General features: G+C 74.6%; 42 protein-coding genes and 1 pseudogene. 20 read left to right on the forward strand and 23 right to left on the reverse strand.

Going from position 1 to position 46,872, the window contains the following annotated elements; all coding sequences use genetic code 11:
* Positions 1 to 30: 30 nt before the first annotated feature.
* From ACFU7Z_RS02670 to ACFU7Z_RS02680, 3 genes are read right to left on the reverse strand one after another with little or no spacing between them, the layout of a single operon-like run.
* On the reverse strand, positions 31 to 459 hold the full coding sequence (locus tag ACFU7Z_RS02670) for a RidA family protein (RefSeq protein WP_380667869.1): 429 nt from the start codon (positions 457 to 459) through the stop codon (positions 31 to 33).
* A gap of 28 nt (positions 460 to 487) precedes the next feature.
* Complete coding sequence (locus ACFU7Z_RS02675; protein ID WP_049652384.1) at positions 488 to 1,237, reverse strand: IclR family transcriptional regulator; 750 nt, start codon at positions 1,235 to 1,237, stop codon at positions 488 to 490.
* Positions 1,238 to 1,268: 31 nt separating this feature from the next.
* Positions 1,269 to 2,408, reverse strand: a complete 1,140-nt coding sequence (locus ACFU7Z_RS02680) for a sugar kinase (protein ID WP_380775513.1) — start codon at positions 2,406 to 2,408, stop codon at positions 1,269 to 1,271.
* Between the two features lie 242 nt (positions 2,409 to 2,650).
* Here ACFU7Z_RS02680 and ACFU7Z_RS02685 point away from each other — a divergent pair, with 242 nt between their 5' ends.
* The 5 genes from ACFU7Z_RS02685 (at position 2,651) to ACFU7Z_RS02705 (ending at position 9,390) form a co-directional block, all read left to right on the forward strand.
* The gene (locus ACFU7Z_RS02685) at positions 2,651 to 3,952 is read left to right on the forward strand and encodes an amino acid deaminase (protein WP_380775514.1); all 1,302 of its coding nucleotides are present in this window, start codon (positions 2,651 to 2,653) and stop codon (positions 3,950 to 3,952) included.
* Positions 3,952 to 5,634, forward strand: coding sequence for an amidohydrolase family protein (locus ACFU7Z_RS02690; protein ID WP_380775516.1), 1,683 nt, complete (start codon positions 3,952 to 3,954; stop codon positions 5,632 to 5,634). The genes ACFU7Z_RS02685 and ACFU7Z_RS02690 overlap by 1 nt, the downstream gene beginning before the upstream one ends.
* The gene (locus ACFU7Z_RS02695; RefSeq protein WP_380775517.1) at positions 5,631 to 6,308 is read left to right on the forward strand and encodes a bifunctional 4-hydroxy-2-oxoglutarate aldolase/2-dehydro-3-deoxy-phosphogluconate aldolase; all 678 of its coding nucleotides are present in this window, start codon (positions 5,631 to 5,633) and stop codon (positions 6,306 to 6,308) included. Before ACFU7Z_RS02690 ends, ACFU7Z_RS02695 begins: the two co-directional genes overlap by 4 nt.
* Before the next feature lie 213 nt (positions 6,309 to 6,521).
* Positions 6,522 to 8,126 (forward strand): alpha-amylase family glycosyl hydrolase, encoded by a 1,605-nt coding sequence (locus ACFU7Z_RS02700; protein ID WP_380775519.1) that lies wholly within the window; start codon positions 6,522 to 6,524, stop codon positions 8,124 to 8,126.
* Between the two features lie 211 nt (positions 8,127 to 8,337).
* On the forward strand, positions 8,338 to 9,390 hold the full coding sequence (locus ACFU7Z_RS02705) for a hypothetical protein (protein WP_074004482.1): 1,053 nt from the start codon (positions 8,338 to 8,340) through the stop codon (positions 9,388 to 9,390).
* 224 nt (positions 9,391 to 9,614) lie between these two features.
* Here ACFU7Z_RS02705 and ACFU7Z_RS02710 read toward each other — a convergent pair whose 3' ends face one another.
* Together ACFU7Z_RS02710 and ACFU7Z_RS02715 are read right to left on the reverse strand one after the other, a co-directional pair.
* Entirely contained in the window at positions 9,615 to 10,787 is a 1,173-nt protein-coding gene (locus ACFU7Z_RS02710; protein ID WP_380775570.1) for a CaiB/BaiF CoA transferase family protein, read from the reverse strand.
* Positions 10,788 to 10,855: 68 nt separating this feature from the next.
* The gene (locus tag ACFU7Z_RS02715) at positions 10,856 to 12,394 is read right to left on the reverse strand and encodes an APC family permease (RefSeq protein WP_380775521.1); all 1,539 of its coding nucleotides are present in this window, start codon (positions 12,392 to 12,394) and stop codon (positions 10,856 to 10,858) included.
* 297 nt (positions 12,395 to 12,691) lie between these two features.
* Between ACFU7Z_RS02715 and ACFU7Z_RS02720 the strand changes: the two genes are divergently transcribed.
* Both ACFU7Z_RS02720 and ACFU7Z_RS02725 read left to right on the forward strand, forming a co-directional pair.
* Positions 12,692 to 13,444: a FadR/GntR family transcriptional regulator gene (locus tag ACFU7Z_RS02720; RefSeq protein ID WP_234348498.1), complete on the forward strand. Its 753-nt coding sequence runs from the start codon at positions 12,692 to 12,694 to the stop codon at positions 13,442 to 13,444.
* A 109-nt stretch (positions 13,445 to 13,553) separates the two neighbouring features.
* Positions 13,554 to 14,315 (forward strand): cache domain-containing protein, encoded by a 762-nt coding sequence (locus tag ACFU7Z_RS02725; protein ID WP_380775524.1) that lies wholly within the window; start codon positions 13,554 to 13,556, stop codon positions 14,313 to 14,315.
* 52 nt (positions 14,316 to 14,367) lie between these two features.
* Here ACFU7Z_RS02725 and ACFU7Z_RS02730 read toward each other — a convergent pair whose 3' ends face one another.
* Both ACFU7Z_RS02730 and ACFU7Z_RS02735 read right to left on the reverse strand, forming a co-directional pair.
* Positions 14,368 to 15,162, reverse strand: a complete 795-nt coding sequence (locus tag ACFU7Z_RS02730) for a (2Fe-2S)-binding protein (protein ID WP_380775526.1) — start codon at positions 15,160 to 15,162, stop codon at positions 14,368 to 14,370.
* 161 nt (positions 15,163 to 15,323) lie between these two features.
* The gene (locus ACFU7Z_RS02735) at positions 15,324 to 15,920 is read right to left on the reverse strand and encodes a hypothetical protein (protein ID WP_380775528.1); all 597 of its coding nucleotides are present in this window, start codon (positions 15,918 to 15,920) and stop codon (positions 15,324 to 15,326) included.
* 160 nt (positions 15,921 to 16,080) lie between these two features.
* Between ACFU7Z_RS02735 and ACFU7Z_RS02740 the strand changes: the two genes are divergently transcribed.
* On the forward strand, positions 16,081 to 17,358 hold the full coding sequence (locus tag ACFU7Z_RS02740; RefSeq protein WP_380775530.1) for a sensor histidine kinase: 1,278 nt from the start codon (positions 16,081 to 16,083) through the stop codon (positions 17,356 to 17,358).
* Positions 17,359 to 17,421: 63 nt separating this feature from the next.
* Here ACFU7Z_RS02740 and ACFU7Z_RS02745 read toward each other — a convergent pair whose 3' ends face one another.
* Positions 17,422 to 19,005 (reverse strand): purple acid phosphatase family protein, encoded by a 1,584-nt coding sequence (locus ACFU7Z_RS02745; protein WP_380775533.1) that lies wholly within the window; start codon positions 19,003 to 19,005, stop codon positions 17,422 to 17,424.
* An 88-nt stretch (positions 19,006 to 19,093) separates the two neighbouring features.
* Here ACFU7Z_RS02745 and ACFU7Z_RS02750 point away from each other — a divergent pair, with 88 nt between their 5' ends.
* On the forward strand, positions 19,094 to 19,786 hold the full coding sequence (locus tag ACFU7Z_RS02750; protein WP_380741322.1) for a response regulator: 693 nt from the start codon (positions 19,094 to 19,096) through the stop codon (positions 19,784 to 19,786).
* Between the two features lie 342 nt (positions 19,787 to 20,128).
* On the opposite strand, the gene ACFU7Z_RS02755 is transcribed toward ACFU7Z_RS02750, so the two are convergent.
* Together ACFU7Z_RS02755 and ACFU7Z_RS02760 are read right to left on the reverse strand one after the other, a co-directional pair.
* A complete protein-coding gene (locus ACFU7Z_RS02755; protein ID WP_380775536.1) occupies positions 20,129 to 21,793 on the reverse strand; it encodes a peptide-N4-asparagine amidase in 1,665 nt (554 codons plus the stop codon).
* A 186-nt stretch (positions 21,794 to 21,979) separates the two neighbouring features.
* On the reverse strand, positions 21,980 to 22,882 hold the full coding sequence (locus tag ACFU7Z_RS02760) for a LysR family transcriptional regulator (protein WP_380775538.1): 903 nt from the start codon (positions 22,880 to 22,882) through the stop codon (positions 21,980 to 21,982).
* Between the two features lie 138 nt (positions 22,883 to 23,020).
* On the opposite strand from ACFU7Z_RS02760, the gene ACFU7Z_RS02765 reads away from it, so the two are divergent.
* Both ACFU7Z_RS02765 and ACFU7Z_RS02770 read left to right on the forward strand, forming a co-directional pair.
* Positions 23,021 to 24,013, forward strand: a complete 993-nt coding sequence (locus ACFU7Z_RS02765) for a pseudouridine-5'-phosphate glycosidase (protein ID WP_380775540.1) — start codon at positions 23,021 to 23,023, stop codon at positions 24,011 to 24,013.
* Between the two features lie 3 nt (positions 24,014 to 24,016).
* Entirely contained in the window at positions 24,017 to 24,895 is an 879-nt protein-coding gene (locus ACFU7Z_RS02770; RefSeq protein ID WP_380775543.1) for a carbohydrate kinase family protein, read from the forward strand.
* Positions 24,896 to 24,947: 52 nt separating this feature from the next.
* On the opposite strand, the gene polX is transcribed toward ACFU7Z_RS02770, so the two are convergent.
* On the reverse strand, positions 24,948 to 26,678 hold the full coding sequence (polX, locus tag ACFU7Z_RS02775; RefSeq protein WP_380775545.1) for a DNA polymerase/3'-5' exonuclease PolX: 1,731 nt from the start codon (positions 26,676 to 26,678) through the stop codon (positions 24,948 to 24,950).
* A 58-nt stretch (positions 26,679 to 26,736) separates the two neighbouring features.
* Positions 26,737 to 27,450 (reverse strand): sensor histidine kinase, encoded by a 714-nt coding sequence (locus tag ACFU7Z_RS02780; RefSeq protein ID WP_380775547.1) that lies wholly within the window; start codon positions 27,448 to 27,450, stop codon positions 26,737 to 26,739.
* A 292-nt stretch (positions 27,451 to 27,742) separates the two neighbouring features.
* Between ACFU7Z_RS02780 and ACFU7Z_RS02785 the strand changes: the two genes are divergently transcribed.
* Positions 27,743 to 28,366 (forward strand): ArsR/SmtB family transcription factor, encoded by a 624-nt coding sequence (locus tag ACFU7Z_RS02785; RefSeq protein WP_380775549.1) that lies wholly within the window; start codon positions 27,743 to 27,745, stop codon positions 28,364 to 28,366.
* Positions 28,363 to 29,742: an MFS transporter gene (locus tag ACFU7Z_RS02790; RefSeq protein ID WP_380775551.1), complete on the forward strand. Its 1,380-nt coding sequence runs from the start codon at positions 28,363 to 28,365 to the stop codon at positions 29,740 to 29,742. The genes ACFU7Z_RS02785 and ACFU7Z_RS02790 overlap by 4 nt, the downstream gene beginning before the upstream one ends.
* Positions 29,743 to 29,760: 18 nt before the next feature.
* On the opposite strand, the gene ACFU7Z_RS02795 is transcribed toward ACFU7Z_RS02790, so the two are convergent.
* On the reverse strand, positions 29,761 to 30,432 hold the full coding sequence (locus tag ACFU7Z_RS02795; protein ID WP_380775553.1) for a DUF6629 family protein: 672 nt from the start codon (positions 30,430 to 30,432) through the stop codon (positions 29,761 to 29,763).
* 6 nt (positions 30,433 to 30,438) lie between these two features.
* The gene (locus tag ACFU7Z_RS02800) at positions 30,439 to 31,425 is read right to left on the reverse strand and encodes a DMT family transporter (RefSeq protein ID WP_380775555.1); all 987 of its coding nucleotides are present in this window, start codon (positions 31,423 to 31,425) and stop codon (positions 30,439 to 30,441) included.
* 268 nt (positions 31,426 to 31,693) lie between these two features.
* Here ACFU7Z_RS02800 and ACFU7Z_RS02805 point away from each other — a divergent pair, with 268 nt between their 5' ends.
* Positions 31,694 to 31,957: a dsRBD fold-containing protein gene (locus ACFU7Z_RS02805; RefSeq protein WP_049655929.1), complete on the forward strand. Its 264-nt coding sequence runs from the start codon at positions 31,694 to 31,696 to the stop codon at positions 31,955 to 31,957.
* 164 nt (positions 31,958 to 32,121) lie between these two features.
* On the opposite strand, the gene ACFU7Z_RS02810 is transcribed toward ACFU7Z_RS02805, so the two are convergent.
* Both ACFU7Z_RS02810 and ACFU7Z_RS02815 read right to left on the reverse strand, forming a co-directional pair.
* Positions 32,122 to 32,895 (reverse strand): hypothetical protein, encoded by a 774-nt coding sequence (locus ACFU7Z_RS02810; RefSeq protein ID WP_380775557.1) that lies wholly within the window; start codon positions 32,893 to 32,895, stop codon positions 32,122 to 32,124.
* Positions 32,896 to 33,773: 878 nt separating this feature from the next.
* Positions 33,774 to 34,511: a transposase gene (locus tag ACFU7Z_RS02815; protein WP_380775559.1), complete on the reverse strand. Its 738-nt coding sequence runs from the start codon at positions 34,509 to 34,511 to the stop codon at positions 33,774 to 33,776.
* A gap of 228 nt (positions 34,512 to 34,739) precedes the next feature.
* On the opposite strand from ACFU7Z_RS02815, the gene ACFU7Z_RS02820 reads away from it, so the two are divergent.
* On the forward strand, positions 34,740 to 35,459 hold the full coding sequence (locus ACFU7Z_RS02820) for a DinB family protein (protein WP_380775561.1): 720 nt from the start codon (positions 34,740 to 34,742) through the stop codon (positions 35,457 to 35,459).
* Between the two features lie 517 nt (positions 35,460 to 35,976).
* On the opposite strand, the pseudogene ACFU7Z_RS02825 reads toward ACFU7Z_RS02820, so the two are convergent.
* Positions 35,977 to 36,374 (reverse strand): annotated as a pseudogene (locus ACFU7Z_RS02825) (transposase); the annotation flags it as partial.
* Between the two features lie 490 nt (positions 36,375 to 36,864).
* Positions 36,865 to 37,734 (reverse strand): alpha/beta fold hydrolase, encoded by an 870-nt coding sequence (locus tag ACFU7Z_RS02830; protein WP_380775563.1) that lies wholly within the window; start codon positions 37,732 to 37,734, stop codon positions 36,865 to 36,867.
* 186 nt (positions 37,735 to 37,920) lie between these two features.
* On the opposite strand from ACFU7Z_RS02830, the gene ACFU7Z_RS02835 reads away from it, so the two are divergent.
* Positions 37,921 to 38,355: a helix-turn-helix domain-containing protein gene (locus ACFU7Z_RS02835; protein ID WP_049659353.1), complete on the forward strand. Its 435-nt coding sequence runs from the start codon at positions 37,921 to 37,923 to the stop codon at positions 38,353 to 38,355.
* Positions 38,356 to 38,375: 20 nt separating this feature from the next.
* Here ACFU7Z_RS02835 and ACFU7Z_RS02840 read toward each other — a convergent pair whose 3' ends face one another.
* Entirely contained in the window at positions 38,376 to 39,302 is a 927-nt protein-coding gene (locus tag ACFU7Z_RS02840; RefSeq protein ID WP_049659344.1) for an AEC family transporter, read from the reverse strand.
* A gap of 298 nt (positions 39,303 to 39,600) precedes the next feature.
* Here ACFU7Z_RS02840 and ACFU7Z_RS02845 point away from each other — a divergent pair, with 298 nt between their 5' ends.
* A complete protein-coding gene (locus ACFU7Z_RS02845; RefSeq protein ID WP_380775565.1) occupies positions 39,601 to 40,059 on the forward strand; it encodes an HD domain-containing protein in 459 nt (152 codons plus the stop codon).
* A gap of 241 nt (positions 40,060 to 40,300) precedes the next feature.
* On the opposite strand, the gene ACFU7Z_RS02850 is transcribed toward ACFU7Z_RS02845, so the two are convergent.
* Both ACFU7Z_RS02850 and ACFU7Z_RS02855 read right to left on the reverse strand, forming a co-directional pair.
* Positions 40,301 to 40,675, reverse strand: a complete 375-nt coding sequence (locus ACFU7Z_RS02850) for a transglycosylase SLT domain-containing protein (protein WP_241853055.1) — start codon at positions 40,673 to 40,675, stop codon at positions 40,301 to 40,303.
* Between the two features lie 531 nt (positions 40,676 to 41,206).
* The gene (locus ACFU7Z_RS02855) at positions 41,207 to 42,724 is read right to left on the reverse strand and encodes a carboxyl transferase domain-containing protein (RefSeq protein WP_380775571.1); all 1,518 of its coding nucleotides are present in this window, start codon (positions 42,722 to 42,724) and stop codon (positions 41,207 to 41,209) included.
* A gap of 375 nt (positions 42,725 to 43,099) precedes the next feature.
* On the opposite strand from ACFU7Z_RS02855, the gene ACFU7Z_RS02860 reads away from it, so the two are divergent.
* The gene (locus ACFU7Z_RS02860) at positions 43,100 to 43,432 is read left to right on the forward strand and encodes a ribonuclease (RefSeq protein ID WP_049650667.1); all 333 of its coding nucleotides are present in this window, start codon (positions 43,100 to 43,102) and stop codon (positions 43,430 to 43,432) included.
* Positions 43,433 to 43,561: 129 nt separating this feature from the next.
* On the opposite strand, the gene ACFU7Z_RS02865 is transcribed toward ACFU7Z_RS02860, so the two are convergent.
* The gene (locus ACFU7Z_RS02865) at positions 43,562 to 44,380 is read right to left on the reverse strand and encodes an MOSC domain-containing protein (RefSeq protein WP_380775566.1); all 819 of its coding nucleotides are present in this window, start codon (positions 44,378 to 44,380) and stop codon (positions 43,562 to 43,564) included.
* A gap of 143 nt (positions 44,381 to 44,523) precedes the next feature.
* Here ACFU7Z_RS02865 and ACFU7Z_RS02870 point away from each other — a divergent pair, with 143 nt between their 5' ends.
* Together ACFU7Z_RS02870 and ACFU7Z_RS02875 are read left to right on the forward strand one after the other, a co-directional pair.
* A complete protein-coding gene (locus ACFU7Z_RS02870) occupies positions 44,524 to 45,201 on the forward strand; it encodes a TetR/AcrR family transcriptional regulator (RefSeq protein ID WP_380775568.1) in 678 nt (225 codons plus the stop codon).
* A gap of 223 nt (positions 45,202 to 45,424) precedes the next feature.
* The gene (locus tag ACFU7Z_RS02875; protein WP_074004499.1) at positions 45,425 to 45,949 is read left to right on the forward strand and encodes a universal stress protein; all 525 of its coding nucleotides are present in this window, start codon (positions 45,425 to 45,427) and stop codon (positions 45,947 to 45,949) included.
* Between the two features lie 2 nt (positions 45,950 to 45,951).
* On the opposite strand, the gene ACFU7Z_RS02880 is transcribed toward ACFU7Z_RS02875, so the two are convergent.
* Positions 45,952 to 46,698 carry an alpha/beta hydrolase family protein gene (locus tag ACFU7Z_RS02880; RefSeq protein WP_380775569.1) on the reverse strand — a complete coding sequence of 249 codons (747 nt, stop codon included), beginning with the start codon at positions 46,696 to 46,698 and terminating at the stop codon, positions 45,952 to 45,954.
* Positions 46,699 to 46,872 lie beyond the last annotated feature (174 nt).

Consider the following 46,872-nt stretch of genomic DNA (forward strand, 5'->3'; position numbering starts at 1 on the left):
GTCCGGGCCCTTCCGTCCGGCGGGGCCGGGTCAGCCGATGACGGCCTGGGCGTCGATCTCGACCAGCATCGGCTCCTGCGGCAGCTCGACGAAGACGGTGGTACGGCACGGCTTCACGCCGCCGGGCTTGACGTTCTCGTCGATGAACTCGGCGTAGACCTCGTTCATCAGCGGGAAGTCGGCGCGCTTGGTGAGGTAGACGCGGAACATCACCACGTCCTCGATGGTGGCGCCGCCGGCCTCGACGATGGCCTTGACGTTCTCCAGGGTGCGGCGGGTCTGCGCCTTCACGTCGCCGTGGTGCAGGTACTCGCCGGTGGCCGGGTCCTGCGGGCCCTGGCCGGAGACCTGGAGGAACGGGCCCTTGCGGACGCCCTGGGAGAACATCCAGGCGGGGGCGGGGGCGCCGTCGGTGCGGATCTCGGTCTTCTCGAAGGTCTGGGGGTGCTCGGCGGACATCGGGTTCCTTACGTTGTGTGACGGTTCGTCAGTTGTGGTCGGGGCGGCCGCAGTCGGCCGAGACGGCGCGGGTGGTGGCGAGCAGCTGCGGGAGCAGGTCCAGCACCTGCTCGTACGGCAGGACGACGTCCGGGACGGAGATCGAGGCGGCGGCGACCACCCGCCCGCTGGCGTCCCGGACGGGCGCGGCCACGCAGTTGATGAAGGACTCGTGCTCGGCGTGGTCCTGCGCCCAGCCCTGGGCGGCGACCCTCTCCAGCTCGGCGAGCAGCGCCTCGGGGGAGGTCAGGGTGCGCTCGGTGTGCCGGACGAAGTCGATCCCGGCCACCACCCGGCGCCGCTCCGGCAGCGGCAGGTCGGCCAGCAGCACCTTGGAGACGGCGGCGCTGTGCAGGGCGGCGCGCAGGCCGATCCGGGAGTACATCCGCACCGGGTGGCGGGAGTCGAACTTGTCGATGTAGACCACCTCGCCGCCCTCGTACGCGGCCAGGTGCACGGTCTGGCCGGTGGCGGCGTTCAGCTCGGCCAGGTGCGGGGCGGCGATCCGGCGCACGCCGCGCTGCTCCAGGGCCAGGCCGGAGAGCGCGAAGAGGCCGGCGCCCAGGTGGTAGCGGTAGGCCGCGTCGCGATAGACGAACCGTTCCTCTTCGAGGCTCTGGAGCAGTCGGAGCACGGTCGTCTTGTGGACGCCGAGCACCTCGGCGAGCTGGTCGAGGGAGCGCTCGCCCTCGCCGAGCTCGGCGAGGATGCGCAGGGCGCGGGTGACGGTCTGACTCATCGTGCTCCGCTTCGAGGGCTGGGGTTCCCGCTCATTGTGCCCGGGCCCGGTCGGCGGACGACGGCCGGTCGGCGCACCGCGTCCGGTCGGCCGGACGTGCGACGCCGGCGGGCAGGGACGGGCCGGTGATGCCCTCCGGGGTGACCCGGGTGGCGGCCCACTGGGCGGGGGAGGCGTCGAGCAGGGCGGCCACCACGGCGGCGTCCGGCAGCTCGGCCTGGTCGCCGGGGGCGGTCAGCGCGCAGGCGGCGCTCAGGTGGCCGAGCCGCAGCCGGCGCCGCTGGTCCAGGCCCCGGACGGTGCCGGCCAGGTAGCCGGCCGCGAAGGCGTCGCCGGCGCCGGTGGCCTCGACCACCTCGACCGCGAGGGCCGGCTCGGTGACCGCCGTACCGTCCTGCTCCAGGGCGGTGACCTGCCGGGCCGCGTCCTTGACCACGACGGTGGCCGGGGCGGGGAAGCGGCGGCGGAGCTCGGCCGGGTCGCCGGTGCCGAAGGCGGCCTCGGCCTCGTCGGCGCCGAGCAGCAGCAGGTCGGCGGCGTCCAGCAGCGGCGGCAGGACGGCCGGGTCGCGGTCGAGCCAGAGCGAGGGGCGCCAGTTGAGGTCGAAGCTGACCAGGCGGCCCGGACGGCGGTCGGCGAGCAGGGCGCGCAGCAGGGCCAGGCAGTCGTCGGAGAGCGCGGCGGTGATGCCGGACAGGTGCAGCAGCCGGGCGCCGGCCAGCAGCGCGGCGGCGGCCGGGTCGGCGAGCAGGCCGGGCGAGAGTGCGGCGGCCGCGGAGCCGCGCCGGTGGTAGTGCAGCCGGCTGCGGCCGGGGCCGAGGTCGTGGCGGTCGCCGGTGGTGCCGCCGACCTCCTTCAGGTAGAGGCCGGTCGGGCGGTGCGGGTCGACCGCGACCGCCGAGACGTCCACGCCGCGGGCGGCGACCTCGGCGAGCAGCCGGCGGCCGAAGCCGTCGTCGCCGACCCGGCTGATCCAGGCGGTCGGCACGCCGTGCGCGGCCAGCGCGCCCGCCACGTTGGACTCCGCGCCGCCGACCGAGAGCCGGAAGCTCTCCACCGACTCCAGCGGGCCCGGGCGGTCCGGCAGCAGGACGGCCATCGACTCGCCCACGCACACGGCCGTCGGGGGAGCGCCGGGGCGGGTCGGGCCCTGGGTGTCCTGTCGCGGCATGTGCGGGGCTCCTCGTCTGCGGCCGTTCCGTCGAGAGCGGGCCCACCGGGCCGACTCCGTGGCGCGTGAACGCCGCGTTCGTCCGTGAGCACCGCGTTCTCCGCGAGCACCGCACGTGAGCCGACCCCGTCGACCGGGAGCCCGGTCCGTTGACCGTGATCCGGCGCCGATGCTAGAACCGTGTTGCCAGCATGTGCAACCCTCGTTGCGCATGTTGCAACCTGTGCGGATGGAGGAACACGGTGGAGCAGACCTTCGCAAGCAGCGGTACCGGGCCGGGGATCGCCCGGGGAGCGGTGGCGGCCCTGGCCGACGAACCGCTCGACTGGCGGTTCAAAGCCGCTCCGCCGCAGTCGTGGGGCCGCAGCACGCGGGAGTGGCTCGCCACCGGCCCCACCCTCTCCTCGCTCGGCACCCCGCTGCTCACCCTCGACGGCGCCGCCCTCGACCACAACGTCCGCACCATGGCCGACTGGTGCGCCAAGGCGGGCGTCGCGCTCGCCCCGCACGGCAAGACCACCATGGCGCCCGCCCTCTGGCAGGCGCAGCTCGACGCCGGAAGCCACGGCATCACCCTCGCCAACCTGCCGCAGGTGCGGATCGCCCGGGCCTTCGGGGTCCAGCGCATCCTGCTCGCCAACGCCCTGCTCGACCCGGCCGGACTCGCCTGGCTCGCCGACGAACTCGCCGCCGACCCGGACTTCGCCTTCCTCTCCTGGGTCGACTCCGTCGAGAGCGTGCGGCTGATGGACGAGGCGCTGCGCGCCGCCGGAGCCGAACGGCCGGTCGAGGTGCTGGTCGAGCTCGGCGGCCCCGGCGGGCGGACCGGCGCCCGCGGCGCGGACGCCGCCGTCGAGGTCGCCGCCGCGGTGCTGCGCGCCCCCACCCTGCGACTGGCGGGCATCGGCGGCTACGAGGGCGCGATCGCGCACGACGCCTCGGCCGAGGGACTGGCCGCTGTCCGCGGCTACCTGCGGGAGCTCGGCGAGCTGCACGGCCGGCTGGCGAGCGCCTACCCGGACGGCACCCCGCCGGTGGTCTCGGCCGGCGGCAGCGCCTACTTCGACCTGGTGGTCGAGGAGTTGGCGAACCTGCCGGAGTCGTTCACGGTGCTGCGCTCGGGCGCGTACATCGCCCACGACGACGGCTTCTACCGGGGCATCTCGCCGCTGGCCCGGGACGGCGGGCGGACGCCGTTCCGCGGCGCGCTGCACGGCTGGGCCCGGGTCGTCTCCCGGCCCGAGCCGCAGCTCGCGCTGCTGGACGCCGGCAAGCGCGACCTGCCCTTCGACGAGGGCCTGCCGGAGCCGCAACGGGTGCGCGGCGGCGCCGAGTTGACCGGAACGGCGGCCCGGATCACGGCACTCAACGACCAGCACGCCTTCCTGCGGGACGCGGGCGACCTCGCGCCGATCGGCGCCGTGCTGCGGCTGGGCGTCTCGCACCCCTGCACCGCCTTCGACAAGTGGACGGCGATCCCGGTGCTGGACTCCGCGGACGCGGCCGAGCCGAAGGTCACCGGCCTGGTCAGGACGTTCTTCTGATGCCCGGGGAGAGAGCGGCCCGCGGGGGCGCGACGGTCTTCCGGGGCGCCACCGTGGTGGACGGCACCGGTGCGGAGCGCTACCGGGCGGACGTCCGGATCGCCGACGGCCTGATCGTCGAGATCGCCAAGACCGGCGAGTCCGGTGAGGGTGGTGGGACCGGCGGGATCGGCGGGATCGGCAAGGGCCTCGGCACGGCCGAGGTGGTGGACGCCGACGGGCTGGTACTGGCCCCCGGCTTCATCGACATGCACGCCCACTCCGACCTCGCCCTGCTGCGCGAACCCGAGCACCCGGCCAAGGTCACCCAGGGCGTCACCTGCGAGGTCCTCGGCCAGGACGGCCTGTCCTACGCCCCGGTCGACGATGCCACGCTGCCCGCGCTGCGCCGCCAACTCGCGGGCTGGAACGGCGATCCGGACGGCTTCGACTGGGACTGGCGGGACGTCGCCGGCTACCTCGACCGGATCGACCGCAGCGGCGTCGCCGTCAACGCCTGCTACCTCGTCCCGCACGGCACGCTGCGGATGCTCGTCATGGGCTGGGCCTACCGTCCGCCGACCCCCGGCGAACTCGACCGGATGCGGCAGGTGCTGGCGAAGAGCCTGCTGGACGGCGCGGTCGGCATGTCCAGCGGCCTCAGCTACACCCCCGGGATGTACGCGGACACCGCCGAGCTGGTCGAGCTGTGCACCGTCGTCGCGGCCTACGGCGGCTTCCATGCCCCGCACCAACGCTCGTACGGCGAAGGGGCGTTGGAGGGCTACGCGGAGATGGTGGAGATCGCCCGGCGGAGCGGCTGCGCGCTGCACCTGACCCACGCCACGATGAACTTCGGGGTCAACCGGGGCCGGGCCGGCGAGCTGCTGGAGCTCCTCGACCGGGCGCTCGCCGACGGCGTCGACCTCACCCTGGACAGCTACCCCTACCTGCCCGGCTCCACCACCCTGGCCGCCCTGCTGCCGAGTTGGGCCACCGAGGGCGGCCCGGCCGCGACGCTGGCGCGGCTCGACGACCCCGCGCAGTGCGCGAGGATCCGGTACGAGGTGGAGGAGAAGGGCAGCGACGGCTGCCACGGCGTGGTCACCGACTGGGCGACGATCCAGATCTCCGGCGTCGGCTCGGCCCCGCTCGCCGGGACGGTCGGCCGCACCGTCGCCGAACTGGCCGTCGAGGAGCGGCGGACCGGCACCGAGGTCTTCCTGGACCTGCTGCGCCGGGACGGGCTGGCCACCACCATCCTCCAGCACGTCGGGCACGAGGAGAACGTCCGGGCGATCATGCGCCACCGCGCGCACACCGTCGGCAGCGACGGACTGCTGGTCGGCGCCCGGCCGCACCCGCGCGCCTGGGGCACCTTCCCGCGCTACCTCGGCCACTACAGCCGGGAGTTGGGAGTTCTCACGCTGGAGGAGACGATCGCCCGGATGACCGGCCGCCCCGCCGCCCGGCTGGGGCTGGACCGGCGGGGCCGGATCGCCCCCGGCCACCACGCCGACCTGGTGCTCCTCGACCCCGGGAAGGTCCGGGACGCCGCCACCTTCGAGGACCCCCGACTGCCCGCCGAGGGCATCGAGTACGTGTACGTCAACGGCAGCGCCGTCGTCCGGGAGGGCCGCACCACCGGCGCCCGACCCGGGCGTGCCCTGCGCCGAACCGACCGAGGAACCCTGGCCATATGACCGAGCCGTCCGTCCCGACCGACCCCACCTCCGACCCCTCCGTTCCGACCGGGCTTTCCGTCCTGCGCGACGAACCGGTGATCGCGGTGGTCCGCGCACCCCGGATCCCGGACGCCGCCGCGCTCTGCGCCGCCCTCGCCGAGGGCGGCATCAACCTGACCGAATTCACCTACACCACACCGAATGTGACGGACCATCTGTTCCGGGCCTCGAAGGCCGGCTGGCGGGTCGGCGTCGGAACGGTGCTGACCGCCGAGCAGGCGCGGCGCGGGGTCGAGGCGGGGGCGTCCTTCCTGGTCACCCCCGGTTGCCGCCCCGAGGTCGCCGAGGCGGCGGCCGTCGCCGGGGTGCCGGTGGTACTCGGGGCGCTCACCCCGACCGAGGTGGCGCACGCGGTGGACCTCGGGGCCGCCGCCGTCAAGATCTTCCCGGCCCGGGCGTTCGGCCCCGGCTACTTCAAGGACCTGCGCGGCCCGTACCCCGACGTGCCGCTGGTGGCCTCCGGCGGGGTGAACGCGGGCAACGCCGCCGAGTTCCTGGCGCACGGCGCGCTCGCGGTCTGCGCGGGGACGGACGTGGTGCCGCCGGACGTGGTCGCGGCGGGGGACTGGGCGGAGATCACCCGGCGGGCCCGGGCGTTCACGGCGGCCTGCGCCGGGGCGGCGGGGGCGTAGCGGGTCGTCGGCGTCGGCGGCGGGGGCGCAGTCGGGCCGTCGGTGTTCGCGGCGGGGCATCGGCGTCTGCGGCGGGGCGAGGCGGGCTGTCGGGACGGCCGGGATTGGACGAGAATCGGGGGCACCCGGCTCGGCCCCGGCCGAGCCCGTCCCGGCCCAGCCCCTCCCCGCCCGGCCAGCCCCGGGCCCCGGACCCGGCAGGAGGAACCGCCCATGACCTCGACCCGCCCCGGCCCCGACTGGCTCGCCGACGCCGTGCTGTACCAGATCTACCCCCAGAGCTTCGCCGACTCCGACGGCGACGGCATCGGCGACTTCGCCGGCATCGCCGAGCACCTGGACCACCTCGCCTGGCTCGGCGTCGACACCGTCTGGCTCAACCCCTGCTTCGCCTCGCCGTTCCGCGACGCCGGGTACGACGTCGCCGACTACCTCACCCCGGCCCCGCGCTACGGCAGCACCGAGGACCTGGCCGCCCTGGTGGAGGCCGCCCGCGGCAAGGGCATCCGGGTCCTGCTGGACCTGGTGGCCGGGCACACCTCCGACCGCCACCCCTGGTTCCTGGCCTCCGCCGAGGACCCGTCCGACCACCGGTACATCTGGTCCGACCGCCCGGTGGACGGCTTCGTCGCCTCGCCCGGCAGCCGCCCCGGCTGGTACCTGCCGAACTTCTTCGACTGTCAGCCCGCGCTCAACTTCGGCTACGCACGCGGCAGTTCCGAGGAACCCTGGCGGCAGGCGGTGGACGCGGACGGCCCGCGCGCCAACCGGGCGGCGCTGCGCGCGATCATGGCGCACTGGCTCGGCCTCGGGGTGTCCGGCTTCCGGGTGGACATGGCCTACTCGCTGGTCAAGGACGACCCGGGCAAGGTGGAGACCGCCAAGCTCTGGACCGAGCTGCGCGACTGGCTGGACCGCGCCCATCCCGAGGCCGTCCTGCTCGCCGAGTGGGGCGACCCGGCCGCCGCCGTCACGGCCGGCTTCCACGCCGACTTCTTCCTGCACTTCGGCGGCGCGGACCACGGCCTGCCGCTGCGCTCGCTCTGGAACAACAATTGCGGGACGGTCGAGGAGTTCTGGCACCAGGAGGCCTGCTACTTCGAGGCCGAGGGCCGGGGCACCCCGCAGCCCTTCCTGGACGCCTGGCGCTCCGCCGCCGAACTCACCGAGGGCGGCGGGCAGATCGTGCTGCCCACCGCCAACCACGACTTCTCCCGGCTGGCCACCGGCCCGCGCACCGCGGAGCAGCTCGCCCCCGCCTTCGCCTTCCTGCTCACCTGGCCCACCCTCCCGGCGGTCTACTACGGCGACGAGATCGGCATGCGCTACCTGCCGGGCCTGCCCGACACCGAGGGCAGCGTCCTCGGGCCGCGGTTCAACCGGGCCGGCTCGCGCACCCCGATGCAGTGGACGCCCGGCCCCACCGCCGGCTTCTCCAGCGCCCCGCCCGAGCGGCTGTACCTGCCGGTGGACCCGGACCCGCACCGTCCGGACGTGCTCTCCCAGCGCGCCGACCCCACCTCGCTGCTGCACACCGTCCGGCGGCTGATCGCGCTGCGCCGGGCGCACCCGGGGCTGGGCGCGGCCGGCGGGGTGGAGGTCCGGCACGCCGGCTACCCGCTGGTGTACACCCGGGCCGGGCGGTACCTGGTGGCGGTCAATCCGCGCCGGGAGCCGGCGTCCGTCCGGCTGCCGGGCTTGCCGGAGGGCGTCCCGTCGGCGCCGGGCGTCCGGCCGCTGGAGGTGCAGGGCGTGCGGGTCGCGGACGGGGAGCTGCGGGCGGACGGGTTCTCGTACGGGGTGTTCGAGCTGGGCTGAGTGCGGTCGGGCCGGTCGGGCCGCGTGCGGGTGCGGTAGCCGGGCCGAGTGCGGCGGGGAGCCGGGTCCTGTTCGGGGCCCGGCTTCCGATCGGTGTCGGATAGTTGTAAGCTACATCGATAGATGGTTGCATTTACCACCCTCATTGGTTGCATTTGCCACCTTCATGATCAAGCTGACAGACACGCCACCGGAGGACGGTACGAACGCCATGAGCACACCCCGGAACCCCGCCGCAGCGCCCACCCTGGGGCACTCGCTCAAGCACCTGGCCGTCCACCTGATCACCCCGCTGCTGATGTGCCTGGGGATGGCGCTCGCCTACCAGGGCGCCTTCCACCAGCCCGAGCCCCACCACCTCAAGGTGGCGGTGGTCGGCACCACGCCGCAGGCGCAGGGCCTGGCGCAGGCCATCCAGGGCAAGGCCGGGAACGCGCTCGACGTCCGCACCGTGGACGACCGGGCCGCCGCCGAGCAGCAGCTGCGCGACCGGGACCTGGTGGGCGCCTTCGTGCCGGACGCCAAGAGCCCCGAGCTGATCGTCGCCAAGGGGAACTCGGACACCTCGGTGGTGGCCGCCACGGCGGTGTTCACCAACGTCACCGACCGGCAGGGCGTGCCGCTGCACGTCACCGACCTGACCACCCCGGCCGCGGGCGACCCGACCGGACAGGGCCTGTTCTTCCTGCTGGTCGCACTGAGCATCGGCTCCTACGCCAGCGTCGCGGTGATCGGCGCCGCCGGTGCGGGGCTGAGCATGGCGGTCCGGGCGCTGGTCGGGGTGGCGGTCTCGCTGGCGGTCAGCGTGATCGGCATCGTCACCGCCGGGCCGGTCTTCCACGTGGTCGACCACGACTACGCGGCGATCTGGGCGCTGGGCTGGCTCTACTCGGCGGGCATCGTGCTGATCGGCATCGGCCTGCACAGCTTCCTGAAGAAGTGGACCACGCTGGCCCTGATGGTGCTGTTCGTGATGCTGAACTTCACCTCCTCCGGCGGCATCTACCGGCCCGAGCTGCAGAACGGGTTCTTCGGCGGCCTGCACGGCTTCTGGACCGGCGCCGGCTTCCTGGAGGGCGCGCGCAGCATCATGTACTTCGACGGCGGCGCGGGCCTCGGCGGGCACGTCGTGACCCTGCTGGTCTGGCTGCTGCTCGGCGGTGCGGCGCTGGTGGCCGCGGCGATGTACGAGGGCCGCGGGCGCCGTCCGGTCGAGACGCCGGCGGAGGCCGAGGAGGAGATGGAGGAGGCGGTCGCGGTCTGACCGCGCCCCTCGGAAGGGTTCACCGGGTGCCGCGGGCATCGGCACCGGGTGGGGATCGGCGGCCCGCGCCCGGCCCTGGACAAGCCGGACGCGGGCCTCGGCGTCCCCCCGTACGCGCCTGGCGGTACGCCGCCTGCCCGATGAGGGCCTAGCCGACCACCAGGGTGTGGATCTCGCCGGTGCCCGTCGGGGTCACCCTGGCGTGCGGGTGCGGTGCGGGGTGCTCATGGGCGGTCCTCGGGGTCCTTGTCGTACGGGTCGGTCGGGGCGGTCGGGGCGTCCTGGTCGTGCGGGGCGTGTCGGTCGTGCGGGCGCTCGTCGTGCGGGGCGTCCAGCCAGGCGGTGAGCTCGGCGGTGTGCTCGCCGAGCCGGGGCGGGGGCAGGTGGTAGCGGGGCGGGGTGCGGGAGAGGCCGATCGGGTTGGCGACCAGCTCCAGCGGGCGGCCGTTCGGGCCGGGCAGCGGCGCCCGCGGGTGCAGGCCGAGCGAGTCGGCGAGGGCGAAGGCCCCGGCCAGGTCGTTGACCGGTCCGCAGGGCACGCCGAGCGGGGTGAGGACCGCGAACCACTCGGCGGCGGTGCGGCGTTCGAGCCGGGCGGTGAGCTCGCGGGCCAGCGCGCCCACGTGCGCGACCCGGTCGGCGTTGGTGGCGAAGCGCGGGTCGGCGGCCAGCTCGGGGGCGCCCACGCCCCGGCAGAGCGCGGCGAACTGCCGGTCGTTGCCGACCGCGACGACCAGCGGGCGGTCGGCGGAGGCGAACACCTCGTACGGGGCGATGGAGGGGTGGCGGTTGCCGAGGATGCCGGGCACGGCGCCGGCCAGGGTGTAGCCGGCGGACTGGTTGACCAGGCCGGAGAGCAGGGTGGAGAGCAGGTTCAGCTCCACCAGCTGGCCCCGGCCGGTGGCCTCGCGCTCGCGCAGCGCGGCCAGCACGCCGACCGCCGCGTGCAGTCCGGTCAGGACGTCCACCAGCGCGACGCCGGTCTTCACCGGCTCGCCGGGGGCCGGGCCGGTGACGGACATCAGTCCGCCGACGGCCTGCACCAGCAGGTCGTAGCCGGGCAGTCCGGCGCCCTCGCCGGAGCCGAAGCCGGTGATCGAGCAGTAGACCAGCCGCGGGTTGAGCGCCTCGGCGCGGTCCGGGCCGAGGCCGTGGCGGGCCATCGTGCCGGGGCGGAAGTTCTCCACCAGCACGTCGGCGCGGCGGACGAGTGCGACGGCGCGGGCGTGGTCGGCCGGGTCGCGCAGGTCGAGGGTGAGGGAGCGCTTGTTGCGGTTGACGGAGAGGAAGTAGGTGGCCTCGCCCTGGGCGTGCGGCGGGCCCCAGGCGCGGGTGTCGTCGCCGGTACCGGGCTGCTCGACCTTGATCACGTCGGCGCCGAGGTCGGCCAGCAGCATGGTCAGGTAGGGCGCGGCGAGGACCCGGCCGAAGTCGGCGACCAGGACGCCGTCCAGCGGGAGCCCGGTCACGACCGCCCCCTGGCCGCCCCGGCCGCGGTCGTCGCGCCGCCGGTCGCCGCGCCACCGGCCGTCGCGTCGCCCGAGGGGGCGTCGCCGCGCAGGTGCGGGCGGGCCAGCAGGAGGTAGAGGCCGCCGGCCGCGAGCACGACCACCGCCGAGAGCAGCACCAGGTAGTTGTCGTACCAGGCGGCGTCCGGGGTGCGGCCCCAGCAGATGTTGACGATCGCGGCGACGCCGTAGACCAGCGCGCCGATGTTCACCGCCAGGCCCCAGCGGCCGAGCCGGAAGTCCCCGCTCGGGCGCCAGCCGCGCAGCCGGGCCCGCAGGGCGGCCAGCACCACCATCTGGAAGGCCAGGTAGATGCCGATGCTGGAGAAGGAGATGATCTTCGTGAGGGCGCCCTCGGAGAGCGCCGAGGCGCCCACGATGATCACGCCGGGCAGCGCCGCGGCGAGCAGCAGCGCGTACGGCGGCACCCGCAGCCGGCCCGAGACGGTGGCCAGCAGCCGGCTGCCCGCGATCATCCGGTCCCGGGCGAAGGAGTACGCGAGCCGGCTCGCCGCCGCCTGGAGGCTCAGCACGCAGGACAGGAAGGAGATCAACACCACGCCGATCACCACCCGGGCGCCGGCCGCGCCGAAGGCGTCGTGCAGCACCTTGGCCACCGGGTCCTTGTCGTCGCCGGAGACCACCGCGCCGATGTCCTGGATCGACATCACCAGGGCCAGGCTGACCCCGATCGCCGCCGCGCCGCCGACGTAGATGGTGCGCCGCATCGACTTGGGGATCTGTCGACCCGGGTCGGCCACCTCCTCGGCGACGTCGCCGCAGGCCTCGAAGCCGAAGAACAGGAAGACCGCGATCAGCCCGGCGGCCAGGAAGGCGTCGGCGTAGTTCCCGTCGCCGCCCGCGCCGAAGCGGTCGAAGACCACGCCGAGGCCGTGGTAGCGGTGCGTCAGCAGCAGCCAGGCGCCGACCGCCAGGGCGCCGAGCAGCTCGGCGGCGAAGCCGAACATGGCCGCCGCCGACAGGACCCGGGTGCCACCGAGGTTGATCACGGTGGCGAGCGCCAGCAGGCCGAGTGCGCACCAGACGGTCGTCGCGGTGCTCGGCTCGACGCCCAGGAGGGCGGCCACGTACGGACCGGCGCCGTAGGAGACGGCCGCGATGGTGGACATCAGCGCCAGCAGGTAGACCCAGCCGGTCAGCCAGCCCCAGGTGCGGCCCCAGAGCCGGCGCGCCCACGGGTACACCCCGCCGGCCACCGGGAACTGGGCGACCACCTCGCTGAACACCAGGGCCACCAGCAGCTGGCCGAGGCCCGCGATCAGGAAGCTCCAGACCATCGGCGGCCCGGCGGTCTGGAGCGAGGTGGCGAAGAGTGTGTACACGCCGACCACGGGGGAGAGATAGGTGAAGCCGAGCGAGAAGTTCGCCCAGAGGCTCATGTCGCGCTTGAACTCGGAGGTGTAGCCGAGGGCGGCCAGCCGTTCGGCGTCCGGGTCGGGGGAGTGGGCGGTGGCACGGGCACTGGCATCGGTCATGACCTGCTCCTGGGAACGTGTCGTGATGCGTCGTCAGGACGCGTCGTCGTGACGCGTCGTCGTGATGCGTCGTCGTGATGCGTGGGGGAGTGCTGCGGGGTGCTGTTCGGGCCGAGGCTGCGGGAAAACATACGAGGTTGAGTTTCTAGCGGCAAGGGTGCGCGCTCGACCGGGAGGTACCCTGCGGGAAACATCCGGTCGGACGGTGATCCGGCGACGGCGGTTCGGAGACGCTCATCCGGCGGCGGGTGACCCGGCGACGGGCGACCCGGCGACGGTGATCGAGGAGGGGGCGGTGTGACGACCATCGGCAGTGCGACCCCGCTGCTCAGCGCCGTCCTCGCGCCGCTCGCCGACCTCGGGCGCGCCGACGCGGTGGCCCGCCGGATCACTGAGGCGATCGCCCTCGGGCTGGTCGCGGACGGGGACCAACTGCCCAGCGAGAACGACCTCGCCGACCAGCTCGGCGTCGCCAACGGCACCGTCCGCGAGGCCCTCGCCCTGCTCCGCGAGGCCGGGCTGATCGAGACCCGGCGCGGCCGCAACGGCGGCAGCTTCGTCCGCACCCCCGCCGAGGGCTCCCAACACCTCCAGCTCGCCCGGCTGCGCGACCTCGCCACCGTCGACCTGCGCGACCTCGGCGACGAGGAGCTGGCCGTCTTCGGCACCGCCGCCCGGCTCGCCGCCGAACGCGCCCCGGCCGACCTCGGCCCGAGGCTCACCCGGCTGGTGCACGACCTGCGCGACGCCGCAGGGCCCGCCGAGCGGTGCCGCGCCGACGCCCGCTTCCACATCGAACTCGCCGTCGCCGCCCAGTCGGTGCGGCTCACCCAGCTCGCCGTCCGGCTCCAGGCCGAACTCGGCCCGCTGCTCTGGCTGCCCGCCCCGCACGGGCCGGACCAGGAGCGCTTCGCCGAGCAGCACCGGGAGATCCTGGTCGCGGTGCTGGCCGGCGACGCGGCCGGCGCCCGGGCCGCGGCCGAGGCGCACGCGGTGGCCTGCGTCCACCATCTGGTCCGGCGGCACCTGGAGTTGGCGGACGACGGCTGAGCCGGGGCCGTTGCTCCCGGAACCCGTTGTTCCCGGAGCCGCCCCTCGCCGGAAGTCCGTTGCCGGAAGCCCGTTGCCGCCGGAACCCTCCCTCGCCGCCGGAGCCGTCATGACCAGCGCGTCCAGCCCCGCCCTGCCCGTTGCCCGAGCACTCGGCGGGCCCGCCGCCGTCGAGCGCTGCGCCCGACGGGTCGCCGCCGCCGTCGACGCGGTGCTCGCCGAACTGGACGGCCTGCGGGCGGCCGCGGCCGACTGCTGGACCCGGGCGGCCGCCGAGGGGCGCCGGCCCGGGGCCGCCGAACTCGCCGCGGTGCGCGGGGCGGTGGGCGAACTGCTGGCGCGGCCCGGCTCGCGCTGGTTCGGCTGCGGAGCGGTCGTGGCACCCGGCGCGCTCGCCGACGCGGACCTGCACGCGGAGTGGTGGTACCGCGGCGCGCGCGGGGCCGGGGAGCGGCGGCTGCGGCTCGTGCTCGACCCGGCGGACGCCGAGTTCTACGACTACCGGGCGCTGCCCTGGTTCGCCCGGCCCCGGGACGAGGGGCGGGCCGTGGTGGCCGGGCCGCAGGTCGACCTGCTCTGTGCCGACCGGTACGTGCTGTGCTGCGCCCGGCCGGTGGTCGTCCCGGGCGCCGGCTTCGTCGGGGTGGCGGCCGGGGACGTCCCGCTGGCCGCGCTGGAACGGCTGCTGGTGCCGCCGCTGCGGGAGCTGGCCGGTGAGGCCGCGCTGCTCGACGGCGAGGGGCGGGTGCTGGCCGCCACCACCCCGGCCCTGCCGGTGGGTTCGCTGGCGCGCGGGCTGTTCGCGGACCCGGCGGCAGAGCGGGCCGGGGTGCCGTCGGCGGCGGTGGACTGGACGGTGGTGCGCGGCTGACGGGTGACCGGACGGTGCCGGCAAGCCGATATGACCTTCATTTGTGAAGGTATTAGCCGTTCCGCTTCCCGCGGCCGGGCGGCGTGCTGAAGCAGCAGTCCCCGCAGAGACCGGCGCCCGGGCCCAGCCGGTAGTAGAGGCAGCAGCTGTTCCGGCGGAACGCCGTACCGCGCGGCCCGGTGCGCAGGGTACCTGACCCGGCCAGCGGCGGACGGTCCAGCAACTCCGCCACCAACGCCCTTGCGGCGACCGGCGCATGGGCGTCCAGGATCCGCAGCGTCCCGGCCAGCGCGGAGACGGCGTTGCCGAGCAGCAGGCGGCGGGAGAGCGGGGCGGCCGCCCGTACGGCCGTTGCCAGCGGCTCCAACTGGCCCAGCAGGACGGCCTCGTGCAGCTGGTCGGCGAGCGTCCCGGCGGTCGGCCCGGCGGCCGTCCCGGAGGACGGAACGGCGGATGGAACGGCGGACGGAACGGCGGGCGGCCGGACGGGCTCCGGCGGGGTCCACAGGCCGAGCGGGCCCTGGTCCGGGATCCGCACCCAGGCGTGCTCCAGGGTCGGGACCGTCCCCAGCAGGACGGCCGAGCCCAGGCCCACCGACCAGAAGCGGGCGGCCAGTCCCAGGTGCAGGATCGAGGCGGCGACCCGGGGCTCGTCGGTGCCGAGTCGCTGCGCCACCACCCGCAGCCGCGCCGCCAACGGCGCGTCCGGCCCGGTGCCGTACAGCTCGGCCAGCGGCCGGAAGCCCTCGGGCGGACGGTCGGCCGGTGCGGTGTCCAGCGCGAAGTACGGCCCGACGGCGGCGAGTCGGGCGTAGTCCGGCGGCCGAAGGCCGGGTGCGGGGTTCAACGGCCGTCCCCTGTGCGGTCGTTGAACCCCGCACCCGCCCGCGGCGGGGTGGTCGGATGGTCGAGGGGCATCGGGGCCTCCAGGTCTGCGGGTGCTCGGGCGACCATGCGCGTCGCCCCGGTCGGACCCGAGCGGCCCGGGCAGGCCTGGTCGGCCGGGTGTCAGCCGCGCACGGAGAAGTCACCACTGGTCGTGCGGATGAACGGTACCGTGCCCTGGCAGTCCGAGACCGGCTGGCCGAACACGCCCCAGACCCAGCCCATCCGGTCCCCGCGCCGCCCGTTGTCCTCCACCGAGAGCGCGACCTTCTGACCGGTCAGCTCCAGGCCCGGGAACCACGGCGCCTCGCTCTTGGTGATCACCCCGGTGGCGATTGCCTCCCGGCCGCCGACGGCCAGGCAGGTGATGTCGCCCTCGAAGTCGGCGACCAGCCGGCCGTCGGTGTGCACGTGACGGACGTGGAAGTGGCCCGCGGTGCCGCGCGGATCGGTGTTGGTGGAAGTACGGGCGTCCACCGAGATCTGCACCGGGTCGCCCTCGAAGCCCTGGAAGGCCGTGGTGAGGACGGTGTTGCCGGTGCCGCGCACGCTCACCGGTCCGAAGCCGCCCGCGGGGTCGGCCGGTTCCGCGGCGGACGCCTGTGCTACGGACGCCTGTGCGGCGGGGACCGGTGCGGCGACGGCGGCCGGTGCGGCGGTGGCGGCCGTCGCGGTCAGCAGGAGGAGCGAGACGGCGGCGGTGGCGAGGCGGCGGTTCATGGGGGTGGGTTCTCCTTCGGGCTCGGTCGTTCCGGTGCCACTCAGCATGCTTCCGCCCGGCCGCGCGGGCCTCCCGCTGCGGAGGGGAGTTGACGGTGGGTCGCTCCTCCCCGGGAAGGAACCGGCCTCCCCCGGGAGAGCTGCCCCCTAGGCTCGGTGGGTGCGCACCGAAGCCCGAACCAGCTCCGCCCGACCCAGCTCCGCCCGACCCCGCTCCGCCCGGATCCGGCGGCCGCTCGCCGCCGTCTCCGCGCTCGCCCTGCTGGCGCCCGTCCTGCTGGCGCAACCGGACGCCCGGGCAGCGGCCGCGCTGCTCGCCCTGACGGCGGCGTTCGCCGTGGTGGTGGCGCTGCTGCCCTGGCCCGCCGGGCGGATCACGCTCGGTGCGGCGGTCGGGGCGGTGGCCGGGGCCTCGCTGCTGGTCGACCTGGTCTACCCGGGGCCGTACCGGCTGCCCGCGTTCTGGCTGCCGTTCGAGTGGCTCGCCCTGCTCGGGCTGCTCTTCCGGGCCGTCCGCGGGCTGTCCGACCGCCGGGTCGGCCCGGTCGGCGGGCTGCTCGGGCTCGCGGCGGTGCTGCTGCCGCTGCGCTTCTCCCTGCGGACGCCGCAGGGCGGCGCGGCCTGGTCGGTGGTCGGGGTGCTGCTCTCGTTGCTGCCGCTGCTCGGTGTCGCGGGGGCGGCCCTCTACCTGCGGGTCCTGGACGCCCGACGGGAGCGGGCGGTCGCCCGGGCCCGGCGCGAACAGCGGCTGGAGGTGGCGCGGGGGCTGCACGACTTCGTCGCCCACGAGATCACCGGCATCGTGCTGGAGGCCCAGGCCGGTCAACTCCCGGACCAGGAGCCGGGGGAGACCGCCGCACTGCTGCGGCGCCTGGAGGAGGCCGGGCTGCGGGCGCTGGACTCGATGGACGAGATGGTCGGCGCCCTGCGCGAGCCGGGCGGTGAGGGCGGCCGGGACGGCCGGTCCGATCCGCCGGACCGGGAGGAGCGGGCCGACGGGGCGACCACGCGCCGGCTGGGCCTGGCCGACCTCCCCGAACTGGTCACCCGCTTCGGCGCCACCGGTGCCGGCGGCACCACCGGTGCCCCGCGCGCCACCGCCGAGCTGGCGCCCGAGACCGCCGGCCGGCTCTCCGCCGAGGCCGAGGCGACCGCGTACGCCGTCGTCCTGGAGGCCCTCACCAACATCCGTCGGCACGCGCCGCAGGCCACCGAGGTCACCGTCCGGGTGGCCCCCGGCACGGACGGCACGGTCGAGCTGACCGTCACCGACGACGGCGGCCCGTCCCGCAAGCCGCTGCTGCGCCGCCGCCCCGGCGCCGGCGGCACCGGCCTGGCCGGGCTCACCGCCCGGGCCGCCGCCCACGGGGGCTCGCTGACCGCCGGCCCGGGCACGCCCGGGGGCTGGCGGGTCAGCTGCTCCCTGCCGGGGCGCTGAGGCACGCACCCTGCGGCGTCGGCCGGCGCGGCAGGGCTGCCCCCGCTTCCGGGTGCGTCGCGCTCAGTGGCCCCGGCCGCCGCCCCGGGTGCCGCGCGGGCGGGTCAGGGTGAAGCGGTCGATCGGGACGAGGTCCCCGTACGGCCCGCTGACGGAGTAGTAGGTGACGCCGATCGTGGTCTGCCCGTTGCGTCCGCCCGGGTCGACGTCGAAGGAGGCGAAGCCGTACGGGTTGTCGGCGTCCCGGAAGGCGGACCAGGGGGCGTCCTCGATCACGTACACCGGCGGGCGCTTGCCGGTGGCCGGGTCGACGGCGCCGACGCCGGTGATCACCCGGGCCTTGGCGGGGCTGAAGAAGAGCTGGTTGGACGGGGCCGAGGTGCCGCCGCCGCCGATGACCATGTGGACGGTGCCCTTGGTGGTGTCGATGGTCTCGGTACCGGTGGAGACCGGGATCGGCGTGCGGGTGTCGGTCGGCTGCTGGCCGCGGATCGGGTGCGAGCGCTCGTAGTGGTGCTCGTGGCCGCAGACCACCAGGTCCACGCCGTACTTGTCGAACAGCGGCACCCAGGCCTCGCGGACGCCGAGGTCGGCGCCGTTGAACTTGTCAGCGGTGGAGATCACCACCTGGTGCATGCAGACCACGATCCAGTCGATCCCCGGGTCCGCGTTGGCCGCGATCAACTCCCGTTCCAGCCAGCGCTGCTGGGCGCCGCCGGAGTAGCCGTGGACGTAGCTGCTGCCGCCGTCCTGGTAGGCCACGTCGTCGTTGTTGAGGCTGATCACCCGCACCGAGCCGGCCGTGAACGAGTACCACAGGCCGCGCGTCTCCGCGTCGGAGCGGGCGTCCGGCAGCTCGAAGTACGCCTGGTAGGCGCCGTAGCCGATCGGGCCGTTGCCCTTCTCGTTCTCGTGGTTGCCGGCCGCGGGCATCCAGGGGCGGTGGCGGGCCGAGCGGGTGTTGTTCTCGAACCAGTCGGACCAGGTGCGGACCCGGTCGGTGGCGATGTTCGCGTAGCAGAGGTCGCCGTTGAGCAGGTGGAACAGCGGGGCGATCCGCTCGACCCCGGCGGTGGTGTCGCCGGCGGCGGGGCTGCCGAGGTTGTCGTTCACGTAGCCGTTGGCGGTCTTCTTGCCGAGGGTCGGGGTGCCCTGGTCGCCGAAGCTGGTGAAGGTGAAGGCGGACCGGCCGCGCGGGGCGGTGCGGACGGTGCCGAGTTCGGGGGTGGTGCCGTCGTGGACGGCGGCGTAGACGTAGTCCGTGTCGGCGCGCAGGCCGGTCAGCCGGGCGTGGTGCGTCTGGACCTCGGTGCCGGACGCGGCGTCCCGGTAGGTGCGGGTCGCGGCCTGGACCGTCCGGCCGAAGCCGCCGTTCGAAGTCCCGTACACCACCCGGGGGTTGCCGACGGACCGGGTGGTGTGCCAGGAGACCACCACCTCGCGGGAGGCGTCCGAGCCGAACTGGAGGTGGAGGCCGGCCACCCGCGGCGCGCCGGAGCGGTCCGGCCGCTGCCAGAGCACCGGGGAGGCGGCGGCAGGGGCGGCCGAGACGCCGGAGAGGGACACGGCACCGCCGAGGCCGACGCCGGTCGCCCCGGCCAGGAGCCCGCGCCTGCTGACGGGGAGACGTCCACTGGAATCGTTCATGGCGGCCAGCCCACCGGACGAAGGTGAACCGCGCCGGGTCCGCCGCGTGAACTTTCCCGTCCGTCACCCGTGCGTCACACTGCTGGGCGTGACGAGGACGAACGGCGACGGCCCGCGGGTGATCCGCACCCTGATCGCGGACGACCAGGAGGCCGTACGGCGCGGTGTGCGGCGGATCCTGACGGCCCAGCCGGACATCGAGGTGGTGGGCGAGGCGGCGGACGGGCTCGCCGCACTGGAGTTGGCGGCCGAACTGCGGCCGGACGTCGCGCTGGTGGACATCCGGATGCCGCGGATGGACGGACTGGAGCTGACCCGGCGGCTGGCCGGGCCGGGGGTGGCGGAGCCGGTGCGGGTCGTGGTGCTGACCACCTTCGACCTGGACGAGTACGTGTACCCGGCCCTGCGGCACGGGGCGTCCGGCTTCCTGCTGAAGCGTTCCGGCCCGTCCCTGCTGGCCGAGGCGGTGCGGGCGGCGGCGGACGGGGAGAGCCTGATCAGCCCGTCGGTCACCGTCCGGCTGCTGCGGCACGTGACGGCGCCGCGCCGCCCGGAGCGGCGGCGGCCCGCGCCGGTGGTGCCGCTGACCGAGCGGGAGGTGGAGATCGCCGGGCACGTCGCGGCGGGCCGCACCAACGCGGACATCGCCGCGGAGCTGTTCATCTCGCCGGGGACGGTGAAGACCCACGTCGCCAGCATCCAGCGCAAGCTCGGGGTGGCGAACCGGGTCGGGATCGCGGTGCACGCCTGGGAGATGGGCTGGGCGGCGCAGGAGCGGTAGCAGGGGTGCCGCGGAGACGGGTGCGCGCCCACGGGGCCGAGGGGATGCTCCGTGGACGCGCGGAACCTACGAGGTGGGGGTGGCCTCCGGACGTAAGTCCTCCGGCCGGTAGTTCGATCGTCGACCGAGGTAGTCATCCAGCGTCGGACCCTGATCCGTCTCGATCCGTCGCCACTGCCTCCTGCGGTCGAACTCCTTCAGCTACCTCGCAGGTCCATCTCCCATCATGCGCCTCCTGCGGGCTGTGCACCAGGGGTGAACGGTATGAATCCAACCAATTTTCGCAACTCGGGCAATCCGGGGTGGATCGGCTTGCGGGGCTGCGTGGCGACGAGACCTCCGTCAGGGGCGCGGCCAGCCGTCCACGAAGGTCAGCGTCCGCTGGTACGGCCCGTCGGGCCCGGTGCTGCGGTACTCCTCCGTGCTGCCGCCGGTCCGGACGGTGCGGTCCCCGTCGTGCCGCCGGGCGGTGGGGCGCAGGGTGTGGTCGACGGTGGAGCGCTCGGTGACGTGGCCGCCGGTCGCCGCGGTGGCCTCGCGGTGGTAGCCGAGCTCCATGGCGGTGGTCTGGTCGGTGTTCCCGGCCGCGTCGCGGCTCACCCGGTAGCTGACGTCCAGCGGTTCGCCCTCGTGCACGGTGGTGGTGCGGTGCGGGCCGCCGCCCCAGGTCGCGGTGGTGCGGGTGAGGTCGGTGCCGTTGTGCAGCGTCACGTCGTTGCCGCCGTCGCGCAGCCGCTGGGCGGAGCGGAAGGCGAGCTCGTCGCGGACCTCGGTGGTGATCCGGCCGTGCGAGGTCTGCACCCAGCCCCGGGCGAGGTCGTCGCGGGCGGCGGTGACCGTCCAGTCGCCGCTGCCGCCGCCGTGGTCGGCGAGGTCGGTGGCGACGGTGGCCTCCGGGGCGACCCGGTGGTCGGTGAGCTGTCCGGTGGTGCGGGCGGCGCCGTGGTCGGTCTCGGCGAAGAGGTTGACCTGGCCGGTCCAGACGTCGTTGCTCTGCGCCTCGGCGGTGTTCACGGTGACGCCCACGCTGTGCGGCCGGCCGTCCAGCAGCAGTCCGACGTACGGGGTGAGGTCGAGCCGGTAGGCGGGCAGGTCGAAGGCGAAGACGCCGGGCACGGGCCGCCAGAGCAGCGGGTCCCAGCCGCCGGTGTAGATCACCGGGTACGGCCAGACCGCGCCGGCCACCCGGCCGTCCACGGTGAGCCGCAGTTCGCGGAACGGGCCCTTGCCGCAGATGCCGCTGCCGGGGTTGGCGGCGGCGAAGGCGTCCGGTGCGGAGGCGTAGGCGAACTCCTCGCAGGCGCCGCCGCCCCGGGCGTAGACCTCGGCGGTGAGGCGTTCGAGGTTCTGCGGGAAGACGAGGTCGCGCCCGGCGGCGGGGGCGGCCTGGGTGAGCCCGAACGGGCCGGTGGTGAGCAGCCGGTCGGCGGAGCGGGCGGCCGGCCAGTGCGCGTCCGCGGTGTAGAAGGTCAGCTTCGCGCTGATCGTGAAGACGCCGGTGTAGGTGGCGTCGGTGACGTTGGCGAGGTCGAAGGAGAACTCCTGCGGGCCGCCCGCGAAGAGCGGGGCGTAGCGGGTGACGTCGCGCTCGACGTTCCAGGCGATGCCGTCCTTGGACGGCTCCGGGGTGGAGGAGAGCAGCACCTGGACGCCGCCGACGCGGACGCTGAAGATCCGGTCGAACTGCCGCCCGGCGACCTGCCCGTGGAGGTCCATGACCACCGCGGACCAGGGGCCGGCGCAGTCGGCGGGCGGGGCGAGGGTGGCGTTGTACGGGGTGTCCGGCGGGTTGCCGTACCCGTTGCGGAACTCGCGCTCGTGCATCACCTCGACGGTGCAGGAGCGGGTGTCGGGGCGGGTGAGTGGTTTGGTGGCGGTGACCGGGTCGTGGTAGTCGGTGCCGAAGTCGGCGTGGGCCGGGGCGGCGGCGGTGAGGGTGCCGGCCAGGGTGAGGACGGCGGCGCCGATCAGACCGGCGGTGCGGCGGAGCAACGGGCGCAGGGCCAAGGCGGGTTCCCGGGGTCGGGCGGCCCGCGGGCGGGTGCCGCGGGCCGGTCGGATGATCCGGGAATCCTTCCGGGGGTGGCATGCCAGCGTCAAGGATTCGCGCCGGCCGGATCCGGGCCGGCGGGTGGGTCGGGCCGGGCCGGACAGGGAGTGGATCGGGTCGCGCCGGTCACGGAGTGCGTCGGGTCAGCGGTCCTCCAACTCCGCGGCCTCCTGCCGGATCAGGTCCCGCAGCGAGGCCAGCCGGGGCCGCCGGTCGTCCGTCCGCCACTGCATCTCCAGCGGCAGCGCGGCCCGCCCCTCCAGCCGTACGGTGGCCACGTCCTCGGTGAGGTGGCCGGTCATCGAGCCGGGCACCAGCGAGAAGGCGCGGTTGCGGGCGAGCAGGTAGAGCCGGGAGCCGACGATCCGGGGCGGGCTGACCAGCACCGGCGGGTCCACGCCGTGCTCCGCGCAGAGGCCGAGCACGTGGTCGTAGTAGCGGGGGTGCTGCTCGCGCGGCCACAACAGCAGGGGCAGGTCGCGCAGTTCGGCCAGGCGCAGGCTGCTCCGGCGGGCCAGTGGGTGGTCCCGGCCGAGCGCGACCAGCACCGGTTCGTCGGCGATCCGCTCCAGCCGGTAGCCGTCCACCGCGTCCAGGAAGCGGCCGAGCCCGATGTCGGCCAGCTCGGCGGCCAGGGTGGCGGAGACCTGCCCGGTGTCCACGGCCAGTTCGGCGGTGTCGAGCGCGGGCAGCTCCTGCTCGGCCCGGCTGACCACGGCGGGCAGCAGGCGGTTCACCACGCTCGGCGAGGCGACGATCCGGGCGGTGCCCAGCCGGGACTCCTCGTGCAGCCGCACCCGGGTCAGCAGCGTCTCGGCCTGCCGGAGCAGCAGAGTGCTCTCGGCGGCCATCACCTCGCCGGCCTCGGTGAGCGCGACCGAGCGGCGGCTGCGGTCGAACAGCTCGACGCCGACGGTCCGCTCCAGCCGGGCGACCTCCTGACTGACCGTCGGCTGCGAGATGTGCAGCCGCTCGGCGGCCCGCCCGAAGTGCAGCGTCTCGGCGACGGTCAGGAAGACCTGGAGCTGGCGCAAGGTGAAACCCATGGGTGGCAGGGTAGACGAACCAATAGGTGATGGCCTATCAGAAACCTCAGTACTCATTCTGGATTCCGATGTGAACCGTCCATACGCTGAGCAGCACGTTGCCCCACCGCAGCGGCAGCCTCACAGAGAGTTCGCATCATGACCGGACTTCTTCCCCCCGCCGCTCCCGCCGTCCAGGTCTCCGAGGAGGTCGCCCGGGCGCTCGCCGACGGCCGGCCGGTGGTCGCCCTGGAGTCGACCATCTTCACCCACGGCCTGCCGCGGCCGCGCAACCTGGCCGTCGCGCTGGAGGCGGAGCGGCAGCTGCGGGCGGCGGGCGTCGTGCCCGCCACGATCGGGGTGCACGCCGGGGTGCCAACGGTCGGGCTGAGCACCGGACAGATCACCGAACTGTCCGCCGCCGACGGGCTGGACAAGGTGAGCCTGCGCGACCTCCCGGTGGTCGCCGCGCTCGGCCGGCACGGCGGCACCACCGTCGCCGCCACCGCCTTCCTCGCCCACCGCGCCGGCATCCGGGTCTTCTCCACCGGCGGCCTCGGCGGCGTGCACTTCGGCGCCTCGGAGAGCTTCGACGAGTCGGCCGACCTGACCGCCCTGGCCGCCACCCCGGTCACCGTGGTCAGCGCGGGCGTGAAGTCCATCCTCGACATCCGGGCCACCCTGGAACGCTTCGAGACGTACAACATCCCGGTCATCGGCTACCGCACCCGCAGGTACCCCGGCTTCTACGTCACCGACTCCGGCCACGAGATCAACTTCAGCGTGGAGTCGCCCGAGCAGGCCGCCGGGGTGATCGAGGCCCGCGACCGGCTCGGCCTGCCGCAGGCCGTCCTGATCGCCAACCCGGTCGACCCGGCCAAGCAGCTGCCGCCGGAGGAACTGGACGGCATCCTGGCCCGCGCCTGGGCCGAGGCCGAGCGGCGGGGCGTCACCGGGAACGGCGCCACGCCCTTCCTGCTCGACTTCATCCAGCGGGACACCGGCGGGCGCAGCCTGGACGTCAACGTCGAGGTGTACCGGGGCAACGTCCGGCTCGGCGGGGAGATCGCGACGGCGCTGGCCGGTGGTGCCTCCGGTGCTGCTGCGGCGGGTGCTGCGGCCTCGGCGGGCGCCGTCGAGACCGGGGCCTGAGCCGTGCTGGGGGTGCTCGGGGACCTCGTCGAGGACATCGTGGTCTGGGCCGACGGCCCGCTGCGGCACGGCACCGACTCCGGCGCCCGGGTCTTCCGGCGGCGCGGCGGCAGCGCGGCCAACGTCGCCTGCTTCGCCGCCGGGCAGTACCCGGCCCGCTTCCTCGGCTGCGTCGGCGAGGACGCGGTCGGGGACGGCGTCGTCGCCGAACTGACCGGCCACGGCGTCGACGTACGGGTCTCCCGGCGCGGCCGGACCGGCAGCGTCGTGGTGCTGATCGACCAGGGCGGCGAGCGGACCATGCTGCCCGACCGGGGCGCCGCCACGCTGCTGGAGCGGGTCCCGGACGCCTGGCTGGCCGGACTGACCCACCTGCACGTGCCGGCCTACTCCTTCGACGGCGAGCCGGTCGGCGGTACGGCGGTGGACGCGCTCGCCCGGGTCCGGCGGGCGGGCGGCACCACCTCGGTGGACGCCTCCTCGACCGGGATGCTGGAGCGCTTCGGCCGGGAGCGCTTCCTGGCCCTGCTGGCCGGGCTGGCGCCGACCTTCGTGTTCGCCGACCGCTCCGAGTCGGCGTTCCTCGGACTGCTGGTCGGCGGCCTGCCGGGGCCGGAGCGGGCCCGGCTGGCGGCCACCACGGTGGTCACCAAGGCGGGCGCCGAGGCGACCGCCGTCGACGTCCCGGGCGAGCCACTGGCCATGGTGCCGGTGCCGCCGGTGGCGGAGGTGCGCGACCTCACCGGGGCCGGGGACGCCTTCGCGGCGGGGTTCCTGGCCGGCTTCCTGGACACCGGGGACCTCGGGCGCGCGGCCGGCCTCGGGCACCGCAGCGCGGCCCGGGTGCTGGCCTCGCCCGGGGCCTCCTTCGGCGGGGAGTGACGTTTCGGCGGGTGCCCTTCGGCGGGCCCGTCGGCGGCGGGCCCGCCCGGGGTTACCTGGGCACCGCGTCCTTGCGGAGGAAGTGCTTCAGCTTCTGCCAGGTCCAGGTGTTGACCACGTCCTCGGCGGTGAGCCAGCCGCGCTGCGCCGTGCCGATGCCGTAGCGCGGGTAGCCGAGCTGGCCGGTGGCGTGCGCGTCGCTGTCGATCGCGAACCGCACGCCGTGCCGCCTCGCCCGCAGGACGTCCTCGTCGCGCAGGTCGAGCCGCTGCGGGGAGCTGTTGATCTCGATCGCGGTGCCGGTGCGCGCGGCGGCCTCGAACACCGCGTCCAGGTCGACGTCGATCGGTCCGCGCCGGCCGATCCGGCGGGTGGTGAGGTGTCCGATGACGTGCACGTACGGGTTCTCGCAGGCGCGGATCAGCCGACGGGTCTGGGCGGCCCGGTCCAGGGCGAAGTGCGAGTGCACGGAGGCCACGCAGACGTCGAAGCCGGCCAGGAACTCCGGTGGCCAGTCCACCCCGCCGTCCGGGCCGATGTTCAGCTCGGTGCCGTGCAGCAGGCGCAACTTCTTGTGCCGGTCGGCGAGTTGCCGCAGCTGCTCGCGCTGGGCGAGCATCTTCTCGTCCGTCATCCGCTGCATCACCAGGTCCGGGGCGTGGTCGGTGACGGCGAAGTAGGAGTAGCCGCGGGCGGCGGCGGTGTCGACCATCTCCTCCAGGGTGGCGAGCCCGTCGGTCAGGTCGGTGTGGGTGTGCAGGTCGCCGCGCAGGTCGGACTCCTGGACCAGGTCCGGGAGTCCGCCCTCCAGCGCGGCCTCGATCTCGCCCCGGTCCTCGCGCAGCGGCGGCGGGATCCACGGCAGGCCGAGCGCCGCGTACACCTCCTCCTCGGTCTCCGAGACCACCTTGGCGCCGCCGTCCACCTCGAACAGCCCGTACTCGGAGAGCTTCAGCCCGGCCCGGACGGCCATCGTGCGCAGCCGGATGTTGTGCGCCTTCGAGCCGGTGAAGTAGACCAGCGCCGCTCCCCAGTCCTCCTCCGGGAGGACCCGCAGGTCCACCTGTACGCCCTGGGTGGTACGGACCGAGGTCTTGGTGCCGCCGCTGCCGATCACCTCGGCGACGTAGGGGAGTTCGGTGAGCGCGGCCATCAGCGGGGCGGAGTCCGCCGCGGTCGCGAGCACGTCGATGTCGCCCACCGTCTCGCGCATCCGGCGCAGCGAGCCCGCGTACGCGCAGCGGGTGCAGCCGGGGACGGCGGAGAGCGCGCCGACCAGCTGCTCGGCCAGCTCGGTGGCGGTGTCCAGCAGGGTGCGGCCGCCGGACTGCCGCATCAGCTCGATGCCGTGCAGGATCCGCTCGCCGCTGCGCTCGCCGAAGCCGGGCAGGTCGGCGAGCCGCTCGGCCCGGGCGGCCGCGGCGAGTTCGTCCACCGAGGCGATCCCGAGGTCGCGGTAGAGGGCCAGGGCGCGCTTGGGCCCGACCCCGGGGACGGCCGTCATCTCCCGTACGCCGGAAGGGACCTCGGCGCGCAGCGCCTCCAGGGCGGGGATGGTCCCGGTGGCGAGGTACCCGGCGATCTTCTCGGCGGTGGACCTGCCGACGCCGGGGATCTGCTGCAGGCCCTTGACGTCCAGGCCGGCCAGGTCCTCGGGGTGGCCGCCGACCGCGCGGGCGGCCTTCTCGTAGGCGCGGGCCCGGAAGGCGTCCCCGCCGGTGATGTTGATCAGGTCGGCGTACTCCTGGAGCAGTTCCCTGACCTGGTCGTTGAGCCGGGGCATGGGGCAAGTCTAGGGTCGGTGGGGCGGGGGCGCCGGGTGTACTTCCTCGTGTACTCCGTCAGTCGTACGCGACGGTCAGCAGCAGGACCATGGTCAGCCCGCCGCCGGGGGTGGGCTCCACCGCGAGCCGGCCGCCCGCGGCCACCACCAGGCGGTGCAGGGCGGGCCCGACCGGGCCGTCCGCCCGCACGCCCGCGATCAGCCGCTCGCGCGCCTCGGGCGGCTCGTAGGCGCCCCGGTCGGAGACCCGGACCTCCACCCGGGCGCGGGTCGCCGCCGTCCGTCCGGGCGCCCGCAGCGCGGACGCGCCGCCCGCCACGTCGGCCCGGACCAGCACCCGGCCGCCCAGCGGGCTGCGCCGGATCGCGTGGTCGACCAGCCCGGCGAGGACGGCCTCCAGCCGACGGGCGTCCCCGGCCACCACCGGGAGCCCGGGGGCCACCCGGACCGTGACGGCCGCCGCCCGGCCGCCGCCGCGCACCACCCGGCGGACCACGTCGGCCACCTGGACGTGCCGGGCCATCGGTTCGCAGCCGGCCTGCCGGCCGGTCCACCGCAGCCGCTCCAGCTCGGTGCGGTCGAGCGCCCTGGGCGCGGCCATCGCGCCGGGCGAGTACGGGCCGGGGCCCTCCTCGGCCCCGGCCGGCGCCGCCGCGCCCATGCGCCCGGACCCGCCCCGGCGCCCGGTGCCGACCGCGCCGACGGTGCCGCCGAGCGCGCCGAGCGCCTTGGCTCCCGTCGCGACGTAGCCCCAGAGCCTCCCGCGTGCCATCGCCCTGCCCCTCGTGCTCCCCGGCGGCCGTCATCGAATCCGCGGCCGACCGGGGTGGGCCGGCTTCCGGGCCCTTCCTGCCAGCGTGCGCCTCGGCCGCCCGGGTGACAATCCCGCTCCGGGTCGCGGTCCGCTCCGGGGCCCCCGCCGAGCGGCCGGCCGGGCACCCGCCGACCGGCGGGGCCCGGAGGCGTGGCCTACTGCGGATCGAGTAACCGCAAGGACTTCTTCGCAAAAGATCTTTCGCAAAAAACCCTTTGCAAAGAACTCTTTGGGGTTCTAGTCTCCTGCCATGACCGAAGAACGCGGCTGGAAGCACAGCGACGACCCGCACATCGCCATCACCGCCAAGAACATGCGGGCGATGGCGCACCCCGTGCGGATGCAGTTGGTCGGGCTCCTGCGCAAGCACGGCCCGTCCACGGCGACGAGGCTCGCCGAGCAGCTGGGGCTCAACTCCGGAGCCACCAGCTACCACCTGCGCCAGCTCGCCGCCGCGGGCTTCGTCGAGGAGGACGAGGAGCGCGGCAACGCCCGCGAGCGGTGGTGGCGTTCGGCCCACCCGCTCACCGTCTGGACGGTGGACGACATGGCGGACGACGAGCTCGACACGGCCGCCGGCTTCCTGCGGTCCGTCCTGGCCGCGCACACCCTGACGGCCCAGCGCACGCTGGACGCCTTCGAGACCATGCCGCGCGAGTGGCGCCGGGTGACGGACCTCAGCGACCGGGTCCTGCAGCTCACGCCCGCCGAGGCCGAGCGGTTGTCCGGCGAACTGTTCGAGGTGGTCCGGCGCTACCGGCAGATCGACCACGGCGGGCCCGCGCCGGAGGGCACCGAGCAGGTGGCCGTCGTCGTCCACCTCCTGCCGGACGCGACCGCCACCGCCACCGCAAGCGAGGGGGAGACCGCATGACCACCGGCACCGCCGCCACCGCTGCTACCGCCACCGACGCGCCGGGGCGCAGCTTCCGCCCGCTGGCCGGGGTGCTGACGGCCATGGCCGTCTCCGTGACGGGCACGCGCGTCTCGGCCATCGCCCTGCCCTGGTTCGTCCTGGCCACCACCGGCAGCGCCACCATGACGGGCCTCGTCGCGTTCGCCGAGATGGCGCCGTACGTGGCGGTCAAGGCGCTGACGGGCCCGTTAGTCGACCGGCTCGGGCCGCGCGTGGTGTCCTGGACGACGGACGCGGTCAGCGCCGTCGCGGCCGGGCTGGTCCCGCTGCTGCACGCGCAGGGGCTGCTTCCGTTCTGGGTGCTGCTGGTGATGGTCGCGGTGATCGGGGCGATGCGCGGCCCGGGGGACTTGGCCAAGTCCGTCATGGTCCCGGAGGCGGCCGACCACGCCCGGGTGCCGATGGAGCGCGCCACCGGGCTGTCGGGCGTCACCGAGCGGCTGGCCTCCACCATCGGGCCGGCGGTCGGCGGCGGGCTGGTCGCCCTGATGGGCCCGCTGGCCGGGCTGGCGATCAACGCGGTCACCTTCGCGCTCGGGTCGCTGATCATCGCGGTCGCGCTCCCGCGCGGCATGGGGCGCCCGGCGGTGCCCGCCACGGCCGTGGATCCGTCCGCCGATCCGGCCGTTGACGCGTCCGGGGAGGAGCAGCCCGCGGGTTACTGGCGGATGTTCCGCGAGGGCTTCACGTTCCTGCGCTCGGAGCCGCTGCTGCTCACCGTGATCGTGATGATCGGGATCACCAACCTGATCGATGCCGGGTTCATCACCGTCCTCGTCCCGGTCTGGGCGCGGGAGTCCGGCAACGGACCGGCCGCCATCGGCCTGCTGGCCGCCTCCATGGGTGCCACCGCGGTCGTCGGCAGCCTGATAGCGGCGGCCGTCGCCTCCCGGCTGCCCCGACGGACGGTCTTCTTCACCGGCTTCCTGCTGTGCGGCGCACCGCGCTTCATGGTGCTCGCCCTCGGCGCGCCGATGTGGCTGGTGATCACGGTCTTCGCGATCGGCGGCTTCGGCTCCGGCTTCCTCAACCCGATCCTCGGCGCGGTGCTCTTCGAGCGGGTGCCCCGCCACCTGCTGGGCCGCGTCCACGCCCTCGGCGACTCCCTCGCCTGGGCCGGCATCCCGCTCGGCGGCCTGGTCGCCGGTGCGGCGGTCGCCACGGTCGGCCTCATACCCAGCCTGATCGCGGCCGGCGCCCTGTACTTCGCGACCACCACGCTGGCCGGGCTGCGCCCCGAGTGGCGGGAGATGGACCGCCTCCGTGGCCGCTCGGGCCAAGCGGACAGCGTGGCCGACGCGGCCGTCGAGCCGGAACCGGCGCGCAGCGCGTAAGCCGCCCCCCGGGCGTGGCTAGCGGGCCCGATCGGTGACCGGGCCGGGCTCATCCGCCGGGCGGTGCCCCGCCCAGTGGAGCAGCAACAGGCTGGCCAGGGCGGCGAGGGCACACCAGGTGGAGACGAAGGCGAGGTGCCAGACCAGGGCGCAGACGACGGCGCCCGCACCGGTGACGAGACCGAGACGGCGGAGCAGGCGGTCGCCGCTCACCAGGAGGGAGCCGACGGTGGCGAGGAGGTAACCGGCCAGCAGGAGGGCCGGGTACGGGATGCCGACCGCGTAGCCCAGGGTGTGGCCGTGCACGGCGGCCGTCACCGGATGGGAGCCGACGGCCACGGCCAGCGGGACGGCGACCGCCGCACCGAGCAGGGTGAGCGCGGCGAGCCACCGGCGGCGCGGTCCGACGGCGGCGCACCACACGGCGGCCGGGACCAGGACGGGCAGCAGCGGCAGGGCGACCACCGCCCAGGCGGTGCGGGCCGCTCCGGCGAGGCCGTCCGGCAGCCCGCCGTCCGTACCGAGCCAGACCAGCGCCTCGATCAGCTGGTGCACGCCCAGCACCAGGGGGAGCGCGGCGAGCGGCAAGCGCTCGGGCCGGCCGGCCCGACGGGCACGGACCACACACGCCACGCCCGTGACCGCGACCAGCCCACCGGCCACGGCGTCCGCCTGCGCGTTCCAGCACATCGTGGCCTAGCCGGTGCTCCCGGGGCGGTCGTCCCCCTCGGGCCCCTGCTCCGCTCCGTCCCCGGCCTTGTCCTCCGGTCCGTCCCCGGCTTCGTCCCCGGGTTCGTCCTCCGGTGGCGCCCCGATGCTCTCCAGGGTGTCGCGTGCGGTCCCGGGCATCGCCGGATGGCGGCCGATCACGATCACCCCGATCACGATCGCCAACAGCCCGACCGACTGCCACGCCAACGCCCCCGGGGTCACCCGCAACCGGTCACCGAGGAAACCCACCGCGCAGGCGATCCCGGCCAGCGGCTGGGCGGCGGTCAGCGCCGGCAGGGACATCCGCAGCGGCGCGGCCTCGAAGGCGCTCTGCACCAGCAGCAGCCCGACCACCCCCGCCACCACCACCGCGTACGGCTGCCAGCTGCGCAGCACCGCGGCCAGGCCCTCGTGGTCGAGGCGCTGGGTGGTGGTCCGGGTCAGCGCGTCCTGGAGGCCGTAGAGCAGCCCGGCGGCGAGCGCCAGCAAGGTCGCCTCCTCGAACAGCGGCAGCCGACGGGCCAGCGAGACCAGCAGCACCACCAGCCCGACCACGGTGCCCACCACCAGCCAGTGCCGCAGCTCCCCGGCGGGCGGCCCCCCGCCGGTCGGCCGCCCGGCCACGATGAAGGCCGTCACCCCGAGGGCCAGCAGCGCCACCCCGGCCCAGCCGGAACGGCCCAGGGTCTGACGGGTCAGCACCCGGGCCAGGGCCATCGCGAAGATCAGATTGGTGGCCAGCAGCGGCTCGACCAGCGACACCTCGCCCTGGTTGAGCGCGAACGCCGAGAGGATCAGCCCGCTGACCATGAACCCGGTGCCGAGCAGCCACTGCGGCATCCGCATCAGGTCCAGCAGCAGCCGCCAGCGCAGCAGATCGGAGCGCGGGGCTTGCTGAGCCGCGTGCTGCTGGAGAACGAAGCCGAGCCCCAGACAGCAGGCCGCGCTGAGAGCGAGGAGGAAGACCGCCACGGAGGGACCACCAGGTTGTCGCTGCCCGCGCCGCGCCGACGAGTCCGAGAGGTGGGTCGGGCGTCGCGGCCGCTCCCGTCAGCCTACCGCCGGGCCGGTGCCCGAGCCGATCGCACGACACGCCCGCGACGGGGCGGGCCACCAGGCCCTCCGGCAGCGCTTGCCGCCATCGGCAGGGCAGGCGCACGCTGGTGTGAGCGGCCGCCACGGGTCACCGTCCGTGCCGGTCCGGACAGGCGCGACGGGGGCCGCCGCCAGGAGGTGTGGCATGCACAACCAGTGGGACGTGGAGCTGAGGTTCGAGGAAGACGGCGTGCACACGGCGTGTGACGCCAGGCTGACCGGCGCCAGGGCGCCCGGCCTGAGCGCGCACGGCGAGTCCGTGAAGAGCGCGGACGACCGTCCGCTCGCCAGGATCGGCGAGGAGGTCGCGGCCTCCCGCGCCCTGGAGGAACTGTCCCGCAAGCTGCGGGCCCAGGCGACCGGGGAGATCGACGACGAAGGGCACCGCCCGGGCTACCTGATCTACTGAGCCCACCGGCCGCCCCGCCCCTCCCGGTCCGCAGCGGCTCCGGGCAGCCCGGCGGCCGCCCGATCGACGTGGACGGCGCCCACGGAGGCGCGTTCCAGCGAAGGTACGCCATGACCTCGGAGGGAGGAGGGCCATCATCGGACCGGCCTGTCCGGTCGTCGGCCCTACCGGCGCCACCACGGGGCGCGGAGGACGTCGTCCGGGTCGGCGGCGCAGTTGGTGCCGCTGACCACCTCGTGGGCGGGAACGTCCCAGCCGACGACGCCCGGAGCCTGACGGTCCAGCTCGACCAGCCGGGCGCGCTGCGGGCCGGCGCCGGTGTCGACGTCGCACATCAGCACGCTCGTCCAGGACCGGCCGTCGAGGGCGGCGACGACCGAGAGCACCGGAAGCACCACCAGGGAGAGCAGCAGCGCCGCGACCCGGACCGCCTCGACGGCCCGGGGCCCGAAGGCCACGGCGGTCCGCCCGGTGCGCCGGCCGGTGTCGGCCGAGCGCGCGCCCGTCCGGTACTCGGCCACCACGCCGAGCCGCAACAGGTAGCCCAGGACGCCCGCCGCCACACCCCACCACAGCCCGTTGAACGCCCCGACCACCACCCCGAGCGCCCCCGGCAGGATCGCCGCCCGGGCCGCCGTCTCCGCCAGGGCCCGCCCCTGGCGCCGGGCGGCCCCGCCGTGAGCGGCCCGGTAGGCATAGCCGATGTAGGAGAGCACCGCCGCCAGCACGACCGCCAGCACCGGCTCGGCGAAGAACATCCCGATGACGACGTCCACCCAGTTCGCCGGCCCCATCGCCAGCAGCGCGTCCCGGGCCGCGTCCCCACCCCCGAGCGTCCACGCCAGCTTCAGCACCGGAATGGCGAACACCACCGCCGGCGCCATCACATGAGCCGCACTCACCTGCGCCGCGCCGCCGCCCCGCGTCCCTTCGGTCATCCGGCAACGCTACGCACGCCCCCCCCGCACCCCCACACCTCCGACACCCACCCCTGCACCTCGTGGCCTAACCCTCCACCAGCGCCGCCGGCCAGCTGTATCCGGTCCCTGCTCCCGGCCCCCTTCCGGAACGGGGTCCCACATCCTGCCGCCTGGCCGACTTCCTGCGCCGTTACTCAGGTTGATCCTTGACCAACGGGGTGGGGGCGTGCTCACCGGGGCGCTGATCGCTGTGGTCCGGTTCGGTCGCGTTCGATCAGCGTGGCGGGGACCTTGACGGTCCTGCCCACGTCGCAGGGGGTGGCCTTCGTCCGGTTCGGGATGCCGGGTGGCCGGCCGGGGCCGGGCGTGCTGGGTTTGGGCGCACGGGCCGGACTGGGCAGGTGGGGGTCGGATGTTCCGGAACCCCCGGCGGACGCGGGTCGGCGTCAGCGCGACGCCGGGGCGGCTGGTCTTCTCCCAAGGGCGGCGCTGGTCGGCGGCGAGTGGGGCGGCGAGGCGGAGCGGGGTGTGGGCGACGATCACGAGCCAGGTCCAGCGGTCCGCGGCCTCCGGGGAGCGGAGCCTGGGTCGGGCCCAGCCGAGGGTCTGCTTGAACAGGCGGCAGGTGTGCTCCGGGTCGAATCTGCGCAGGTAGCTCGACCAGATGAAGTCGACGTCATCGGCGGTGGCGCCCGTCTTGGAGGACCACAGCCAGACCGGTGGCGCGTCGCGGTCGCCGGGCAAGTGGTCGACCTTCAGCCGGATCAGGGTGCCCTCGACCAGCGGGAGTTCGCCGTCGTCGCCGATCCAGGCGGAGCGGTGGGTGAGGTAGGGGTGGATCCGGTCCCACACCGTCGTCTCGGCCTTGCCGTAGCGCGGGGTGTCGTTCCTGGTGGTCAGCGTGGGTTCGGGCCAGGCGGCGGGGTCGGCGAGTGGGAAGCGGGGCCCGCGCTTCGGGTCGTAGACGTAGGCGGCTTCGCCAGTCGCAGGACGCGGTCCGGGCGCAGGCGGCCGACGACCTCGACGGGCAGGTCCCGCAGCACGTACGCGAGGCGCATCGGGTCGTAGCCCGCGTCCATCACGATCATGATGTCCGGGTCGCCGTCGCGCCACTGACCCGCGGCGACCAGGCGCCGGACCACCTGCCGCAGCTGGGCGGCGGTCACCAGCGCAGCATCGTCGGTCGGGCCGAGGCGGACCACGGCCAGGACCTGCGTCCACGAGGTCCGGTCCGGGGTGAGCGCGGTGACGAACGAGTAGGGCCAGCCCGGCACCACGTGGTTGGACGCCTGGCCAGCGCGGCCGTGGACCAGGCAGAACAGCCGCTCGGGCGAGCAGGCGGCGTCGGAGCGCAGCCACGGCGAGACGTCCACGGTGAGCACGATCCGGCCCGCGAAGCGGGGCAGTGGCAGCTCGGCCAGCAGGTCCCGCGGCAGCTCGGTGTCCAGACGGCCGTGGTCGAGCGCGCCGTACAGGGAGCCGTAGCTGCGGCGGTGCTCGGCGGTCAGTGACAGCTCCACCGGCGTACGGGTGGGCGCATCCGAGCACAGCAGCGCGTCGGTCGGCTCAAAGAACGCGTCCGCCCGCGCGGACAGGCTGGCGTAGTAGTCCTCCCGGAAGAGTGACAGTTCCACGAACATGTCTCGCCGGGTGGCAAGTCGGAGCACACTCATCGGCACGGCCCCGTCGTCGATTCCTCGATCTCCTCGCAGAGTCAGGATCACGACCGGGCCGTCCCCATGTCCGCCGATCACCCGAACGAGTGAGCCATCGACGAGCGCAATCAGGGCCCGATGCCAAGGAACAAGCTAAGTCAAACCGGGGAGGCCGGCTTGTCGGCGCTCGGACCTAGTATGCGGAGCATGACGCGATATATCGACGAGGATCTGCACAGTGCGGAGTTCCGCGAGTGCGATCTGACCGGGGCGCGCCTGATCGGCGTCGTCATGCAGGATGCCGTGATCGACGGGCACGTCACCAACCTCGTAGTGAACGGTGTCGAGGTCACCGAGTACGTCGAGGCAGAGCTCGACCGGCGTCATCCGGTGCGGGTGCTGATCCGCTCCGAGGACCCTGACGATCTGCGCGAGGCATCGCGTCAGCTCCATGCCGGCTGGGCCGCCACGATCGAGCGAATCCGCCGTACGCCCGGCATCGAGCGCCGCAGCGTGAACGACGAGTGGTCGGCGGTGCAGACGATGCGCCACCTGGTCTTCGTCCACGACTCGTGGTTCCGCCGCTGCTGCCTGGGCTCGACGGAGCTGTTCACGCCGATGGGCACTGGGCCGACCGTCGAGCCCTACCGTGGAGCGCACGGGCTTGACCTCTCGCTCGATCCGGCCCTCGACGAGATCGTGAGCGTGCGTGACGCGCAGGCCGCCGAGCTTGAGGCCTGGCTCGATGAGGTCACCGCCGTGCAGCTCGCAGCGCGAGCGCCGGTGCCCGACGACGATGTCTGGCCGCCGTACGCCCGGGGCCGCTTGGTGCGGCAGTGCCTCGGCACGGTGCTCAAGGAGACCTTCGAGCACCACACCTTCTGCGTTCGCGACCTCGACCTGATCGAGGCACAGGACGCCGAGTAGGGCCGACTACAGACAACGTGCACCCAAGCCGACCCGCCCGGGCCCAGGCCGGCCGGCGTCCCGAACCGGACCAAGCCCCCCGCTGCGACGTGGGCAAGACCGTCAAACGCCCCGCCACGCTGATCGAACGCGACCGGACCGGACCGGTCCGCTCACACCCGCCACGCTAGCGAAACCGAGCCGCACCATAAGGAACAGGCTCAGGTTGAACCCGCCTCGCCGCAGAGGCTGAGAGTCGTCGATCCGCGGGTACGCCCTCGTCGTGCGATACGTGCGCGGCGTCGGTCCACCATCCAGGAGTAGGAACTCCTAACGAAATGATCTTCGATGGTCGGTTCCAGGCGCTGGGGTGCCATCGGGCAGCATGGGGGCGATGAACTCGGATGAGCCGGCGCCTCGGGAGTTGAAGGTCCTCGATACGACCTCGCTGGTCAGGCTGGAGGAGCGGGCATGCGAGCTCGGCCTCAACCAGCGGTTGAACCCGGCATGGGTGCAGGCGAATGCGGCGCCCGATGGAACCCAGGCTCAGGAAGGCCTCGTGGATGTCATCGCGGATCTCCCAGCGGATGCGCAGGCGTCGGAACCAGTGCAGGTGGGCGAAGGCGCCTTCCACGACCCAGTGTTGAGTGCCGAGTCCGGAGCCGTGCTCGGTGCCTCGGCGGGCGATGAGCGGCTTCACGCCGAGGTTCCAGACCAGGCGGCGGTACTTGTCGTGGTCGTAGCCGCGGTCGCCGAGCACGGCGTCGGGCCGGCGCCGGAGCCGGCCGCGCTTGCCGCGAACGGACGGCAGTGCCTGAAGCAGTGGAATGAGCTGGGTGACGTCATTGCGGTTCCCGCCGGTCAGGGGGCGGAGAGCGGGATACCGTTGGCGTCGGTGATCAGGTGGTGCTTACTGCCCGGCCGCAGTCGCTCGCTTCCCGGGCTGAGTGAGTGGCAATTTGCTTAAGTGGAGCGGGAGATGGAGCGATGTCCGCTCCCGTCGACGGGTCTCGATCGTCACCCTGATCTGCTGCAAACCCGGCGAACAGTCCCGGTGGGACGACGGCCGGGGCAAGCGCAAGGCCTGCAAGAGCTCCGCCCGGACTGATCGCCTCCCTGTCCCGACTGGCCGCCTGTGAAGCGCCTGCTGCCTGGCGAGCGGGTGCGCGAGGGCTTGTCGCGAAAGTGGATCTCGGCGGTTAAACGATCACGCTCCGCGGGACATGGAGATCTGACGAACAGTCAGTTGACGTGGTTTGAACCGCTGCTGCCACAGGGCATCAAGCCGGGCCGACCGCAGGCGTGGACGCGGCGGAGACTGATAGGCGGCATGCGGTGGCGGATCCGGGCCGTGCTCCTGGTGCGACTGAGTGGGGGGACGTGAGAAGTCGGATGGGCCGACTTCCCATGCTGCGGGGGTACGTGGTCAGGGGTGGTGGGTGGGGGTGAGGAAGGTGGTGAGGCGGGGGTTGAGGTCGTGGGGGGCGGCCATGGGGAGGTTGTGGTGGGAGGTGGCCGGGATGATGGCGACTTCGGCTTGGGGGAGGGTGTGGCGGGCGGTTCGGGCGACGGCGTGGGGGTCGTGGGTGCGGCTGTGGGCGGCGAGGAGGGTGAGGACGGGGGCGGTGAGGGTGCGGAGGCGTTCGGGGGTGGGGCGGGGGCCGGTGACGACGGGGGAGGCGGGGAAGTCGGCGTAGCCGAGGGCGTAGAGCTCGAGCCAGGCGGGGTCGGGGCGGGGGGTGGTGCCGGTTTCCCAGTCGAGGTAGGCGCGGGCGCGGGCCGGGGTGCGGTGGGGGAGGAGGAGGGGGAGGGCGCGCAGCAGGTAGCCGGGGCGGAAGCCGGCGAAGCACTGGGTGGGGTCGAGCAGGGCGAGCCGGCCGACCCGGGTGGGGGCGTGCAGGGCGTACTCCAGGGCGATCCAGCCGCCGTAGGAGTGGCCGCAGAGGTCGGCCTGTTGGACGCCGAGTCCGTCGAGGACGGCGTCCAGCCAGCCGAGCAGGCCGGGGACGCCGTCGAGGGCGGCGCCGTCGTGGACGCTGCGGCCCGGGTCGCCGATGAGGTCGACGGCGAGGACGCGGTGTCCTGCTTCGGCCAGGGCACCGGCGTTGGCGAACCACAGGGTGGAGGTGGCGCCGCCGCCGTGGAGCAGGACGAGCGGGCGGCCGTCGGCGGGTCCGCAGGCGTTGATCCGGGTGGTGCCGTGGGCGGTGCGGACGGTGAGCGCTTCGACCGGGACGGGCCAGCGGGCGAGCAGCGCGTCGTAGGCGGCGAGGAAGGGGGCGGTGCGGGCGGACATGAGGGCCTCCGCGGGTGTGGTGTGATGGCGGCCGAGCCGGCTGGACCACTCGCCGGGCAAGTGTCGCGGTGAACGAGTATTACGCTGAACACGTATCGTGCTGAACAAGTATCTCGCTGAGCGAGAGAATAGTCGCACATGCCCTCCCCGAGGAAGGACGACAGGGTGTCCGAGGTTGCCGACCCGATGCGGCTGGTGCACCTGCTGCGTGGCCTGACGGTCGAACTCGACCTGTTCGGCGCCGAGTTCGCGGCTCGCAACGGTCTGCATCCGACCGATCTGCGGGCGCTGATCCACCTGCTGGACGCGGCCAGGGCCGGGGAGGTGGTCACCCCGGGCCGGCTCGGCGAGGCGCTGGGGCTGAACTCGGCGGGCACCACCGGCCTGGTGGACCGGCTGGAGCGGCTCGGGCTGATCCGGCGCGAGCGGGACCCGCGGGACCGGCGCCGGGTGCGGCTGCTGGTGGAGGAGCGGGCGATGGAGCTGGGGGAGGGCTTCTTCGGCGGGCTGATCGGCGATCTGGTCGCGGCGATGCGGCAGTTCGAGCCGGCGGAGCTGGACACGGCCCGGCGCTTCCTGACGGCGATGACCGGGGTGGTGGCGGCCGCCCGGGAGAACTGAGTGTCCAGGGAGGGCCGGGGCTACGCGGGGCCGAGAGTCCAGCTGATCACCGACAGCGTCGCCATCGACACCAGCGTCGACCAGAGCACCGCGTCCCGCGCGAGGGCGATGCCCTGCCGGTACTCGCGGGCGTAGGTGTACACGTTCTGTGCGGTGGGCAGCGCGGAGAACAGCACCACGGTGAGCAGTTGGTGCGCGGGCAGGTGGAGCAGCGGGCCGGCCACGGCGAGGGCCACCAGCGGCTGGACCAGGGTCTTGAGCGCGACGGTCAGCCCGACCTCGGTGCGGCGCGGACGGCCCTCCGCCGGCGGGCGGTTGTGCAGCGATATGCCGAGGGTGATCAGCGCGGTCGGGACGCCGGCGCCGCCGAGCAGTTCGCAGGAACGGTTCAGCTCGGCGGGCAGGTGCACGCCGGTCGCCGAGGCGAGGGCGCCCAGGGCGGTGGCCAGCAGGATCGGATTGCGGACGGGCAGGGTGAGCAGCGCCCGCCGCCCGGCCGCGCCGCCGTCCAGGACGGCCAGGACGGCGGGGGTGACCACCAGGATCTGGAACAGCACCACGGGCGCCACGAAGGAGGCGTCGCCGAGGACCTGCATGGTCACCGGGATGCCGAGGTTGGCCGAGTTGACGTAGCCGGAGGCCATCGCGCCGACGGCCAGTTCGCCGGGTTTGCGGTGGAACAGCAGCCGCCCGACGAGCAGACCGAGGCCGATCGTGACCACCGTGCCCGCGGTGAAGGCGAGCATCGAGGCGTTGGCGAAGCGGTCCAGCGGGGTGCGGGCGATCATCAGGAACAGCGCGGCCGGCATCGCCACGTGGAAGACGAACCGGTTGAGCACCGTCTCGGCCTGCGGCCCGAGCAGCCCGGTGCGGCCGACGACGTAGCCGACGCCGGTGAGCGCCCAGATCGGCGCGAAGGCGGACAGCAGGGGGTGCAGGGCTGGCATGGTTCCTCGGATCGCTCGGGCGGATCTGCCGGTGCGACGGGGGTCTCCCGTCGGGGGCGCCGACTCCCGAGCGCGGTGACCCCCCGAAGCCCATGAACCCCCGGGGCAGTAAACCAGTGGCCGTCGGCGAGGTGATCAACGGGTCTGTCGCGGGCACGCCAGCCGGGTCGGGCCGTCGGCGGGATCGGCGGGATCGGCGGGCCAGGCACGAGGCCGACCGCCAAGGAACGCGGCCGACCGCCAGGGACGAGGCCGACCGCCCGGAGCGACGCCGACCGCCCGGGCCTACGATGAGCCGATGGAGGACCAGTACCTGAGCCTGTCCGAGGTGGAGGCGATCGCGCGCCGGGCCCACCGGGGGCAGGTGGACAAGAACGGCCACCCGTACGGCGAGCACATCGCGGCGGTCGCCCACGGGGCGGCGGCGCGCGGCGGCAGCGCGGCGCAGGTCGCGGCGGGCTGGCTGCACGACACCGTCGAGGACGACCGGCTGAGCCGGGAGTGGCTGGCCGGGGCCGCGCTGCCGGAGGAGACCAAGGCGATCGTGGACGCGCTCACCCGGCGCCGGGACGAGCCGGTCGAGGAGTACACGGCTCGCATCCTGGCCACGCCGGGCGCGCTGCTGGTCAAGCGCGCGGACCTGGCGCACAACTCCGATCCGGCCCGCCTCGCCGTGCTGGACCCGGCGACCGCCGAGCGGCTGGCCGCCAAGTACGCGCGGATGCGCGAGCTGCTCGGACTCACCGGCGAGCTGTAGTCCACGAGCTGTAGTCCCCGAGCCGGGGGCCAAGGAACCGGGGCCCAAGGAGCCGGGGCCCAAGGAGTCGGAGCCCGAGAGCCCGCCGCCCACGGGCGTCGGAGAACCACAAGAGGGCCCGGACCACGCGGATCGCGCGGGTCCGGGCCCTCTCGGGCACCCCGGTGGTCCCTGTCCGACCCCCGGGGTGAGGGGGAGTGGTCAGGTGACGGTCGGAGGCTGGTGGGCCGATGGGGTCGGCTTAGTACCAGTGGTTGGCCTGCCAGAAGTTCCAGGCGGCGTTCGGGCTGCCGTAGCGGGTGTTCATGTAGTCCAGCGCCCACTTGATCTGGGTGGCCGGGTTGGTCTTCCAGTCCGAGCCCGCCGAGGCCATCTTGGAGCCCGGCAGCGCCTGGGCCAGGCCGTACGCGCCGGAGCTCGCGTTGGTCGCGGACACGTTCCAGCTCGACTCGTGGGCGATGATCTGGCTGAAGGAAGCCAGCTGGTTGGCCGGGACGATCTGGGCGGCGATGGCCTGCGGGGAGGCGGTGGCGGCGTTCGCGGTGGCGGGCAGGACACCCGCGCCCAGGGCGGTCAGACCGGCGGCGCCGGCGAGGATCGCGGCGGAGGTACGCATACGGAGCTTGAAAGCGGGCATAAAGAGCAGGACCTCAATCGGGTTGGGCCGGGTCACTCCCCGCCGCGGACCTCGGCCGGACAGGGGCCGTAACGGTCGCGGGGTCGTGACCCGGCAGCAAGCCGTTCACCGGCGGGACAGGTGCCGGTGCGGCTGACGACTGAGCCATTGTTGGCAGACGGCATCGGCCCCCGCCAAGACCCCCTCGGTACGACCCACGGTCGTACGGAAGGGGCCGCCGTGGATTCGAAGGGGCGGTCGCGCGGAGCGTGCGGAGCGGGGGTGAGCTGCGCGAACGCGGGGGGTGTCGGAGTGGCGCGGGCGTTCCGAGGGCGTCTACTACCGCCCGTCGTGGGTGTTGATCACGTGTGAGCGCACTCACCGTGCGGGGCTCGGCGGGCGTCACTCGCCGGCCCGGTCGAAGCACGGTGGGTACAGACGATCAACCCCGCGCTGAGACCGGCGCCACACCCGAGCGGCGGGACCGGCGCCACACCGCCGCGCCGAGCGGCAGGAGGTGGGAGGCGGGTCCTAACGGAGGTCGCCCAGCCGTCGGTGCCGGACGGCCCGGTCCGCGAGCCGGTCCGCTTCGGTGGTCGCCGACAGGGCGCCGAGCGCCGCGCCGACCGCCTGCCCGAGCCGGGCGCAGAAGGCCGCCGGCTCCTCGGCGGCGTCCGGTAGCTCCGGGACCACCTCGTCGACCAGCCCGACCTCGGCCAGCCGGTGCGCCCCGATCCCCTGGGCGCGGGCCAGCTCGGCGGCGTGCGCGCCGTCCCGGTGGACGATCGCCGAGGCGCCCTCCGGCGGCAGCGGCGCCAGCCAGGCGTGCTCGGCGGCGATCACCCGGTCCGCCGGGAGCAGGGCGAGCGCCCCGCCGCCCGAGCCCTGGCCGAGCAGCACGGCCAGGACGGGGGTGCGCAGCGCGAGCAGGGTGGTCAGGCAGTGGGCGATCTCCACCGCGATGCCGTCCAGCTCGGCCTGGGCGGACAGCTCGGCACCGGCCGTGTCCACCACGGTGACCAGCGGCAGTCCGAGCTGCTCGGCCAGGCGCGCGGTGCGCCGTACGGCCCGCAGGTCGGCGGCGGTGAAGGGGCGCTCGTGCTCGGGGGTCTGCCGCTGCTGGCCGACGACCAGGACGGGCCGGCCGCCGAGCAGGGCCAGTGCCCGGACCAGTGCGCCGCCGCGCCCGCCGGGGGCGTCCAGCAGCACCAGCTCCTCGGCGGTGTGCCGCAGCAGCTCGCGGGTGCCCGGGCGGTCGGGGCGCCGGGTGCGGAGGACGGAGTCCCAGGCGTCGGGGTGCCCGTGAGTGGGGACGGGCGCGGGGGTCGGAGAGGCGGTGGGGTCCGTAGGAGGGGACGGCGGTGCGGCGGCGAGGACGGCGAGGGTGCGGCGGAGCAGCTCGCGCAGCTCCTGCGGCGATACGACGGCGTCCACCAGTCCCTGGCCGGCGAGGGTCTCGGCCCGCTGGACGTCCGGCGGCAGTTCCACGCCGCGCAGCTCCTCGTACACGCGCGGGCCGAGGAAGCCGAGCCGGGCGCCGGGCTCGGCGAGGACCAGTTGTCCGAGCGTTCCCCAGGAGGCGAAGACCCCGCCCATGGTGGGGTTGCGCAGGTAGGTGAGGTAGGGGAGGCCGGCGGCGCGGTGCGCCTGGACGGCGGCGGTGATCCGCAGCATGCAGAGGAAGGCCGCCGAGCCCTCCTGCATCCGCGTCCCGCCGGAGACGGGCAGGGCGAGCAGCGGCAGCCGCTCGGCGGTGGCGCGCTCGACGGCGCGGGTGATCCGCTCGGCGGTGGCGACGCCGATCGAGCCGCCGAGGAAGCCGAACTCGGAGGCGATGAGGGCGACCGGCCGGCCGTCGATCGAGCCGACGCCGGTGAGGACGGCCTCGTCCAGGCCGGTGCGCTCGCGGGCGCGGTCGAGGGAGGCGCGGTAGCCGGGGTCGGGCCGGTCGACGGCCGGTGGCTCGTCCCAGCCGCGGAAGCCGCCCGGATCCACCAGTAGGCCGATCAGCTGGTGGGCCGTCAGTGCCGTGCCCGAGCCCGTACCCATGCCCACCCCGTCAGAGTCGTTCCGGCGATCGTTCCGGTGATTGCTCCGGCGGTTGTCCCGGCCCCGCCGTGATCCGTCCGGCTAGGCGGCACTCTATGCGGCACGGTCCGGTCGGGACAGCTCCGACATGAGTTCGATGGCGGTCGACCCTTGCGCTGGACGGGCGGTTCGTGGGCGTTTCGCGGACGGCTCCGGGGGAGGGGTGCGGGGCTCGGCGTACGGCTCAAGTCCTCGTAGGTAAAGGGTAGTTACTCGCTGGTTAATAGTTTTTCTGAGGGCTTCCGGAGCTGACGGTGTCTCGTCAGACTGGTGGACATGACTCGCACTCTACGCGCGTGGAAGACCCGCGCCGCCGCCGTCACCGCCGTCGCCCTGATGACCCTCGCCCCGGTCGCCGTCGCCACCGAGGCGCACGCCGACGTGAGCGGCTCGGTCTGCCTCTCCGCCCTCCCGTCGCAGGCCACCGACACCCTCAACCTGATCGCCTCCGGCGGACCGTTCCCCTACTCCCAGGACGGGGTGGTCTTCCAGAACCGGGAGGGCGTCCTGCCCAGCGAGTCCTACGGCTACTACCACGAGTACACCGTCATCACCCCGGGCTCCCCGACCCGCGGCGCCCGCCGGATCGTGACCGGGCAGGCCAGCCAGGAGGACTACTACACCGGCGACCACTACGCCACGTTCTCGCTGATCGACCAGACCTGCTGACCGTCCGCTGATCACCCCGGGGCCGTCCCCGGACGCTCCGACACGACGGTGGCCTCGGCCAGCTTCCCCGCCGAGGTCACCGCCGTGCGGCCGTAACCGTAGCCGTAGTCGCTACGGCCGCCCCCGGGCTCAGAGCTCGGACGGCCCCCAGGCGCCCACCGCCAGCTCGTCCCCCACCCGCAGCGTGCCGGGCCGCAGCACCGCGAACTTGCTGCCGAACGCCACCCCGCCCGCCGCCGCCCGGCGGTACCGGGCCAGCGTGCGCAGCGGCTCCGGGCCCGCCTTGGTGCCGTGGGACTGGTCCACCATCGTCACGGCGCAGCGGATCGCGAGCTTGGCGTAGCCCAGTTCGGCCCCGCCCACCTCGATCCGGCGGGCCAGGTCCTCGGTGTGCGGTTCGGACCAGCCGTCCACCACCACGTTCGGGCGGAACCGGTCCATCGGCAGCGGCGGAGTGCCGGAGAGCTCGTTGAAGTACTCCAGCGAGGAGCGCGACACCAGGTGCACGGCGCAGCTGTCCGCGTAGCCCGAGGTGCCCGGGACCAGCCCGTCGGTCACCCGGTCGTGCTCCGGCGGCACCCGGACCAGCCGGCTGCGCGCGCCCAGCACCCCGGAGAGCCAGTCGGCGGCCTCCTCGCCCTGGTCGATGCCGAAGAACGGCGCGCCGAACAGCCGCACCTCGCGGCGCGGGCCCCCGGTGTCCACCGGGACCGACACCGGCTCCGTCCCCGGGGCGGCCAGGGTCAGCGAACGGCCGTCCTCCGCCACCGTCGGGCGGACGGTGGCCAGCACCGGGTCCCGGCGCTGGGAGCGGAACACGCCCTCCTCGTCCACCACCATGAACGCCCGGTCGTGGGCCAGCCCGGCCCGGGTGAGCTCCGCCTGCGCGGCCGCCACCCCCGCGCAGCCCTTCACCGGGTAGTACCGCAGTTCCGTCACCGTGGCCATCGTCCTGCTCCCCCTTCGCGCCGGCGTGCCGTGCTACGCCCGCGTACCGTCCATCTCGCGAACCCCACAGGGTAGTTGAGCGGGCCGACGGGGGCGGAGGCGGGACGGGGTGGATCCGCCCGCCGCTTGCTAGGGTCGGGGGCATGGCACCACCGAGCAGCGCGAACCCCCCGGGGCGGCTCCGGCGTGACGCGCAGCGCAACCGCGACCTCCTGCTCGCCGCCGCCCGCGACATGTTCTCCCGGCACGGCCTGGACGTGCCGCTGGACCAGATCGCCAAGGAGGCGGGCGTCGGCAACGCCACCCTCTACCGGCACTTCCCGACCCGCGAGGCGCTGATCGGCGAGGTGTTCGCGGACGCCGGGGGCGGCCTGGCCGCCGCGGGCGAGGAGGCGCTCGCCGACGCGGACGCCTGGACCGGCCTCGAACGGTACTTCGGGCGGATCTTCGAACTGGTCGCCGCCGACCGGGGCATCAACGACCTGGTCACCCAGGCCATCCCGACCATCCCGGGGATGATCGAGATCAGCCGCGGGCACGCCGCCACCGTCGGCGCCCTGATCGCCCGCGCCCAGGAGCAGGGCACCATGCGCCGCGACGTCGTCACCATGGACCTGCTCTTCCTGCTCGGCCCGCTCTGCCGCGCCCTGCCGGCCGCCACCGAGCTGCGCCCCGACCTCTGGCGCCGCTACCTGGCCCTGCTGCTCGACGGCTTCCGCGCCCAGGCCACCCACCCGCTGCCGGTCCCGCCGATCGGGGAGGAGCACCTGGACCGGATGTTCGCGGACCTCTGGGAGGCGGAGCAGCCGGAGCCCTCCTGAGCCCGGGCCCTCCTGAGCCCGAGCCCGCCGCGAGCCCGAGCCTGCTTCCGCCCGTGCCGCATCAGGGACGCGTACGGAAGGACGGGCCCCGCGTCAGAGCCGCGTCAACGGCCCGTGGCCGTACGGGCGCGGGCCGCTTTGCTGGGGTGGAATCGGCGCGGTCCGGCCCGGCCCGGTGCGAGGGCACCCGGGCGCGCGGGCGGACGGAGAGGCAGGGCGGGCCATGACGGACAGTGGTGCGGACGGGGGCCGGATCGTGGTCGGCATCAGTGGCTCGTTGGGCAGCCTCGCCGCGCTGCACCGCGCGGTGGCCGAGGCCCGTCGCTCGGACGTCGAGGTGCTCGCGGTGCTCTGCTGGACCCCGCCCGGTGACGAACTCGGCTACCGCCGAACCCCGTGCCCGCCGGTGATCGAGGCCGGCCGCGACGCCGCCGTGGCCCGGCTGCGGCAGGCCCTCGACGAGGCCTTCGCCGGACGCCACGCGGGTGTCCGGCTGCGCTGCCAGGCCGTCCGCGGCGACACCGGCCACACGCTGGTGCGGTGCGCGGACCGGCCCGGTGACCTGCTCGTCCTCGGCGCCGGACGGGAGCGCGGCCGCCTCGCCCGACTGGTGCACCCCTCGGTCACCGCCTACTGCGTCCGGCATGCCGCCTGCCCGGTCCTGGCTGTCCCGCGTCCGCCGCTGCAGCGCGAGCTGGAGGCCCTGGAGCGCGGTGGCGGGCTGCGGGAGCCGGCGGCGGGGAACTGAGGTCAGGCCGGCCCGGCCGCCTCGGCGAGGACGGCGGCGGTCCGCCGGCCGGCGGCCAGGGTGTCGGCGTCGGTGGCCGGGAGGCAGCGGCCGGCCTCGGGGTGGTAGGCGGTCATCACCACGCCGGCGTGGTCGGTGGGCAGTTCGAGGGTCCGTACCGCCGAGCGCTGCTTTGTCAGAGCAGCGCTCAACCGCCGGGTGTGCTCGATGTCCACGATCCCGTCCGCCGTGCCGTGGACCAGCCAGAGCGGGACGGGGGACGGGCCGGCGGTCAGGTGGTCGAGCGGGGCCTCGCCGGTGGTGACGGCCGTGGTCGAGTAGTGCGAGGCGATGCCGACGGCGGCGACGGGCCGTAGCTCGGCGGGGGTGTCCGGGTGGGTGGCCACGGCTATCGCCTCGCGGCCGCCCATCGACCAGCCGGCCAGCACGAAGCGGGCCGGGTCCCCGCCGTGCTCGGCGGCGATCCGGCGGGCCTGGGCCAGCGAGGCGAGCAGTTCGGCGCCGCCGCGGTCCGGCTGCTCGGAGCTCCAGTCCGGGACGAGCACCAGCAGCCCCAGCCCGGCGGCCTCCCGGGCCAGCGGCCGCAGCACGTCGCGCTCGTTCGGGCCGTTGCCGTGCCAGAGCAGGACGACGGGAGCCGGTCCGGCGGTGCCGGCGGCCGGGTGGTGGACGTCCATCAGCCGCCCTTCCGCGTACGGAGCGGCAGTCGGGGCGGCAGGCGGACCGGCCTCGGGTCGAGCGCTCGTCATGCGGGGTTCCCCTCCGGTTCGGTGGATGATCACGGAGCTGGTACTGTACTTCTCGTCGCGAGGGAGGGATTCCTCGTCAGGCGTCAGTGGTGCTACCAGAGCACGTCCTACTTTCAGTAGGAAGAGTCCGTGCAACCCGGGCCTGGCGCTCCAGAGTCGGACAGGGTCCGGTGC

Source organism: Kitasatospora sp. NPDC057518 (assembly GCF_042802075.1).
Classification (GTDB): Bacteria; Actinomycetota; Actinomycetes; order Streptomycetales; family Streptomycetaceae; genus Kitasatospora.

What these genes read in the sequence shown, in the direction of transcription:
- ACFU7Z_RS02670 (WP_380667869.1), bottom strand. Translation starts at nt 459, where the DNA reads ATGTCCGCCGAGCACCCCCAGACCTTCGAGAAGACCGAGATCCGCACC.
- ACFU7Z_RS02675 (WP_049652384.1), bottom strand. Translation starts at nt 1,237, where the DNA reads ATGAGTCAGACCGTCACCCGCGCCCTGCGCATCCTCGCCGAGCTCGGC.
- ACFU7Z_RS02680 (WP_380775513.1), bottom strand. Translation starts at nt 2,408, where the DNA reads ATGCCGCGACAGGACACCCAGGGCCCGACCCGCCCCGGCGCTCCCCCG.
- ACFU7Z_RS02690 (WP_380775516.1), top strand. Translation starts at nt 3,952, where the DNA reads ATGCCCGGGGAGAGAGCGGCCCGCGGGGGCGCGACGGTCTTCCGGGGC.
- ACFU7Z_RS02695 (WP_380775517.1), top strand. Translation starts at nt 5,631, where the DNA reads ATGACCGAGCCGTCCGTCCCGACCGACCCCACCTCCGACCCCTCCGTT.
- ACFU7Z_RS02700 (WP_380775519.1), top strand. Translation starts at nt 6,522, where the DNA reads ATGACCTCGACCCGCCCCGGCCCCGACTGGCTCGCCGACGCCGTGCTG.
- ACFU7Z_RS02705 (WP_074004482.1), top strand. Translation starts at nt 8,338, where the DNA reads ATGAGCACACCCCGGAACCCCGCCGCAGCGCCCACCCTGGGGCACTCG.
- ACFU7Z_RS02710 (WP_380775570.1), bottom strand. Translation starts at nt 10,787, where the DNA reads ATGCTGCTGGCCGACCTCGGCGCCGACGTGATCAAGGTCGAGCAGCCC.
- ACFU7Z_RS02715 (WP_380775521.1), bottom strand. Translation starts at nt 12,394, where the DNA reads ATGACCGATGCCAGTGCCCGTGCCACCGCCCACTCCCCCGACCCGGAC.
- ACFU7Z_RS02725 (WP_380775524.1), top strand. Translation starts at nt 13,554, where the DNA reads ATGACCAGCGCGTCCAGCCCCGCCCTGCCCGTTGCCCGAGCACTCGGC.
- ACFU7Z_RS02735 (WP_380775528.1), bottom strand. Translation starts at nt 15,920, where the DNA reads ATGAACCGCCGCCTCGCCACCGCCGCCGTCTCGCTCCTCCTGCTGACC.
- ACFU7Z_RS02745 (WP_380775533.1), bottom strand. Translation starts at nt 19,005, where the DNA reads ATGAACGATTCCAGTGGACGTCTCCCCGTCAGCAGGCGCGGGCTCCTG.
- ACFU7Z_RS02760 (WP_380775538.1), bottom strand. Translation starts at nt 22,882, where the DNA reads ATGGGTTTCACCTTGCGCCAGCTCCAGGTCTTCCTGACCGTCGCCGAG.
- ACFU7Z_RS02765 (WP_380775540.1), top strand. Translation starts at nt 23,021, where the DNA reads ATGACCGGACTTCTTCCCCCCGCCGCTCCCGCCGTCCAGGTCTCCGAG.
- polX (WP_380775545.1), bottom strand. Translation starts at nt 26,678, where the DNA reads ATGCCCCGGCTCAACGACCAGGTCAGGGAACTGCTCCAGGAGTACGCC.
- ACFU7Z_RS02780 (WP_380775547.1), bottom strand. Translation starts at nt 27,450, where the DNA reads ATGGCACGCGGGAGGCTCTGGGGCTACGTCGCGACGGGAGCCAAGGCG.
- ACFU7Z_RS02785 (WP_380775549.1), top strand. Translation starts at nt 27,743, where the DNA reads ATGACCGAAGAACGCGGCTGGAAGCACAGCGACGACCCGCACATCGCC.
- ACFU7Z_RS02790 (WP_380775551.1), top strand. Translation starts at nt 28,363, where the DNA reads ATGACCACCGGCACCGCCGCCACCGCTGCTACCGCCACCGACGCGCCG.
- ACFU7Z_RS02795 (WP_380775553.1), bottom strand. Translation starts at nt 30,432, where the DNA reads ATGTGCTGGAACGCGCAGGCGGACGCCGTGGCCGGTGGGCTGGTCGCG.
- ACFU7Z_RS02805 (WP_049655929.1), top strand. Translation starts at nt 31,694, where the DNA reads ATGCACAACCAGTGGGACGTGGAGCTGAGGTTCGAGGAAGACGGCGTG.
- ACFU7Z_RS02810 (WP_380775557.1), bottom strand. Translation starts at nt 32,895, where the DNA reads ATGACCGAAGGGACGCGGGGCGGCGGCGCGGCGCAGGTGAGTGCGGCT.
- ACFU7Z_RS02820 (WP_380775561.1), top strand. Translation starts at nt 34,740, where the DNA reads ATGACGCGATATATCGACGAGGATCTGCACAGTGCGGAGTTCCGCGAG.
- ACFU7Z_RS02830 (WP_380775563.1), bottom strand. Translation starts at nt 37,734, where the DNA reads ATGTCCGCCCGCACCGCCCCCTTCCTCGCCGCCTACGACGCGCTGCTC.
- ACFU7Z_RS02835 (WP_049659353.1), top strand. Translation starts at nt 37,921, where the DNA reads ATGCGGCTGGTGCACCTGCTGCGTGGCCTGACGGTCGAACTCGACCTG.
- ACFU7Z_RS02840 (WP_049659344.1), bottom strand. Translation starts at nt 39,302, where the DNA reads ATGCCAGCCCTGCACCCCCTGCTGTCCGCCTTCGCGCCGATCTGGGCG.
- ACFU7Z_RS02845 (WP_380775565.1), top strand. Translation starts at nt 39,601, where the DNA reads ATGGAGGACCAGTACCTGAGCCTGTCCGAGGTGGAGGCGATCGCGCGC.
- ACFU7Z_RS02850 (WP_241853055.1), bottom strand. Translation starts at nt 40,675, where the DNA reads ATGCGTACCTCCGCCGCGATCCTCGCCGGCGCCGCCGGTCTGACCGCC.
- ACFU7Z_RS02855 (WP_380775571.1), bottom strand. Translation starts at nt 42,724, where the DNA reads ATGGGTACGGGCTCGGGCACGGCACTGACGGCCCACCAGCTGATCGGC.
- ACFU7Z_RS02860 (WP_049650667.1), top strand. Translation starts at nt 43,100, where the DNA reads ATGACCCTCGCCCCGGTCGCCGTCGCCACCGAGGCGCACGCCGACGTG.
- ACFU7Z_RS02865 (WP_380775566.1), bottom strand. Translation starts at nt 44,380, where the DNA reads ATGGCCACGGTGACGGAACTGCGGTACTACCCGGTGAAGGGCTGCGCG.
- ACFU7Z_RS02870 (WP_380775568.1), top strand. Translation starts at nt 44,524, where the DNA reads ATGGCACCACCGAGCAGCGCGAACCCCCCGGGGCGGCTCCGGCGTGAC.
- ACFU7Z_RS02875 (WP_074004499.1), top strand. Translation starts at nt 45,425, where the DNA reads ATGACGGACAGTGGTGCGGACGGGGGCCGGATCGTGGTCGGCATCAGT.
- ACFU7Z_RS02880 (WP_380775569.1), bottom strand. Translation starts at nt 46,698, where the DNA reads ATGACGAGCGCTCGACCCGAGGCCGGTCCGCCTGCCGCCCCGACTGCC.